Origin of the sequence: Bradyrhizobium sp. LA2.1 (assembly GCF_040547725.1) — a bacterium.
Taxonomy (GTDB): domain Bacteria; phylum Pseudomonadota; class Alphaproteobacteria; order Rhizobiales; family Xanthobacteraceae; genus Bradyrhizobium; species Bradyrhizobium barranii.
This window is the reverse complement of record NZ_JBEPQI010000001.1, coordinates 1-57,671: the sequence shown is the minus strand read 5'-3', so window position 1 is coordinate 57,671 and position 57,671 is coordinate 1. Positions and strand designations below refer to the sequence as shown.

General features: G+C 60.2%; 44 protein-coding genes and 1 pseudogene (1 of these 45 running past the window's edge). 22 read left to right on the top strand and 23 right to left on the bottom strand.

Annotated elements, in window-relative coordinates; translation table 11 throughout:
• From ABIB95_RS00225 to ABIB95_RS00210, 4 genes and pseudogenes are all read left to right on the top strand, one after another.
• On the top strand, positions 1-102 hold the end of the coding sequence (locus ABIB95_RS00225) for a hypothetical protein (protein ID WP_354237478.1). It extends 216 nt beyond the left edge of the window; only the last 102 of its 318 coding nucleotides appear in the window; its start codon lies beyond the left edge, outside the window; its stop codon occupies positions 100-102.
• Between the two features lie 460 nt (positions 103-562).
• Positions 563-3,430, top strand: coding sequence for an ATP-binding protein (locus ABIB95_RS00220; RefSeq protein ID WP_354237477.1), 2,868 nt, complete (start codon positions 563-565; stop codon positions 3,428-3,430).
• 129 nt (positions 3,431-3,559) lie between these two features.
• Complete coding sequence (locus ABIB95_RS00215) at positions 3,560-5,272, top strand: thiamine pyrophosphate-dependent enzyme (RefSeq protein WP_354237476.1); 1,713 nt, start codon at positions 3,560-3,562, stop codon at positions 5,270-5,272.
• A gap of 935 nt (positions 5,273-6,207) precedes the next feature.
• A pseudogene (locus ABIB95_RS00210) lies at positions 6,208-6,435 on the top strand (NmrA family NAD(P)-binding protein); the annotation flags it as partial.
• A gap of 110 nt (positions 6,436-6,545) precedes the next feature.
• Here ABIB95_RS00210 and ABIB95_RS00205 read toward each other — a convergent pair.
• From ABIB95_RS00205 to ABIB95_RS00190, 4 genes are read right to left on the bottom strand one after another with little or no spacing between them, the layout of a single operon-like run.
• Positions 6,546-7,157: a HupE/UreJ family protein gene (locus ABIB95_RS00205; RefSeq protein ID WP_354237475.1), complete on the bottom strand. Its 612-nt coding sequence runs from the start codon at positions 7,155-7,157 to the stop codon at positions 6,546-6,548.
• Complete coding sequence (locus tag ABIB95_RS00200) at positions 7,154-7,759, bottom strand: HupE/UreJ family protein (protein WP_354117714.1); 606 nt, start codon at positions 7,757-7,759, stop codon at positions 7,154-7,156. Before ABIB95_RS00200 ends, ABIB95_RS00205 begins: the two co-directional genes overlap by 4 nt.
• Before the next feature lie 16 nt (positions 7,760-7,775).
• Positions 7,776-8,768, bottom strand: coding sequence for a HupE/UreJ family protein (locus ABIB95_RS00195; RefSeq protein WP_038942328.1), 993 nt, complete (start codon positions 8,766-8,768; stop codon positions 7,776-7,778).
• Complete coding sequence (locus ABIB95_RS00190) at positions 8,765-9,673, bottom strand: peptidylprolyl isomerase (protein WP_354237474.1); 909 nt, start codon at positions 9,671-9,673, stop codon at positions 8,765-8,767. The genes ABIB95_RS00195 and ABIB95_RS00190 overlap by 4 nt, the downstream gene beginning before the upstream one ends.
• Before the next feature lie 290 nt (positions 9,674-9,963).
• Between ABIB95_RS00190 and ABIB95_RS00185 the strand changes: the two genes are divergently transcribed.
• The 3 genes from ABIB95_RS00185 to ABIB95_RS00175 all read left to right on the top strand — a co-directional run bounded on the left by ABIB95_RS00185 (position 9,964) and on the right by ABIB95_RS00175 (position 13,133).
• Positions 9,964-11,979, top strand: a complete 2,016-nt coding sequence (locus tag ABIB95_RS00185) for a hypothetical protein (RefSeq protein ID WP_354237473.1) — start codon at positions 9,964-9,966, stop codon at positions 11,977-11,979.
• Positions 11,980-12,015: 36 nt separating this feature from the next.
• The gene (locus ABIB95_RS00180) at positions 12,016-12,408 is read left to right on the top strand and encodes a hypothetical protein (RefSeq protein WP_354237472.1); all 393 of its coding nucleotides are present in this window, start codon (positions 12,016-12,018) and stop codon (positions 12,406-12,408) included.
• Between the two features lie 101 nt (positions 12,409-12,509).
• Entirely contained in the window at positions 12,510-13,133 is a 624-nt protein-coding gene (locus tag ABIB95_RS00175; RefSeq protein ID WP_028149847.1) for a putative 2OG-Fe(II) oxygenase, read from the top strand.
• Between the two features lie 9 nt (positions 13,134-13,142).
• On the opposite strand, the gene ABIB95_RS00170 is transcribed toward ABIB95_RS00175, so the two are convergent.
• Together ABIB95_RS00170 and ABIB95_RS00165 are read right to left on the bottom strand one after the other, a co-directional pair.
• Positions 13,143-15,773, bottom strand: coding sequence for a spermidine synthase (locus ABIB95_RS00170; protein ID WP_354237471.1), 2,631 nt, complete (start codon positions 15,771-15,773; stop codon positions 13,143-13,145).
• Between the two features lie 134 nt (positions 15,774-15,907).
• Positions 15,908-18,103 (bottom strand): TonB-dependent receptor, encoded by a 2,196-nt coding sequence (locus tag ABIB95_RS00165; protein ID WP_354237470.1) that lies wholly within the window; start codon positions 18,101-18,103, stop codon positions 15,908-15,910.
• A gap of 279 nt (positions 18,104-18,382) precedes the next feature.
• Between ABIB95_RS00165 and ABIB95_RS00160 the strand changes: the two genes are divergently transcribed.
• Entirely contained in the window at positions 18,383-19,051 is a 669-nt protein-coding gene (locus tag ABIB95_RS00160) for a hypothetical protein (protein WP_354237469.1), read from the top strand.
• A gap of 1,321 nt (positions 19,052-20,372) precedes the next feature.
• Positions 20,373-20,534 carry a hypothetical protein gene (locus ABIB95_RS00155; RefSeq protein WP_354237468.1) on the top strand — a complete coding sequence of 54 codons (162 nt, stop codon included), beginning with the start codon at positions 20,373-20,375 and terminating at the stop codon, positions 20,532-20,534.
• A 595-nt stretch (positions 20,535-21,129) separates the two neighbouring features.
• Here ABIB95_RS00155 and ABIB95_RS00150 read toward each other — a convergent pair.
• On the bottom strand, positions 21,130-22,002 hold the full coding sequence (locus tag ABIB95_RS00150; protein ID WP_354237467.1) for an IclR family transcriptional regulator: 873 nt from the start codon (positions 22,000-22,002) through the stop codon (positions 21,130-21,132).
• 109 nt (positions 22,003-22,111) lie between these two features.
• Positions 22,112-23,026 (bottom strand): dihydrodipicolinate synthase family protein, encoded by a 915-nt coding sequence (locus tag ABIB95_RS00145; RefSeq protein WP_354237466.1) that lies wholly within the window; start codon positions 23,024-23,026, stop codon positions 22,112-22,114.
• Between the two features lie 232 nt (positions 23,027-23,258).
• Here ABIB95_RS00145 and ABIB95_RS00140 point away from each other — a divergent pair, with 232 nt between their 5' ends.
• The 9 genes from ABIB95_RS00140 (at position 23,259) to ABIB95_RS00100 (ending at position 34,184) form a co-directional block, all read left to right on the top strand.
• Positions 23,259-24,596 carry an MFS transporter gene (locus tag ABIB95_RS00140; protein ID WP_354237465.1) on the top strand — a complete coding sequence of 446 codons (1,338 nt, stop codon included), beginning with the start codon at positions 23,259-23,261 and terminating at the stop codon, positions 24,594-24,596.
• Between the two features lie 72 nt (positions 24,597-24,668).
• On the top strand, positions 24,669-25,826 hold the full coding sequence (locus ABIB95_RS00135; RefSeq protein WP_354237464.1) for an ABC transporter substrate-binding protein: 1,158 nt from the start codon (positions 24,669-24,671) through the stop codon (positions 25,824-25,826).
• A gap of 56 nt (positions 25,827-25,882) precedes the next feature.
• Positions 25,883-26,764 (top strand): branched-chain amino acid ABC transporter permease, encoded by an 882-nt coding sequence (locus ABIB95_RS00130; protein ID WP_354237463.1) that lies wholly within the window; start codon positions 25,883-25,885, stop codon positions 26,762-26,764.
• On the top strand, positions 26,761-27,762 hold the full coding sequence (locus ABIB95_RS00125) for a branched-chain amino acid ABC transporter permease (RefSeq protein ID WP_354237462.1): 1,002 nt from the start codon (positions 26,761-26,763) through the stop codon (positions 27,760-27,762). The genes ABIB95_RS00130 and ABIB95_RS00125 overlap by 4 nt, the downstream gene beginning before the upstream one ends.
• On the top strand, positions 27,746-29,242 hold the full coding sequence (locus ABIB95_RS00120; protein ID WP_354237461.1) for an ATP-binding cassette domain-containing protein: 1,497 nt from the start codon (positions 27,746-27,748) through the stop codon (positions 29,240-29,242). Before ABIB95_RS00125 ends, ABIB95_RS00120 begins: the two co-directional genes overlap by 17 nt.
• A gap of 88 nt (positions 29,243-29,330) precedes the next feature.
• Positions 29,331-30,317, top strand: a complete 987-nt coding sequence (locus ABIB95_RS00115) for a dihydroxyacetone kinase subunit DhaK (RefSeq protein WP_354237460.1) — start codon at positions 29,331-29,333, stop codon at positions 30,315-30,317.
• 7 nt (positions 30,318-30,324) lie between these two features.
• Positions 30,325-30,924: a dihydroxyacetone kinase subunit L gene (locus tag ABIB95_RS00110; RefSeq protein WP_354237837.1), complete on the top strand. Its 600-nt coding sequence runs from the start codon at positions 30,325-30,327 to the stop codon at positions 30,922-30,924.
• A 51-nt stretch (positions 30,925-30,975) separates the two neighbouring features.
• Entirely contained in the window at positions 30,976-32,376 is a 1,401-nt protein-coding gene (locus ABIB95_RS00105) for an FAD-binding oxidoreductase (protein WP_354237459.1), read from the top strand.
• Between the two features lie 1,430 nt (positions 32,377-33,806).
• Positions 33,807-34,184 carry an H-NS histone family protein gene (locus ABIB95_RS00100; protein WP_084795188.1) on the top strand — a complete coding sequence of 126 codons (378 nt, stop codon included), beginning with the start codon at positions 33,807-33,809 and terminating at the stop codon, positions 34,182-34,184.
• Positions 34,185-34,389: 205 nt separating this feature from the next.
• On the opposite strand, the gene ABIB95_RS00095 is transcribed toward ABIB95_RS00100, so the two are convergent.
• The 8 genes from ABIB95_RS00095 to gmd all read right to left on the bottom strand — a co-directional run bounded on the left by ABIB95_RS00095 (position 34,390) and on the right by gmd (position 44,083).
• Positions 34,390-35,208 carry a WecB/TagA/CpsF family glycosyltransferase gene (locus tag ABIB95_RS00095; RefSeq protein ID WP_354237458.1) on the bottom strand — a complete coding sequence of 273 codons (819 nt, stop codon included), beginning with the start codon at positions 35,206-35,208 and terminating at the stop codon, positions 34,390-34,392.
• Positions 35,209-35,370: 162 nt separating this feature from the next.
• Positions 35,371-36,507 carry a glycosyltransferase family 4 protein gene (locus ABIB95_RS00090; RefSeq protein ID WP_354237457.1) on the bottom strand — a complete coding sequence of 379 codons (1,137 nt, stop codon included), beginning with the start codon at positions 36,505-36,507 and terminating at the stop codon, positions 35,371-35,373.
• Between the two features lie 66 nt (positions 36,508-36,573).
• Complete coding sequence (locus ABIB95_RS00085; protein ID WP_354237456.1) at positions 36,574-37,335, bottom strand: hypothetical protein; 762 nt, start codon at positions 37,333-37,335, stop codon at positions 36,574-36,576.
• A gap of 8 nt (positions 37,336-37,343) precedes the next feature.
• The gene (locus ABIB95_RS00080) at positions 37,344-39,686 is read right to left on the bottom strand and encodes a polysaccharide biosynthesis tyrosine autokinase (RefSeq protein WP_354237455.1); all 2,343 of its coding nucleotides are present in this window, start codon (positions 39,684-39,686) and stop codon (positions 37,344-37,346) included.
• 78 nt (positions 39,687-39,764) lie between these two features.
• Positions 39,765-40,409, bottom strand: coding sequence for a P-loop NTPase family protein (locus ABIB95_RS00075; RefSeq protein WP_354237454.1), 645 nt, complete (start codon positions 40,407-40,409; stop codon positions 39,765-39,767).
• 159 nt (positions 40,410-40,568) lie between these two features.
• A complete protein-coding gene (locus ABIB95_RS00070) occupies positions 40,569-41,978 on the bottom strand; it encodes an O-antigen ligase family protein (protein WP_354237453.1) in 1,410 nt (469 codons plus the stop codon).
• A gap of 88 nt (positions 41,979-42,066) precedes the next feature.
• On the bottom strand, positions 42,067-43,005 hold the full coding sequence (locus ABIB95_RS00065) for a GDP-L-fucose synthase family protein (RefSeq protein ID WP_354237452.1): 939 nt from the start codon (positions 43,003-43,005) through the stop codon (positions 42,067-42,069).
• Positions 42,986-44,083, bottom strand: a complete 1,098-nt coding sequence (gene gmd / locus ABIB95_RS00060) for a GDP-mannose 4,6-dehydratase (RefSeq protein WP_354113047.1) — start codon at positions 44,081-44,083, stop codon at positions 42,986-42,988. Before gmd ends, ABIB95_RS00065 begins: the two co-directional genes overlap by 20 nt.
• A gap of 437 nt (positions 44,084-44,520) precedes the next feature.
• Here gmd and ABIB95_RS00055 point away from each other — a divergent pair, with 437 nt between their 5' ends.
• The 4 genes from ABIB95_RS00055 (at position 44,521) to ABIB95_RS00040 (ending at position 50,224) form a co-directional block, all read left to right on the top strand.
• Positions 44,521-45,186 carry a transglutaminase-like cysteine peptidase gene (locus tag ABIB95_RS00055; RefSeq protein ID WP_354237451.1) on the top strand — a complete coding sequence of 222 codons (666 nt, stop codon included), beginning with the start codon at positions 44,521-44,523 and terminating at the stop codon, positions 45,184-45,186.
• Positions 45,187-45,508: 322 nt separating this feature from the next.
• Complete coding sequence (locus tag ABIB95_RS00050) at positions 45,509-46,993, top strand: undecaprenyl-phosphate glucose phosphotransferase (protein WP_354237450.1); 1,485 nt, start codon at positions 45,509-45,511, stop codon at positions 46,991-46,993.
• Between the two features lie 152 nt (positions 46,994-47,145).
• The gene (locus tag ABIB95_RS00045; RefSeq protein WP_354237449.1) at positions 47,146-48,147 is read left to right on the top strand and encodes a glycosyltransferase family 2 protein; all 1,002 of its coding nucleotides are present in this window, start codon (positions 47,146-47,148) and stop codon (positions 48,145-48,147) included.
• Between the two features lie 523 nt (positions 48,148-48,670).
• Positions 48,671-50,224 (top strand): polysaccharide biosynthesis protein, encoded by a 1,554-nt coding sequence (locus ABIB95_RS00040; protein ID WP_354237448.1) that lies wholly within the window; start codon positions 48,671-48,673, stop codon positions 50,222-50,224.
• Between the two features lie 80 nt (positions 50,225-50,304).
• Here ABIB95_RS00040 and ABIB95_RS00035 read toward each other — a convergent pair whose 3' ends face one another.
• From ABIB95_RS00035 to ABIB95_RS00005, 7 genes are all read right to left on the bottom strand, one after another.
• Positions 50,305-51,639, bottom strand: coding sequence for a cellulase family glycosylhydrolase (locus ABIB95_RS00035; protein ID WP_354113042.1), 1,335 nt, complete (start codon positions 51,637-51,639; stop codon positions 50,305-50,307).
• Positions 51,640-51,855: 216 nt separating this feature from the next.
• Entirely contained in the window at positions 51,856-53,172 is a 1,317-nt protein-coding gene (locus tag ABIB95_RS00030) for an O-antigen ligase family protein (RefSeq protein ID WP_354237447.1), read from the bottom strand.
• Between the two features lie 898 nt (positions 53,173-54,070).
• Positions 54,071-54,367, bottom strand: a complete 297-nt coding sequence (locus ABIB95_RS00025) for a hypothetical protein (RefSeq protein ID WP_354237446.1) — start codon at positions 54,365-54,367, stop codon at positions 54,071-54,073.
• Entirely contained in the window at positions 54,364-54,555 is a 192-nt protein-coding gene (locus tag ABIB95_RS00020; protein ID WP_354113039.1) for a hypothetical protein, read from the bottom strand. The genes ABIB95_RS00025 and ABIB95_RS00020 overlap by 4 nt, the downstream gene beginning before the upstream one ends.
• Positions 54,556-54,693: 138 nt before the next feature.
• Positions 54,694-54,966 carry a hypothetical protein gene (locus ABIB95_RS00015; protein WP_354237445.1) on the bottom strand — a complete coding sequence of 91 codons (273 nt, stop codon included), beginning with the start codon at positions 54,964-54,966 and terminating at the stop codon, positions 54,694-54,696.
• A 275-nt stretch (positions 54,967-55,241) separates the two neighbouring features.
• Positions 55,242-56,546, bottom strand: coding sequence for an ABC transporter ATP-binding protein (locus ABIB95_RS00010; RefSeq protein ID WP_354237444.1), 1,305 nt, complete (start codon positions 56,544-56,546; stop codon positions 55,242-55,244).
• 27 nt (positions 56,547-56,573) lie between these two features.
• A partial coding sequence (locus tag ABIB95_RS00005; protein ID WP_354237443.1) for an ABC transporter permease subunit occupies positions 56,574-57,671 on the bottom strand: 1,098 nt, incomplete at its 5' end.

Genomic DNA, 57,671 nt, shown 5'->3' with positions numbered 1-57,671 from the left:
AAACAGAAACCGCGTGGCCTCGTCGTCGTCCGGATCAATCGTCAGCCACGCAACGGCATTGCCGTCTTGCTCGAGCGACTCGGCCCAGGTGGCCGCCAATGAGCTCTTGCCGAAGCCCGCCGGCGCCTTGATGACACCCAGTCGCTTGGCCGGAAGGTCCGACAGGATGGCGAGCAGTCGCGGACGCGCGACCAGCCCGCCGAATCGTGCCGGCAGGATCTTGGTCGCGAGAAATGGCAGCTGTCCTCCGCCAGGCGAGGGGCCCGTTCCATGAGTCGGATGGCTGGAGTGCGGCTGGATCAAAGGCTCCCCCTAACCACGTCAGTCCTCCCCCCATTCGGGGGATGCAAACCATGGTGAAATTGTACGATCTCTGTCAGCGAGAGGGAAGCGCCGGGCGTTGTCGGTTGTATGCAGTCTGCATGCCGGTCGCCGCGTGCTGATCCCTTCAGATCCGCGCGTGGAGCCGAAAGCAAGCTGATGTCTATCAAGATCGCACGCTTGGGTTTCGCGCGGACCAACGAACATCCAGGAAAAGCATCCCAAGCCCCTGCTAACAGCCATGGCTGACGATGAGCCTCGTGGAAATCTGCGGTTTGGCCCGTTCGAGCTTTCGAGCAAAGAGAGGGCGCTTCGGCGCGACGGCGTGGCGCTGCCCCTCGGCAGCAGGGCCCTCGACATCCTGATCTACCTTGCCGAGCGCCCCGGCAAGGTGATCGCAAAGCAGGAGTTGATCGATCACGTCTGGCCGGACGTGACGGTCGAAGAGGGGAGCATCCGGGTCCACGTAGCCGCGATTCGCAAGGCGCTTGGTGACGGCCAATTCGGCAACCGCTACATCGCAAACATCAAGGGACGGGGCTACTCGTTCGTCGGCACATTGGCCTCCCTTGGGGGCGCCACGGAAGGCAGGACCGCCAGGTCCAGGCACCAGGGCAGGCTTCCGGTGCGACCGATCATGATGATCGGACGCGAGACGTTCGTCACCGAGGTCGGCGACAGGCTTCAAAATGACCGGTTCGTGACACTGCTCGGCCCCGGCGGCATCGGCAAGACAACCATCGCTCTGGCCGTCGGCCGCGTCGTCGCCCGGGCGCTCGGCAGCGAGATCTATTTTGTCGATCTGGAAAGCCTCACCGATCCGCACCATGTCGCTGCGGCCGTTGCGACCTCCCTGGGGCTTTCACTCAAATCGAAAGATCCTGGCCCGGAGCTGGTCGACCTCATCCGGTCGCGAAAGCTCCTCATCATACTCGACAGCTGCGAGCATGTGATCGAGGCGGTCGCCTCGCTTGCCGAACAACTCTATCAGCAAACGGAACAGATTCATGTTCTGACCACGAGCCGGGAATTGTTGAAAGTCGAGGGTGAACATTGCTGCCGGGTTCCTCCTCTCGATTTTCCGCCAGACGACTCGGAGCAGACGGCAAATGCAGTGCTGCGATATCCGGCAGTGCAGCTGTTCGTACGGCGCGTGGCTACGCGAGCGGGTCGCGTCGTTCTCACCGACAAGGAGGCGCCATTCGTCGCGGACATATGCCGAAAGCTGGATGGGATTCCGCTGGCGATCGAGCTGGCCGCGGGGCAGGTCGCCGCCCTTGGCCTCGAGAACACGGTTGACCTCCTGGTGTCCCGGCTGGAATTGCTGCGACTGAGCCATCGAACGGCAGTCGCCAGACATCGGACGCTCAAGGCGACACTGGATTGGAGCTACGATCTGCTGTCCGACGCGGAGAGGATCGTCTTTCGACGCATCGCTCCTTTCGTCGGACATTTCACCCTCGATGGCGCGCGGTCTGTTGCCGGTGAACCCGGTGTGGGAGTCGAGGAAACCTTCGACGCTGTCGCAGGGCTGGTCGAGAAGTCATTGATAGCAACTCGGATCGATGTCGCGCAGGCGCAGTATCGCCTGCCGAACACGACCCGGGCATACGCACTGGAAAAACTGGAAGAACACGACGAAGTCGATATGGTCTTCGGTCGGCATGCGGAATACCTCGCCGGACATCTCGAAACACTGAGGGAGGCTCTATCGAGCCTGCCAGGCGCCGAAAGAGCCGCGGCCTATTCCGACCAATTGAGCAACGTCCGTGCGGCGCTCGAATGGAGCTTTGGACCGCGCGGCGATGCCGAGACGGCAACGAGACTGGCCGCCGCTTCCACACAGGTGTTTCTGGAGTTGTCGTTGCTGATCGAGTGCCAGGCATGGGCCGAGCGCGCAATGGCAGACCTGGGAAGCCCGCATCAATACTCCCGCTTCGCCATGGAGATCTCCGCATCAATCCCGCTGGCTTTGATGCATACGGAAAGCAACGATCGACGCGTGCGGATTGCTTTCGCGAACGCGCTGGATATTGCAATCGAGCAGGGCGATCTAGCTCAGGAGCTGAGGGTTCTAAGCGGTCTTTTCATGTATTCGCACTGGACCATGGACATCCGAGGTGCGAGCGAGATCGCCACCCGGAGCAAGAAACTGGCGTCGACAACGGGAACTCACGACGACATGGCGCTGGCGGAAGCAATGCTGGCGGCCTCCGAACATCTGTCGGGAAATCATCTCGCCACACAGCTACATTGCGAAGCCGGTCTCCGGCACCTGGCGTCCAGACCGCGTTCTCGATCGGAACCATATCTCTTTCATTATACGAGCTTCCTGCTCGTCGGCATGACACGTTCGCTCCTGTACAGGGGCTTGCTCGACCAATCGCTGGACTATGCAAGGCGCGCCAGAGAGGAGGCCAAGAGGTCAGGCAACCCCGCCACGTTGTGCCGATCCCTGGCTTTGGTTCTTCCTGTGTTTCTGGCCATGGCGGATCTGGGTCAATCAGATCAGTACATCGGTGAGCTGAGTGAGCTCTCCGTCGCGCATTCCCTGATGCCATATCGCGCCATAGCGGCTGGCCTGAAGGGCCAATGGCTGCTTCTTCAGGACATGCGCATCGAAGCGATCCAATTGTTGAAGAGTGCTCTGGATGACCTTCACGTCCAGAATCATGAGATGCTGAACATGGATTTTACCTGCGATCTGGCCGAGGCGCTTGCGGATCTTGGTGAGCATGAGCAGGCACTGACCCTCACGGCGAATGCAATCGAGCAACAGCGGCGCGCCGGAAAATTGTTGCACATGCCCGCCCTGTTCAGGATGAAAGGGCGCATCCTGGCGTCTCGATCTGCGGAGGATCATTTCGACGCCAAAGAAAGCCTGCTGTCGGCAATCGACTGGGCCAAACGCCAGTCCGCCACCCTGTTCGAATTGACGGCCGCGACGGACCTGGCCGGGCTGTTGCTGAAACAGGACCGCTTGCCGGAAGCTTATGAATATCTCAGCGCGAGTCTTGATCGCGTGCCGGCCGGAATTTCATTTCCTGCCCGCAATCGCGCGGTTCAAATGCTCGGTCAACTCCGATCCGGAGCCGAGGACGTCGGCTGAAAGGTGCGCCATCCGAAGCCGTGCGCCGTCTGCGCAGGCGGGTTCAAGTCCTCGCATTTTGATCCAAGCCCTGACAGCACAGTTGGGCGCACGCTGTGGCAGGAACGGTCATAGCCAAGGTTGAATGTCATGGGCAAGCTGGTCGCGGATATCATTGTTGAGACCTTGCAAAGCGCAGGCGTCAAGCACTGTTACGGCGTCGTCGGCGACACCCTCAATCTGATCGCCCGCTCGCTCGAAAAAAGCGAGATCGAGTGGATCTCGATGAGACACGAGGAGGCGGGGGCGTTCGCCGCGCAGGCTGAGGCGCAGGTCGCCGATCGCCTGACCGCTGTTGCCGGCAGTTGCGGTCCCGGAAGCTTGCATTTCATCAACGGGATATTCGAAGCCAATCGCAACCGCGCCCCCGTCATCTTGATCGCAAGTCAGATCATTCGCGACGAACTTGGCTTCGAATTCATCCAGGAGGTCGACTTCAAGCAGGTTTACAGGGATTGCAGCGTCTTCTGCGACATGATCCACACCCCGGAACAAGCGCGACGGAAGACGGTCATCGCCTGCCAGACGGCTCTGGCGAAACGCGGGGTTGCCGTATTGATCGTGCCGGCGGATATCTCGGCCTCGGTCGTGAATGACAGCGTCCCTTATGCGGTGCACGTCGCCAGACCCGTCACGCGGCCGAACGATGCGGATCTCGGCGAGATCGCGGATATCCTCAACAACAGCGAAAATGTCGTGGTGTATGGCGGATCGGGCTGTAAGGGAGCCCATCAGGAAATTCTCGCGGTCGCCGACAGGCTGAAGGCACCGATCGCGCATACGTCGCGCGCAAAGGACTTCCTCGAGTTTGACAATCCCTCCAACATTGGAATGACCGGGATGCTCGGCAACGAGGCCGGCTACCATGCCTTGCTGGATTGCGATGCATTGCTGATGCTCGGCGCCGACTTCGCCTGGCGGCAATTCTACCCGGACAAGGCCAAGATCGTGCAGGTCGATATCGACCCCACCCATCTGGGGCGCCGTCATCCGATCACGAAGGGCGTTGTCGGCGATGTGAAGGCGACGCTGGAGGCGCTGTTGCCGAAGCTGGCCGCGCGCAGCGACGCCTCGTTCCGAAGCGCGTACGTTCAGCGCTACGCGAATTATCGGGAGGCCGAGCGGGCCAAGGTCGCTGCAGGCCACGATGGCAGTATTCCGGGGAGCTATCTGACGCAGGTGATCAGCCGCCATGCGGCAAAGGATGCGCTGTTCACGGCCGACGACGGTACCCCGGCGGCCTGGGCCTATCGCCATATCGAGGCAAACGGCCAGCGCCGCATTTTCGCAAGCCTGCTTCATGGAACGATGGCCAATGGCATGCCGTCGTCCATTGGGCTCCAAAAGGCAGAACCCGGCCGACAGGTCGTGTGCATGGCCGGCGACGGTGGAATCTCGATGCTGTTCGGAGATCTGATGACGATCGTCCAACAGGAGTTGCCCGTCAAGATCGCCGTCTACGACAACGGCAAGCTCGGCTTCGTCGAGATCGAGCAAAAGGCCGAGGGCATGCTCGATACCTTCACGAAGCTGAAGAACCCGAATTTCGCAGGCGTTGCGCGCGCGCTGGGTCTCTGGGGCCAGACCGTTTCGAACGCGGGCGAATTGGAGACCGCGGTCAAGGACTGGCTGGCGCAACCGGGACCCGCGCTTCTGCACGTGCATGTCAACCCGATGCAGCTCGTCATGCCGCCATTCATGCAGGTCGAGCCTGCAATCGGGATGGCGCTCTATTCCGCCCGCGCCGTCCTGCACGGTCGCGGAGGCGACGTCTGGGAAATGGTGAAGGAAAACTTCCTCTAGTCGAGGTCGTTCCCCCAGCGGTGGCATGGCGTGCCGCACTGCGTGAGAGTGGCCAGGCATTGCTGTGATGGGTCGATCGAGATTGCCGAGATTGCCGGAGCCATCGGCTCTGCCCATGGCAAGGTACTTTGCCGTTGTCGGCGGCGCACTCGCTGCTCTTCTGCTGATAATTGGCTGGTCTCTGCCGAAGCTGCCGGACAGATTTCCCGATCGGGCGAATGGTATCGATGCAGCCACGATCCGGATCGCATCCGCGCGCAATTGGCCGGAAAAGGTTGTCCTGGATACCAGCCAGCCGACAATGCCGCCATCGTCCATCGGGGTGGTGCCGATCCAGGAATTGGCCGAGCGGCCGCCTGATGAGAGGACGGATCAAATGCACGCTGATTCCTCGGCTGACTCCATGGCGGAATCGAAACCCGTGGCGCGGCCGATCATTGCCGAGCATCCGCCTATGCGGGGCAAGCGCAAGAGGGCTCGGGCCGGTTCATCAGCTCATGTGGCGAGAGCCCGTAGTCCCAACGAGCTCCAGGGATTGAGTGCGGAGTGCTGCTGGTTTGAGCCGATGGACAGGCGGGTACCATCGAGGCCTGCCTTGCGCAGTCGCGTGGCGCGCCGCGACTCATGGACAGGCTGGCATTTCCCGGAGGCAAATTGAAAGTTGGGGCTGCTCTGCCAGCCTCGTCCTTGTTCTGCCGACCTCACATCCAACATGCGCACGATTGTCCAATACGGGCAGTCATGGGGCCGCTACGCTGACGGCGACCATGTCGCAATGCTTGGGGGCGGGCTCTGGACGCCGTATCCGGGCGCTGTGCAGGCAAATCGTCGATGGAAGTCCACCTGCCTGCCGTTCTGACGGCGATAGAGAATCACTTCGAGGCGGGCCTTGAGCTGGCACGTGAGGATCCACGACGCACAGTCCTAGCAAGCCCATCATCTTCATCACGGGTGGCACCGGATATATCGGCGAAACATTTCTCCAACTGATGCTCTCGCGCAATTACCTGCGTGAATTTGCGATTTCAGCGCTGGTTCCGCTGAACGACGATGCCGAGAAGATGCGGGAGATTGGGATAGATCCCATTGTGGGGACGCTGGACGATCATCAACTGCTGAGAACGGAATCGGCGCGAGCCGACGTCGTTTTCAACACGACGCACTGCGATCACCAGGCGAGCGCGAGGGCCATTATCCAGGGGCTTGAGGAGCACTCAACGGAAACCGGGAAGGGTCCAATCCTCATCCATACGTCGGGCGCCTTCGCGGCCTCTCACGACGCGAGAACAAGGCTCGCCATCATCAGACCGATAGCCGCGATCCAGCCTCCAAGTGCACGGACGGCGATGGTTCGCCAAGACGCTACGCCGTCCGAATTCGTGAATACGGCGGTCAGCGCCATTGCCAGCGTGATGGCCCCGTAACCTACGCAAGCCAATCCTGCCGCAAACAGCAACCGGTCGGTTTCAGGCCCGAGGTCGGCGTTGTTCGCAGCGCCCCGTATCACGGCGACTGCGAAGGCAATCGCGCACAGCATGAATGCGGGCACCTGCGCCGCTGCCGCGAGCAGCAGGCCGATCGCGAGCATCATTGCCGCGTCCGAAAGCTGTGTGGAAGTCGTGCTGAAAACCTGTCCAAGAGCCAACCCGACCAGTAGTCCAAGCGGAAACACCGCGATGAGCCAGCGCCCCTTGGCGGCTCCAAGCGTACCGGCCAGCACGCCGGTCGCAGTCCAGAGAACGACATCCTGAAGATCGGTGAGGGGATGTACGACACCCATGTAGAAATCGCCGAGGCGCGCCGCGACGATATGCGCCTCGGCGGTGCTTGCGCCGGCCAGCAGCATCGCTGTGGTCATTAATAGGCGAGTGCAATTCACGTTCATGCAAGGGCTCCGACGCCCTGTGCGAGGAAATAGCAGCCAATTCCCGCGATACCCGCCCCGAGTCCCTGAATGACGCGCTCGCCTGCGGGCCAGCGCGTCAACGCGCCGATCGTGATGCCGAGCAGGTGCAAGAGGCCGGTGGCGGTGACGAAGCCGACGCCGTAGGCCAGCGCATTCGCCGCGCGCGGAAGCTCGGCGCCGTGCGCATGACCGTGAAAGATCGCAAAGATCGCAACGACGACGGCAGCAGCGGAAAAGGGCAGACGCAGCCGGGCCGCAACGGCGACGCCCAGGATCACGGCCGAGACGGCAATCATCACCTCCGGTATCGGAAGCGGAACATGCAGCACGCCCAAAACCCCGCCGACCGCCATGACGAGCGGGAAGGTGATCGGCAGGATCCAGATTGCGGGGGCGCCGAGCTGCGCGCCCCAGATCCCGACGGCCACCATTGCGATCAGATGGTCGATGCCGGTGACCGGATGGAGCAAGCCGCTGACGACGCCGCCCGCCACGCCAGCCTGCTCGTGCGCGAGAGCCGGCTGCGTCAGTGCGAACGAAACGATCGCGGTCGTGAGGGCTCGGGGGATGCGTAAAGACATTGTTTGCGACTCTCGCTTAGATCGCGGCGAACACGCGCGCCAGACGGCCGAAGAACCAGAACATCGATACCGACCCGATGAGGTAGGCCGGGAGGGCCTCGCCCCAGCGCGGCACGACGGCATCAAGCCGTCGGTGCGCCCAGATCAATGCGAGCACGAGCAGTACGAAGGCAAGCTGTCCGATCTCCACGCCGAGGTTGAAGAACAGCAACGCTGCAGGAAGAAGGCGGCGTTCGAGCCCAAGTCCCGCCAGGGCGCTCGCGAAGCCGATGCCATGAACCAGACCGAAGCTGAATGCCACGATCCAGGGATAGCGGGCGGTGAGTCCGATCTCGCCGCGCTGCTGCTTGACGATTTCCACCCCGACGAACGCGATGCTCAATGCGATACAGGCGTTGAGCGGGCGTTCCGGCACGCCGATCAGGCCGAAGGCTGCCGCGGCAAGCGAGGCGCTGTGCCCGATCGTGAAGGCCGTGATCGTCTTCACCAAGCGCCAGCCGCCGCCTACGATCCAGATCAGGCCGAGCACGAACAGCAGGTGATCGGCGCCGAGCAGGATGTGATCGATCCCGTAATTCACATAGGTTTTCGCCAGCTCGATCCACGCCTCGAGCGTCGGGGCGCCGGTGCCAAGAATGGAGACGACGGGATTGGCGGTCGAAATGGTGTAGCTGCGCGGCTCCCCGGTGATCGGGATGACCTTGATCAGGACAACCGACATGTTGGAGCCGAGATTGGAGATGGTGATCGAGCCAACCAGCCCCTTCTGGCCGCAATTCATTTCGGGCAGGCGGAGAAAACAGTGGGGCGGCACCTTGAGATCGACCCGGGATGCGCCGATCGAGGGCTCGATGCTCCAGCGGCCGACGAATGCGCCGGGCCGCACCTCGCGGAATTCGAGCACACCCATCGCCGCCTCGTGCGCATTCAGCGCCGAGGGCCGGACGAGCGCAGCCAGCACCAAAGTCAAGACCAGCAGCGCTGGCCGCAGATATCGGATCGCCGTCACGGCTCGTACCGCACCTGATAGGACGCCTTCAGCCGCGTGACCGCTTCCCAGGCCAGCTTGCGGGTCTCATCCGTGTGCCAGATCCTGGCGGCCTCGTCCCTGACCTTGTCGAGGCTGGCAAGATTTCCGGGACGCCGCGAATCCAGCCGGGCGACGTGCCAGCCGTCCTTGGATTGCAGCAGCTTCCATTCGCCCTCCGGCATCGCCAGCAGTCGATCACGGAAATCCTCGCCGAAGGACACGGCGAGACTTGCGACCGGGCGAGCGAGGATCGCGCGCGTGAGATGCTGCAGCTCCTCGGATTCGCGCTGCCCGACGATATCGTCGAGCTGACGCTGCGCCGTGGCCTGATCCGTGGGCGGGGTGATGTAGAACGAAACCAGCTCCGGCTCGTCGAAGCGGGCGTGGTTTTCAGCGAACCACACGCGCAGCTGCTCGTCGGAGGGGCGCGGGACGCGGATCTGGTCGAAGATCAGCAACTGCATCTTGTAGGCAATCCGGTCGCGGATCGTCTCGTCGCCGCGGTCCACGGCAAGCGCCTTGCCTTCACGGTAGAGGATTTCGCTCGCGACCCAGCTGTCGATCATCTTCTGGAGCTGCGCCTCGGATGGGGTGCGTTCCTTGTCCTCGTCGAAATTATCGATGAAGGACTGGCGCATCGTCTTGGTGACGATGATGACCTTCTCGTCCTTGGCGGGCGGATGTAATACGGCGTCGATGCCGAAGATGATCGCACCCAGCAGGGTGAAGTGCAGCAGCGGCTCGCGCAAGAACCGTGCAAGCGTCGAGGCGAGGGAGCGCGAACGCGTCGCTGCGCCACCGGCAGCATCGGCGCCCGGATCCGGAGCTTCCGCGCGCGATATCGCAATGGACTGCACTTCTACTGATGTCGCCGGCATTGACATGCGTTTGTCACAAAATTCTCACAGCGCGCGCCGCCGCATGATGCAGCAGCACGCTTCGTCATCTTCAATCGCTCACGTGACGCGGAAATGCAACGGCCGCGCGCGCGAGGCAAGATGCTTCACGAAAGTGCAGCGTTGCGTCGCGCGAACACAAATCCTTCACGAAGCTGTATCGGAACTCTGTTCATCATTGAGGTTGCAGGGAGTCCGCTGGCGTAGTTGGGGCTAATGATCCCCAATCCCCGGACTTTCTACCGTTTCGCGATAACTGACTTGAAATGAGGCGATAGATGTTTCCATCTGGCAAGACGATCCTGTTGACCGCTGCGTCGGCATCCCTGGCGCTGACTCAGAGCGCCGCAGCCGAGGGATTTGGGCGCGACGACCGTCGCGGCAATCCCTACGTTGCCGGTGACATGCACAACCACAACACCTGCACGGACGGCTCGGTTGCCGCCGGCTATACGATCGATCGCGCGGTCGGGCGCGGCACCGCGTCCGCCGGTGGAAACAATTTCGACCTCGACTGGTTCACGCTCGGCAACCACGGCGGTTCCGGCAACCGTGACTGCCGCTTCAGCGACACCAGCGCCAACCTTCCGGGGCAGACCACCACGACCTGGAGCCAGACGCTCGGCCAGACCATCGACGGAATCACGATCTCCAGCCTGAAGGGCACCCCGAACGGCAGCGGCACCGGCGCGCAGATGTGGCGCTGGCAGTCGATCCGCGAGATCGAGTATCCGACCATCGTCAATCGCTCGTCGCAGTACGAGAAGGTGCTGATCGAAGGACTCGAGTGGATTGCGCCCGGCCATGAACACGCCGACGTCGCCGTCATTACCGGCCAGCACCCGACGCACCGGAAGAAGGGACCCGGCAACGCGGACAAGATGGCGGAATTCGAATACCGCTTCGACCGCGCCGACACCGATGCGATCGGTCCCGTCATCGACGCCGGCAGCAATCAGCTCTGGCCCGGCAAGGACAACGTCAACAACGCCGGCACCGCGGGCCACCAGAAGGCGATCACGGGTATCAAGTGGTTGCAGACCAACTATCCGCTGCAATCCTATGTCATCCCGACCCACACCGAACGCCAGGGTCCGTTCAGTGCGACCGCCAACCGGGGCTACAACATCGAGCACTTCCGCGACTTCAACAACGCGGGTCCGACGGTTGCGTTCGGCATCGAATCGCCCGGTCACTTCGCCGAAGGCGGTGCCAGCGGTGGTTCCGGCTCGTACACCGCCAGCGCGGTCGGCGGCGGCACGTACGGCATGGCCGGCATCTACACCGCGAAGGTTGGCGGCCTCTGGGACGGACTGCTGGGCGAAGGCCGTAACTTCTTCATCTATGTCAGCTCCGACTGGCACAGCCGCGGCGCCGGCGGCGCCCGCGATTCCTTCACGACGGCCGATTTCATCCCCGGCGAGTACACCAAGCTCTATGTTCCCAATGCCGGACGGTTCTCGTCGCAGCACGTCGTCGATGGCATGCGTTCGGGCAACTCTTACTCGGTCAACGCCGACCTGATCGGTCCGGATCTGGTGTTCCGCGCCAAGACGCGCGGCGACGACTGGAAGACCATGGGCGAGACGCTGGTCGTGAGGCCCGGCGAAAAGATCACGGTCGAGATGGAGATGACCGTCCCGAAGGAGAACAACAGTCCCTACACGTTCGACAATCCGCTGCTGGCGTCGCTGGGCCTGAAGCAGCCGCTGAACAAGCCCTCGCTCGACCACGTCGATCTGATCACCGGCCAGATCACCGGCGTCGTTGCGCCCGACGCGCCGAACTACGCGGTGGCGAATGCCGCGGGCACGGCCGGCGCGGCGATCGTGTACAATTCGTCGGCGACCATAGCCCGGCAGATCTCCTCATCGCAGATGCAGCGCGAGCATCGCGATCGTGACGGCGTACGGCTGAAGTTCACGACGACGTTCCTCGCTGGCCCCAAGCCGTTCTACATCCGCGCGCGCGGAACCAACATTCCGAACGGGACGCCGAACGTCAGCGACACCGCCGGAAATCCGCTGCTCGATGCCAACAACGCCCAGGTCAGCTGCACCGATCCGGCGTGCCCGGCGCACCTCGACGTGGTGAACGGCGCCAAGAAGGTGACCCACGACGTTCAGGCCTATTCGAACGTCTGGTTCTACGCCAATCCGATCTTCATCAGGCCGGAAGGCTCGCCGAAGCTCCTGGTCGAGACCAACACGGAACTGGCGCGGCGGCTCGGGCAGCGCGCCGACAACGACAACGACCACGATCACGACGACGATCATCATCACGACCACCACTAACGGGACGTGAGACCATCCGGCGGGACGCAACAATCATTGCGTCCCGCCGCACTTTTCTGGAAGGCCGGTTTCGGCCGGTACCTCGACATGTACCTGCTTCGTATCACCGTCTGTACGCTGGGCATCATTGCCGGCCTTGGTTGTGCTATGGCCGCGTCCGACGCTGCCGCGCCCGTTTCCGACGAACCGACTCGGGAGGATTGCCACGCTGCGGTCGCGGAAGCGCGCGCGCTGGCGGCGGCTTTGCCGGCCGACCATCTCTCCCGCTACTTTGCCGAGCGGCACTTGCATCAGGCGCTGGTTGAGGCCGGCAATGGGGAGTTCGACGAATGCATCGACATGGCGGCGCGTGCCTCCGACGAGCTGCGTGAACGGCGCCACGAGCTGCGGGCGGGCGAAAAGCTGAAAGTGCTCGGGCCCCACGAGTAGCAATTTTCGAGACCCTCGAGACGCTGCATGCTGTCATCGCAGCGTCATCTTTGCGCGCGCATTGTTCGCCCGCGTTTCAAGACCAGGTGGACTATTGCGATATGGACCAGATCGAGCCGCTCTTCCCGATTCCTCTCCTGCGTTCGCCCCGGCTGCTCCCGCCATCTGTGAACGAAGCCGCCGTGGCTGCGATCCGGAGCACCAAGATCGAAGGTAATTTGCGCTCAGGCCAGCTCTTCCACACGGAAGTTGCCGATCCCCGCGACAACGAGCTGTTCCGCCAGATCGCCGAGCTTGCTGCCCCGAAGCTGGTCGATTTCGGCGTTCTGCTGTTCGGCGAAGAGCTGCGCTGGACCGTCAAGGAGATGTGGACCAACATGCTGGAGACCGGCGGAAACCAGACGCTGCACTCTCACGCAAACAGCTTCGTCTCCGGCATTTTTTATCTGACCGACTCGCACCCGTCCTGCAAGACGGTGTTCGTGCGACCGCCCGGCGGCTCCGATTTCTCTTTCCGCCACCATACGCGAACTGCCGCAATGGGGCCGTTCAATGCGGGCAAGTACGTCCTGCCGGAAGCCGAACCGGGAGATCTCGTGCTGTTTCCGAGCTACCTTTACCATGAGGTGCCGCGGAATCCCGGCGGGCAGCGGATCACGATCGCTTTCAACGCGATCCCCGATCATCTCGATTGCTGGGGCTATCGCATCAACTTCACGCCGTGAGCCGGCCGATCACTCGTTCCTGAGGCCGAACTCCCGAAGCAGCAGGTCCCTGGCCTCGCGACGCGACGGCGCGGCGTCGTTGATCTTGCGTAGCAGACGCGCGGCCGCCGCGCGGTCCGAGCCGAGCAGGGACCTTGCCATCCCCATCAGCGGCCCGTAGGCCGGATCGAACTCGGGGCTCAGGCGAAGTGCGTCGATGAGGCCTGGCGAAGCCGCCTCGATCAAGGCGGCGCCGCGGGGATCGCCCGGCAGGGACGCGCCAGCTTCGAGAAAGCGGTTGCGCGCGGCCCAGTAGGCGGAAAGGCGTGCGCCGAGCGCGTCGCGCTCGGCTCCGTCAGCGAGCAGCTCATTCGGATCGGGCCGAATGTCCTTGATGATGGCGAGCAGCAATGACCAGGGCGCTGCATTGAGTGCCCGGACATTGCGCCGCGCATCGAAGGTCACGAACGGATAGTCGTCCGTGTTGCGCGGGCCCTCGCCGGCGAAGGCGGAGAGAGCGCGCGCGCCGCCAAGATACTGACCGAGCAGGTCGATCGGTGCCTCGAATCCGAGCGGGCGAACCGCTGATGCGATCGCGGGATTGCCAAGCCGCGCCGCCAGTGCCCCGGTGTCGAGATGGCGGCCGCCTTGCGTTCCAATGAGCGCAAGCATCGGTGTGCGGACGCTGTAGTGATTGAGCCAGGCCGAACCGTCGGGATAGATGTCGAGAAAGCCGCGGACGATGGCACGCAGCGACGGCAGGTCGAGCTGGTACAGTGGCAGCCACTGGCAGAAGATGCCCCCTGACGCCAGGCGGCGTTTCACAGCGGCGAAATGCTCCACCGTGTAGAGCGCGCCGCTGCCATCGAGCGCGGGATGAAACAGGTCGGCGACGATCACGTCGTTCTGGCCCGTATCGGCGGCGACGTAGCGGCGGGCATCCGCCACGGTCACACGCGGCGCAGAAGTCGGCGGTGGATTGACGAACCAGGGCAGCAGGTCCACCACTTCCCGCGAGAGCTCGACGCCACGCACGCTCACGCCGGGCATCTGCGTTCCGCCAACCACTGTGGCGCCGGTGCCGATGCCGAGGAACAAGGCGCGCTGCGGGGCTTCGTGGAGCAGCAGCGGCAGCATCGCCTGCCGGTAGTCGGATCGCGTTGAGCTCGTTCCGCCCATCCGGAAATGCCCGTTGACCTCGAGGTAGCGGACGCCGGCGGCATCGTCGACGACGCTGGCCGTCGCCATCGGCCCTTCGCGGACCGCAAGCAGCTTTCCGCCCGATGGCACGCGCGTGAGCGAAGACGCGGGATTGAGCCACAGGACCAACGCAAGCATCGCAGGTACCGCAGACCACATCAACGCCGAGCGGCCGGGCGGCAGCAGCAGCAAATAGCCGAGTGCAACGGCAAGCAGTGCTGTCCACGCGCCAACGCCCGGGATCAGGACTTGCGCCGCCACCAGCGGCGCGATGCAGGCGCCGAGACTGTTGATGCCGATGGCCGATCCGACCGAGCCGCGCTGATCGCTCACCCGTTGCGCCAGCAGGCCGAACAGTGCGCCCATTGCGGTCGCGGGCACTAGGAACAGCGAGATCGCCACGGCAAGTTCGCCGAAGACGTCCGCAGTCGAGACGAGCTCGACCAGGCGGCCGGCATAAGGCGCAAACGCCGCGGCCGTGATGCAGGCGAACGCCGTTGCGGCGAGCAAGCCGCGCAGATTCCCATCATTCGCATCTCGCCCGCTCCGCTGCCAGAGCAGGCTGCCTGCGGCCGTGCCAAGCAGATAGGCCGCCAGGAGGCCGGCGAAGGTGTAGACGGTGTCTTCCATCACCTGCGCGGCGAGCCGGACCACCAGGACCTCGAATGCGATTCCCAATAGTCCCGTCGCAAACAAGGTGATTGTGAACCGCACGTCTCGAATTCGCTCCGGCCGGCGTTGTTCGGTATCAGCTTTTGCGGCCGGGCCGACGGCGAGCGCGCCCAGCACGCAGAAGGCGTTGACCGCAGCGAGGCAGAGTAGCGTTCCCGAAAATCCCAGCGCCGGGATCAGGAGGAATGTGGAAACGAGCGTGCCGGCCAGGGCCCCGGCCGTGTTTGCCCCGTACACGCCTGCCGTGACGCGGGCCTCGCCGCGCGCTTGCCTCGTCATCCGTTCCAGCGCGGCCAGGGTTCCACCCATGGCCATCGTCGCAGGCAATAGCACGAGTGTCGGCAGCGCCAGGCTGCCGGCCCAGAGCAGGACAGCAGACGGTTCGGTGCCGAGCAGCGGGGCCAGGGCGCGGCCGGCCGCGGGCAGAAGCCAGACGCTGATCAGGCCCCAGACGGCGATGACGGCTTCAAGGATCGCATAGATGCGCGATGGCGATTGCGAGCGGCGGATCGGCCGGTCGAGTGCGAACGCGCCCAGCGCTAGGCCGCCGAAGAATCCGGCAATGACCCCGAGCACCGCCATCATTTCGGTGCCCAGTGCAAGGCTCAACTGGCGCGTCCACACGATCTCGTAGCCGAGACCCGCAAAGCCCGACGCGGTCACGATCGGGATCAACGCCCACGCGCGGTTCGCAGCCTGACGCCCGCGCGCGAAACCCGCCTCGTCCTGGACCACATGCGTGAACCGGTCCGCCGAGGCGATCGCGGTGCCGTCCGGCTCAGATTGCATTCCCCTCACTCCTGCCTCGAACGCGCCCAGCCGGCCGCGTCCTTCGCGGACAGAAGCACTCGCTCCATGTCAGTTTTTTTCAGGATTTGTGACAGCCGGGCCGGTGCCGGCATTGATGCCCAAGTCCGCTGCGATCAGAATCTTGCCGCCACCGTCAGCCGCACCGCGAGGGGCTCGGCCGGATGGACGTGACGATCGGCGACGCCGTCGATGGGCTCTCCGGGCAAGCGCGACAGATAGTAATATTCGATCTGGTTGGTCTGGGCGTTGAAGAGATTGAGCACGTCGAGTTGCACGCGCACGCCGTTGTCGAACCTGTAGCCGGCGCGCGCATTGAAGATGAGAGACGACTTCGAGCGGACGCTGTCGTCTTCGATGAGAGGACGCGGACCGAAATAGCGCGCCTTCAGGCTGCCGAACCAGCCGGTGTCGCCGCCGAGCGTGATCGCACTGCTGGCCACCCACGCGGGCGCACCGGGGATGTAGGCCCCCGCCGGGTCGAAATCGGTGAAGCGCGCGTGGGTCTGGGCCACATCGAGATCGATCGTTATCCACGGCAACGGCTTGTACTGGTTCGTCCACTCGAAGCCGACGCGGCGGCTGGGCCGGCTCGGCTCGGTGGTGCCGGCGTCGCCGACGAACAACAGCTCCGAGTCGAAGTCGAGCACGAAGACGGCCAGCGAGCTGGTGAGACCGTCGATCACCTTGGTGCGAATGCCGAGCTCGGCGCCGCGCGAGCGCACCAGCAGGGGCACGCGGTCGAGCGGGGTCGTCTTGTCGTTGGGATCGACGGTGATCGTCGCGCCGCGGATGTCGTTGCTGTGCAGGCCGTAGCCGGCATTGCCGTAGAACTCGGTCTTGTACCAGGGGCCGAGCACGAGGCCGGCCTTGGGGCTCGCCATCGACGCCTGCGCGTTGCCTGAATTTTCCGGCGTGTCACTGAAGACGTGCCCGGCGAAAATATCCTCGCGAATGCCGACCGTGGTGTGCAGCCAGTCGTTCCAGTGTGTGGTCGTATCGGTCCAGAGGCCGACATTGCCCTCCTGCACGCGGTCGTCGCGCACGGTCGAAAGCCATGAGCGCTGCTCGGTCTTGAACAGCCCGACATGGATATCGTCGTAGCGGGTCTGCACGCCGACACGGGTCTGCGATACGAGCCCGCCGAAGCGCCAGTCGAACGAATGCCGCAGGTCGAAGCCGCCGAGCGTCCGAGCGTCGAGCTGGCTGAACTGGTCGCCATTGACGGGGTTGTCGAGGAAGTAGGTGAAATTGTTGAACAGCCGCAGGTCGGAGCGCACCACATAGGCGCTGACATTGGTCTGTCCGTAAGCGCTCGATTGCGCCCAGTTGCTCGACAGGCTGAAGCGGCTGGAGGTGCCGCCATCGGTCGGATCGAGCGAGCCGAGACGGTTGATCAGACCCTGGTCGATCGCGCGCTGCGGGACCTGGTCGCTCGAATTCCAGCCGTTGGAATAGGCCATCGCCGTCAGCGTCAGGCCATCGGTTGCGGTGCCCTGGCTGTAGCGCAGGACGCCGTTCAGCTTGCGGACGTCGTCCGGCACGTCCCACGGTCCGTCATACTTGTTCGCTTCGACCGCCGCCAGCAGCGTGCCGGCACCCACGGCGGTCGATCCCGCGGCCAATGCGCGACGGTAACCGAAGCTGCCGAAGGTCAGCTCCGCGATGTTGTGCGGCAGCTTGTTGGCATAGTCGATCGCCACGGCGCCGGCGGATGCGAAGTCGCCCTGGTCGGCGAAGTACGGTCCCTTGCGGACGTTGACCGACTGGATCAGCTCGGGGATCAGGAAATTGATGTCGGCGTAGCCCTGCCCATGCCCGTGGGTCGGCATGTTGACGGGCATACCGTCCACACTGATCGCGAGATCGGTGCCGTGATCGAGATTGAAACCGCGCAGGAAATATTGGTTGGCCTTGCCCTCGCCGGAGTGCTGCGTGACGATCAGGCCCGGCACTACTTCCAGCGCCTCGCCCGGCCGCGAAAAGGGGACCGCGTTCACCTCCGTGCCAGTGATGCGTATCGCACTGGCGGCGGTGGGTTGCAAGGCGGGCGAGTCGGCGGACGCCGCGCCGGTTGCACCGCCAGTCTCGGTCGGGCTGTCCGTGCGAGCGGCTGCCTGATTGCTCAGACCGCGGTCTTTCGGCGGTTTTCTGCGGGCGTGCTGTTTGGGATGCTGATTGTCCGCCGCTGCAACGGTGACCGGCGGAAGTTCGGCGAGCGCGACCGCGTTGCGCTCGTGTGCCGCTGCCGTAAGCGCGCACAGGGCGGACGATGCGGCGGCGGAAAACACCCGCAACAAGGCCCCACGCACTACAACGTCTCCGCATCACAATCACAGCAATGCCACACTTTAGCAGGCGAGTATGACGATGTGGCAACAATATCATACTGGCACCCGACAGCCATGCCGAGCCGCACAGTGCCGGGATCGCAACAGGCCGTGGAAGCATCAAGGAGGTGACCGCCGCTTCGCACGGCTGTCACATCGGCAACCGATAAGCTTGCTCCCCTCGGCGCGCCCACGCGGGCCGCGGCCTTTCTTGACTTGAGAATCTTGCGCGTTGCTATCAACTGGTCGATGACGGGGAACATGAGAGGGCATCAGGCGACGCGGTGGATGTCGGTGCGGCATGCGCTTGTGCTGGCGCCTTTGTTCGGTGTCTCCGCCTCGACCTCGGCGCTGCCGACGGATTTTTCAGATATCGACGTACTAGGCTTCACCGAGCCCGCGTCCAGCCGCCCGCTATGGGAGTCTCCCGCAACGTCGGCACCGGAAGTCGATCCCGCGGCGCCATCGCCGCATCCCGTCAAGCGCGAGGCGATGCGCGGCAATCCGCTCTGGTCAGTTCCGCTCGCAGCGCTGCCGAATACGAACGAACGGCCGATCTTCTCGGCGTCGCGGCGGCGGCCGCCGCCGCCCGTGATTTCAGTATCGGCGCCGAAAGCGCCGCCGATGCCGCCGAGCCCACCGCCGGCCGAGCTGCGGCTTGTGCTGGTCGGAACTGTCGTCGGCAGCGATCAGAGTTTCGGAATTTTTGTCGACGAGACGAGCAAGGCCACGCTACGTCTGAAGCTCGAGGGAGACTATCAGGGCTGGCGACTTCGCTCGGTGCATCGCCGCGAGGTGACGATGGTGCGCGGTGAGCTGACCGAGACGTTGACATTCCCGAAACCGGGCGGGGCCGCGCTCGCAACAGGGCCCGCGCTTGCGGAAAGTGCGGTGAGGCGAGGCAGCTCGCACACGCCTCAGTATGATTGAGTGAGCCGATCCGATTGATGTTGGCGTAGAGGATCGGATGCACAGCGAGCGCAAGCTGTCGGAATCGGATCCCCAGAACGACTTTCCAAAAATGAAGCGCGTCGTCTGAAGTTGTGGGACGGTTGCGGAAGGCGCCATTTGAGGGAAAAGCGAAAGATCAGGCTCAATCGCTTGATGGAAACGGAAGCTTTTGTGCTCCCCCAACTATTTGTGAAGAATTGGTTCTCCGGGACCGTACAGTGGAGGATGGTGCGAGCGGGCCAGTGGTCCATTGTGCCGCGAACGCTTGCGCAGTCGCTTCCTTGATCAGTTGCGAGAAACAGTCTGCTTTAGTAGCGAACCATTGCAGCAGCATCCTAAGAACCGCGTCGATGTCGTTGGCAGCAAGACGATCTTTTACGCCCAAAGACGTAGTCGAGAGTGACCTTAGGCGTCTTGAATTGCTCGACGAAGATCAGCAGGACCGTGTGAACGCGAGCATTTGTAGTTACGAATGGCTTGCAACATGTGAGGGTTCTCGCTGGCAGCGACGATTGTCTTGTACAGCAGCTCAACGGCGCGCGCTCCGACCTCGGCAGATCGATGACGCAGCAATTCTTACTAGCGTCCGGTGTTGCGCGCTCGTACTGGCCAGAGCGGCTCGAGTTGGTCGCAGCCCTTCCGACAACCGCAACGGGGAAAATTCAAATCTGTTTTGCGTGAGTGGGCGAGAGAGCTGGTCGAGAGCCTCGGCGGCACTCGTCAGTCAAAATGTGTGGAACGCGGCGCGACATCTTGCCCGAGCGGGGAGGCCTGTCCGACTGGAACCGTAAAACTAAAGACGAATCTCTGGGAGTAAACGGCGGTCGCTAGATTTAGGGGTAGAGGGAGGGGGAACAGTCTTTGCCGTTAGGCGCTCATCTTTTGTTGGCGTCTATTTCACAAGGACTGAGCGGGCACTTTGCGCGACCCTGGCGTTGACAATGCTTGTCACGAGTGAAGACACCGTTCGGCTCACTTGCGATGCTGCAACGACTTGCGGCATGAGCAAAATGTCGGCCGACAATCGAACACCTCGCTGACGAGCAGATTTTCTAAGGGGATAGGATTTCGTGGGCAAGGCGGATCACGTCTCCTTGCATGGATCTTCTTTGCTCACGCTAGCTCAAGTTGGCCCGATCCTTATGCTGCGTCTACATCGGAGGGGCGATTTCCCTATCGAGTTCGCGCAGCAACTAACCAACGGTAAGCCCTGATATCGTCCCCCGCCGTCGCTGCCTGCTGCTGGTCGGGCCGGCCCCCGGGCCGGCGTGCCCGCATCCGAAAACGTCCTGGAGTCCTTATGTACGAGTTTGCAACTGATCAGTTTCTCGGAATCAACGGCCTGATCAACTTCTCGAACATCGTTTTTCTTGTCGCGTTCTCGGCGCAAGGCGTCCTCAAGCGGGGTGCCCAAGAAGTCCATTGTGGCATAGGTGCCAATTATACTCACATCGCGAAGTGAGTATAATTGAGCGGCTACGATCTCGGTACTTTGCATGTGCACGCATAGCCCTCGTGCGTCTGGCGTGTGCCCTGAGAATCCGAAGACGCGATTTCCGCTTCCAAATCATGCCTATATGGCCCAAGAAGAGCCAAGCTGCGGTAGCTTCGTCACACCGGATTTCTCAATCGGTCCAATCACACGAAGGATCAGTTGAAGGTCAAATAGATCAACGAAATGAATGCCTTAGAGCGAAAATTTTCCGTGGCACCCATGATGGACCGGAGCGAGAGTTCAGGTTTTTCAATCGATTAGGAGGTCGTGTGTGCACGACGTGTGCACCGGGAGATCAAGAAAAATCTCATCACAGCTCACGTGATCAGGCCTTCGGTGTGGGTGATGCCGCACCGGGCGCTCGACTGTCCGATGATTTCGGTCGAGGCGCGGATTAGCAGAGGCACCGTTCGCTCCGGTGCGCGCGCGAGGCGAAGGAGGCCGTCGCAAGTGAGCTCAGGGCGAAGGCGATTCAGGCGGGCATTTTCTATCGGTCTCTCGCGCGCGCTGGCTGCATATCGAGCGCTCCTATTTCTACATCCACTATCTCGAGACCGGACAGTTATTCGGCCGGTGTCTTTGTTGCGCGGCTCGCGTGCCTGGCCTCATCAACTGAGCCGCCGTGTTCGTTCGAAAAACCTGTGTCGGGCTTTTGCATGCTTGGCTCATATCCAAGACGTATCGAGAGAAGCTCTGCATGCGTCATCACGGCCCGCGCGAGCTCGGGTACCCGTTCGGGCGTGACGCGCCGGCTCGGGCCGCTCGCGCTGATTGCGGCGAAGACGCGGCCGGCACTGTTACGGATTGGTGCGCCGACGCACCGCAGCTCCGGCTCATGCTCGCAATCGTCTACCGAATATCCGCGCGCTCTGATCGCAGCAAGCTCGGCTTTGAGCCGTTTCGGCTCGACGATCGTCTTCGGCGTGAAGTAGGCCAGCCCGGCGCGGATCACGCGTTCGATCACGGCATCGCTCTGGAAGGCGAGGGCAGCCTTGCCGACGCCGGTTGAATGGCAGGGCGACGCTTCCATTGTGATCACGGTGTTGTGGGGGCGGGCAATCTGGTTGCGGCGGTTGACGAAGACCATCTGGGCGCCATCGAAGATGCACAGATGCACATCCTCGCCGCTGAGCTTGGCGAGCGTGTCAACGAAGGGCGGCGCCTCGCGATAAAGCGGTAGGTTCGTCAGCGCATTGCCGCCGAGCTCGAATAGTTTCAGCCCAAGTCGGTAACGGTCGCGGCTGGCGTCTTGCTCCAGGAAGCCGACGCTGCGCAGGCTGTCGACGATGCGATGGACGGTGGTGCGGGGCAGGTTGGTGCGTCGCGCGATCTCGACGACGCTCAGCTCCGGGTCGCTCGAGGAAAAGGCCTCGAGCACTTCGAGCATCTTGAAGAGCGACTTCACGCTTTGTCGACTGCCGTCAGCGCTCGTCATATCGGGACCTTCCGGGCGATGCGGCCTTATAAAGCGCAAGCCGCGATCCTCACCCGACTTAGACGGAATCGGGCGCGGCGGCAATGCGGCCGCGCCCGTTGTCGAATACTCACTCGGCCGCGGCGAGCCTCACGCCGCCGTCGAGCTCCATCAGCGGCTTGAGAGCTGCTGCGATTGCTTCCTTCTGCCGGCTGGTCGGCGCCGGCATCGGCTGCCGTGGCAGGCCGCTCGGCGAACCCTGGAGGGTGAGGGCGTGCTTAACGCAGGCTGGCAGGTTGTCGCCAACGATGGTGTTCCAGAACCGCAGCAGGCGCTTATGGATCTCGAGGGCGGTGGTGTGGTCACCGCGCTGGACGGCGTTCCACAGTGCGACGCAGGCGCCAGGGACGGCGGCCGGATTGGCCGCGATCGTGCCATGTGCGCCGAGCGCGAATGACGGATAGAGCAGCGCGTCGACCGCGGTCAGCACCACCTTGCCGGTGGGCACGTCGAGTAGCAAATCGGCCATCAGCTTGAGGTCGCCGGCGCTCTGCTTGACGCCAATCACGCCCGGCAGCTCGTTCATGATGCGCAGGAGAAGCGCCGGGCTCAGATAGTTCCACGGCACGACGTTGTAGATGATGACCGGCTGCTTGACCCCTTCCGACAGCGTCTTGAAGTGACCGACAGTCGCATCCTCGTCCGGCTTGAACAGATAATGTACCGGCGTGATCTGGAGCGCGGCGACGTTAACGTGCTCGATGGCGCGGGCGCGCGCAATGGCTTCGCGGGTCGAGTTGGCGATGATGCCGGCGACAAGCGGGACCTTGCCGTTCAGCTCTTCCGCGCAGGCCTCGATCAGTTGGCGGAATTCGTCGGCCGTGAGCGTGTGGCCTTCGCCGGTGCTGCCACCGACGCAGACGCCGTGCACGCCCTTCTCGAGCAGGAACTTCACCTGGCGGCGAAACGCCTTCTCGTCGATGTCGCCATTCTGGTCGAACGGCGTGGTGAGGGGTGGAATGATTCCGGTGATCTTTGCTGGCACGTTATCCTCCTTTTGGTTGTTCGGAATGTGGACAAACGATTACGACAAATGATCGCGCGGCGTCAAGCGGCTCTAGTCATGCAATAGGTTTTTAGGGCTATGAATTAGAATGGATCGCAAGCCGGGCTGAAAAATCCTCTTGACATGTGGGATAAGTCACTGCTCATGATGTCCGCAATACGGACAAAAGTCCGCGCAGGGTGTTTCCCCTGCCGCAGCCGGAGGTAACGTCATGAGCGAAATGGTTGGGTCGATCGGATCCGGCAGGGTCGCGGATCAGCAGTCCGCCGCCGCCAAGGCGCGGCAGTCCAGCGACATCCGCAAGGTTGCGGTGGCGAGCGCCATCGGCAACATGATCGAATATTACGACTTCACGCTCTACGCGACCGCGACCGCGCTCGTGTTCAACAAGATCTTCTTTCCGAGCACTGATCCCCTGGTCGGCTCGCTGCTGGCCTTTGCGACCTTCTTCGTCGGCTATTGCGCACGGCCGCTCGGCGGCGTGCTGTTCGGCCATTTCGGCGATCGCGTCGGCCGCAAGACCGCGCTGCTCCTCACCATCCTGATCATGGGATTGGGTACGTTCCTGATCGGATTCATGCCGACCTATGAGCAGGTCGGCGTACTCGCGCCGATCTGCCTGATCGGACTGCGTCTGCTCCAGGGCATCGGCATCGGCGGCGAGTACGGAGGCGGCATGACGATGACCGTCGAGCATGCGCCCGCAGACCGCCGCGGCTTCTTCTCCTCGCTCGTCCATGTCGGCGTGCCCGCCGGCTTCCTGATCCCGATCGCGCTGCTCGGCCTGCTGTCGACCTCGATGAGCGAGGGCGATTTTCTGGCCTGGGGCTGGCGGATTCCGTTCCTGTTCTCGATCGTGCTTGTCGGCATCGGCATCTTCATCCGTTTCCGCATCTCCGAGACGCCCGCGTTCAAGCGCGTGCTGAACGAGGAGGGTGCCGCCAGCGTGCCGGTGGTCGAAGCCGTGCGTAATCATACAGGCAACATCCTGTTCGGCATCGGCGCCAAGATCGCCGAGAGCGGGCTGTTCAACATCTATGCCGTGTTCGCCATCACCTATTGCAAGACCAAGCTCGGCCTGCCCAGCCAGACCATCCTCAACGGCGTTCTCGTCGGCTGTGCGCTGGAATGCCTGACGCTGCCCTTCTTTGGTGCGCTGTCGGACCGGATCGGCCGGCGCGCGGTCTATGTCGGCGGCATGCTGTTCCAGGCCGCGTTAGCGCTGGTGTTCTTCCAGATGCTCAACACCGGGCATACCGGCATGATCTGGCTCGCCATCGCGCTCGGTCTCGCGCTCGGCCATGGCTCGGTCTACGGTGCACAAGGCGCCTACTTCTCGGAGCTGTTCCCCGCACGCATCCGCTACAGCGGTCTGTCGCTGGTGCAGCAGCTCGGTCCGATCCTCGGCGGCGGCCTGTCGCCGCTGATCGCGACGACGCTGCTGGCCGCATATGGCTCGCCCTCCTGGGTCGCCTTCTACATGGCCGCGATGGCGTTGTTCTCGGCTGCCTGCACCTTCGGTCTCCGCCCGCTTCGCGCGGGCGCCTGAGGCCAATTCCACCTTTCGAAAATCACCCGCCCGATCGAGGCGGGGGCCAACGAAAACATCGGAGGAAGTTCCATGGTGTCTCCCGTGCACGTCTCACGACGCAGTCTGATCAAGGCGATGGCGCTTGCGCCGCTCGCCACGCCGGCCATCCTCGGCCGCGCACAAGCGGCCGATCCCATCCGTATCGGCATCTCCGGCCCGATGACGGGCCAGTTCGCCCAGAACGGCCAGTGGATGAAGAACGGCGTTGCCATTGCGGTGAAGCAGGTCAACGACAAGGGCGGGATCAAGGGCCGCATGATCGAGGTGCGGATCGCCGATGATCTGGGTCCGAATCCGACCGCAGCGGCCAATGCCGTCACCAAGCTCGCGACGCAGGACGAGGTGGTGGCGCTGGTCGGGCCGCACTACACGCCCGGGATTCTGCCGAACGTGCCGTTGCTCGGGAAATACAAGATCCCGGCCCTGACCGGCGCGACCGGTCCGGTCGTCACCCAGCAGGGCAGCCCCTGGGTGTTTCGCGTGCGTCTCAACGACGCGATCGGTGCGGATCTCCTGGTCAAATACGTCACCGAAGATCTGCAATGGAAGAAGATCGGGCTCGGCTACGTCAACACCGCGTTCGGGCAGTCCGGCATAGCCGTGGTCAAGGCGTCCTTGACCAAGCGCAATGTCGAGCCGGTGCTGGTGCAGGCCCATACCGATGCGACCAAGGATTTTACGTCGCAGATCCTGGCCTTCCAGCAGGCCAATGTCGATGGCATCATCGTCTGGACCGACGACCAGCCGGCCGGCCTGATCGCCAAGCAGAGCAAGACGCTCGGCGTGAAATTCGGCATCGCCGGCAACACCGCGTTCTCGCAGCCGATCTTCCTTGGCCTTGCCGGTGAAGGCGCCGACGGCTGCATGGCGATCGGCGAATTCGTCAAGGACAATCCCGACGAGCGCGTGCAGGCCTGGAAGAAGCTCTATGCGGCCGCCTATCCCGGCGACGAGCCGGAGCTCTACGCCACGGTCTATCACGATGCGGCCAAGCTGATCATTGCGGCAATGGAGCGCGCCGACACCATCTCGGGCGAAGCGATCCAGCAGGCGCTCACTGGAATCCGCGACTTCCAGGGCATCGTCACCCGCTACGGCTGGACCGACAATGGCGACATGACCCATTCCGGCATCATCACCAAGGTCGCCGGCGGCAAGCCGGAGATCGTCAAGGTCATCACCAGCTGACGTGCCTGTCGCGCCGCCGGACATCCGGCGGCCGACACCCGCGATGGGATCATGCGATGTTGCAGACGTTCATTCAAATCGTGCTGGTGGGATTGGCGGTCGGCGCCGCCTATGCGCTGGTGGCGCTCGGCTACACGCTGATCTGGAACGCGGTCTCCCTGGTCAATTTCGCGCAAGGCGACCTCGTGATGCTGGGTGCGTTCGTCTCGGTCGGCTGGCTCGCCAACCGTCTCGGCATGCCGCTCTGGCTCAACCTCGTGACGATGCTGGTGATCCTAGGCCTGTTCGGCGCCGGGCTCGCCTGGGGCATCTACCATCCCTTGCGCAACGCGCCGCAATTGTCGGCGATCGTGGCGACGCTCGGCCTGTCCATGGCGCTGCAGAACATCGCCGTGATCGTCTGGGGGCCGCAGCCGCTCAATTTCGCAGGTCCCCTCGGCACGACCTCTGTGCACCTGTTCGGCGCGACGATCTACGCGCAATATCTCGTCATCTTGGCCGCGCTCGCGGCGATGATGGCGATCCAGCACGTGTTGTTCCAGCACACCGCGCTCGGCCGCGCGATGCGCGCCACCGCGCAGGACGCCGAAGCTGCGCGGCTGATGGGCATTCCCACCGCGCGCATCATCGCCTTCATCTTCGCCTATGCCACCATGCTTGCGGCACTCGCAGGCTGGCTGATCGCACCGCTCTCTTATGTCTCGTCCGACATGGGCGTGAACCTGTCGCTCCGTGCCTTCGCCGCGACCATTTTGGGCGGCTTCGGCTCGATCCCCGGCGCACTGGTCGGCGGTCTGGCTTTCGGCGTGATCGAGTCGGCTGGATCCTTCTACATCTCGTCGGAATATATCGACGTCATCGCGTTCGGCGTGCTGATCGCGGTGCTGATGTTCCGCCCGCAGGGCCTCTTTGGCGAACTCGAACTGGAGCGTCCATGATGTCGGCCGAGGCAAACTCATTGACCATGCGTACGCTCGCCGTCCTGGTGATCGCGACCGCGATCCTCTGCGGCCTGCTGCTGCCGCGGTTCCTGTCGGTCTACTATCTCCAGGTCGCCGACGTGACCCTGATCAACATCCTGCTGGTGCTCGGGCTCAACTTCATTCTCGGCTTCGGTGGCCAGATGTCGCTGGCGCAATGCGCCTTCTTCGGCATCGGCGCTTACGCCTTCACACTGCTCCAGGCCGCCGGCATGCCGGTGCCTGTTGCCGCGATCGGCGCGATCGCGCTCTCCGCCGCGGTCGGGATGGCGCTTGGCTGGCCGACCCTGCGCCTGAAGGGCCACTACCTCGCGCTCTGCACACTCGCCTTCGCGCTGATCGTCGAACGGCTGCTGGTGAACTGGGAAGGCCTCACCAACGGCGCCAACGGCATCACCGCGATCCCCGGCATCGGGCTTGCCGGCGAGAACGACAAGATGCTGTGGGTGCTGCTCGCCGTGGTCGCCATCGCCTATCTGCTCCAGGTCTGGATCGCCAACGGTCCGCTCGGCCTGCGCATCCGCGCGCTGCGCGACGATCCGCTCGCGGCGCAGGCGGTCGGTGTCGATATCTCGCGGCTCAAGATCATGCTGTTCGTGATCTCGGCGGCCTATGGCGGGCTCGCCGGCATCTGTTACGTGCTGCTGCGCGGCTATATCAGCCCCGACGTCTTCTCCTGGCAGTCGACCTTCTCCTACCTCGCCATGGCCGTGGTCGGCGGCCTCGGCAGCCCGCTCGGCGCTGTACTTGGCGCGATCCTCTACACCTTCGTGCCGGAGCTGCTGCGTTTCATGCAGGAATATTACTTCGCCGTGTTCGGCGTGATGGTGATCCTCGTGATCACGTTCCTCCCCGCTGGGCTTTCCGGACTGGTCCTTTCTGCCTTCCGCAGCCTTCGCCGGCGCGAGAAATCCTATGCTCGATCGGATGTGACGCATCATGAACGCGCTGCTTGAACTCACTGAGGTCACCAAACGCTTCGGCGGCCTGACCGCGCTCGAAGACATCTCACTTTCGGTCACGCAAGGGACGATCCACGCCGTCATCGGGCCCAATGGCTCCGGCAAGACCACGCTGTTCAACATCATCAGCGGCATTTATATACCAACCGAAGGCGAGGTCCGCTTCGAAGGTGCTGTGGTGACATCGAAGCCGCTGCATCAGCTCGCGGCGATGGGGCTCGCGCGCACGTTCCAGAACACCCGCCTGTTCGCCTCGATGACCGTGCGCCAGAACGTGCTTGCCGCGCGGCACGGCCGGTCGCATCCCTGGCGCTTCGACCGGGAGAACGCATGCCGGGTCGAAGAGATCATCCAGTTCGTCGGCCTGGCCGATGTTGCCGACACCAGTGCGGCGTCATTGCCGCAGGGGCAGCGGCGGCTGCTCGAGATCGCTAAGGCGCTGGCGCTGGAGCCGCGCCTGGTTCTGCTCGACGAGCCGCATGGCGGCCTCAACCACGCCGAGACGGCGCGGCTGATCGAGGTGATCCGCCAGATGCATGCGCGCGGGATGACCATCCTGCTGATCGAGCACGAGATGGAGGTGGTGATGACGCTCGCCGACCGCATCACCGTGCTCAATTTCGGCAAGGTTCTGGCCGAGGGATCGCCGGCGGAGATCCAGAGCAACGACGCCGTGATCGAGGCCTATCTCGGCCGCGCCGACCGTGAGGCGGAGCTGCATACGCAAGTCGGCCGTGCCGCCGAGGGCACCGGCGCGCCGCTGCTCGAAGTTGCCGATCTCACCGTCCGCTACGGTGACATCGAAGCCGTTCGCAAAGTCTCGCTCAACGTCGGCACCGGCGAGTTCGTGGCGCTGCTCGGCAACAACGGCGCCGGCAAGTCCTCGACGTTGAAGGCGATCGCGCGTCTTGCGCAGGCGTCCGGTTCGGTGCGTTTTGCCGGCCATGAATTGACGAAGGAGCCGACCGAGCGCCTCGTCGGTATGGGCCTCGCGCTCGTGCCCGAACGCCGCCGCCTGTTCGGTGGCCTAACCGTGATCGAGAATCTCAAGATCGGCGCCTATGGCCGGCCGCATTCCGAATTGGCTCGGCTGATCGAGGAAATGCTGGAGCTGTTCCCCAACCTGAGGCGTCTGTCGGCATCGCTCGCCTTCTCGCTCTCCGGCGGCGAGCAACAGATGCTGGCGATCGCACGCGCGTTGATGAGCCGTCCGCGTTTGTTGCTTCTCGACGAACCGTCGCTGGGCCTGGCTCCGCTGCTGGTTGAGCAGGTCTTCGGCAAGCTGGTCGAGGTCAACCGGCAGGGAACGGCGATCCTGCTGGTGGAGCAGAACGCGCGCATGGCGCTGTCGGTCGCGCATCGCGGCTACGTGCTGAGCTCGGGCCGTATCGTCGCCGAGGGCAGCGCGGCCGAGGTCGCGTGCGATCCGCGCCTGACGGGCGCCTATCTCGGCCACGGCGAGGCCGCCGAATAACTGGACCGCATTCAGTGCTCACGATCGCAAGAGAGGTCGCGGGCAGGCACGGCATCGTCGTGCCGATATTCGTCTCAGGAGTTGTGCAATGAAGAAACTAATGAATTCGCCCGACGCCTTCGTCGACGAGATGCTTGCGGGCCTTGTCGCCGCCCATCCGTCACTGGTGCAGGAGGGGCGCGTCATTCGCCGTTCCGGTGGGGCGAAAAAAGGCAGGGTCGGCATCGTCTCCGGTGGCGGTTCCGGTCATTTGCCGCTGTTCACCGGCTATGTCGGCGACGGCCTGCTCGATACCTGCGCCATCGGCGACGTGTTCGCAGGTCCCTCCGTCGATTCCTGCATCCAGGCGATCCGCGCCGCCGACGGCGGCTGCGGCGTGCTGCGGCTCTACGGCAATTATGGCGGCGACCGCATGAATTTCGACCTCGCCGGCGAGATGGTCGAGATGGACGGCATCGAGAGCGCGACCGTGCGTGGCACCGACGACATCGCCTCGGCCGCGCCGAAGGATGGCGCCAAGCGTCGCGGCGTCGCCGGCATCATCTATGCCTACAAGATCGCGGGTGCGAAGGCCGACACCGGCGCGGGTCTCGCGGACGTGACGGCCACCGCGCAAGCCGCTGTCGATGCCTGCCGCACCATCGGCGTCGCGCTCTCGCCCTGCCAGATCCCCGGCGCGGCGAAGCCGACCTTCGAGCTGGGCGCCGACGAGATCGAGATGGGCATGGGTATCCATGGCGAGCCCGGCATCTGGCGTGACAAGCTGCGGCCGGCGGACGAGATCGCCGACGAGATGGTGCGGCGCCTGCTGGCCGACCCCGTCGCTCACAAATCGGAGCGCGTGTCCGTGCTGGTGAACAGCCTCGGCACGACGCCGCTGGAGGAATTGTTCATCATCTATCGCCGCGTCGCCGCGCTTCTGAAGAAGGAAGGTCTGACCATCATGCGTCCGCTGGTCGGGCATTACGTCACCTCGATGGAGATGGCGGGCCTGTCGATCAGCATGATCCACCTCGACGCCGAGCGCGAAAAGCTTCTGGGCGCGCCCTGCGCCTGCCCGTTCTGGAGGGTGTGACGTGGCGATGACGGCGAATACACTGCGCCACGCGGCGATCCGCGCAAAGGAGGCGGCCGCGCTTGCGCAAGATGACCTCAACGCCGCCGACGGCAAGATCGGTGACGGCGACACCGGCGTGATGCTGCGCCGGCTGTTCGAGGCCGTTGCCGCCGCCATTCCTGATCAGGAGGCGGATATCAGCAACGTCTTCCAGGCCTGCGCCAAGGCCTGTGCCAGCGGCACTGGGTCCAGCCTCGGAACACTGGTGACGGTCGCGATGATGACGCTTGCGAAGGCGACCAAGGGACGCGGCGAGATCGGCTGGGATGAGCTTGGTGGCCTCCTCGCATCCGTCCGCGATCAGATGATGGCGCGCGGCGGGGCGAAGCTAGGCGACAAGACCGTGGTCGACATGATCGACGCGGTCGCAATTGCGCTCGACGCGTGCAAGACTCGCGATGAGGCCTCTCAAGCCGCACAGAATGCCGCCCGCGAAACGCTCGCGACATTCCGCGACCGGCCTAACAAGCTCGGCCGCGCCCGCATGTTCGGCGAGCGCACCGTCGGGCTCGATGATCCCGGCATGCTCGCCTTTTCCCGTCTGCTGACCGCCGTCGCGGCTTGAATCGCGCGCCACCGTCGTGCAAACGGGGGCAGGGAGAAAAAGGAGGCCGACATGAACGCCCATGCCCTGCCGCGCCCGGCGCCCGCGATCATTGCTGAGGTCAGGACGCGGCTCGTCGAGCGTCTTGGTGCGCGGGTCACGGTCACTCAATCGGTGCTCGACCAGCACAGCCATGGCGAGGGCCTGCCGGCAGTTGGGGTGCCCGATCTCGTGGTCTTCCCAGAAACCAACGAGGAGGTCGCGTTCGTCCTCGCGCTCTGCAACGAACGTCGCGTTCCCGTGACGCCGTTTGGCGCGGGGTCCTCGCTCGAAGGCCAGCTTGCCGCGCTTGCCGGCGGTGTGTCTTTGGATATGGGCCGCTTCGATAAGATCCTCGACGTCTCGCCGGACTCCCTCGATTGCCGGGTCCAGGCCGGAGTTACGCGCGAAGCCCTCAACGCACACATTCGCGACGCCGGCCTGTTCTTTCCGGTCGATCCCGGCGCCAACGCCTCGATCGGCGGCATGGCCTCGACGCGGGCATCCGGCACCAATGCGGTGCGCTACGGCACCATGCGCGAGAACATTCTCGGCCTCACCGTCGTCACGCCCGACGGCCGCATCGTGCGCACCGGCAGCCGGGCGCGAAAATCCTCCGCCGGCCTCGATCTCACTCACCTCTATGTCGGCAGCGAAGGCACGCTCGGCGTCATCACCGAAATCCAGCTCAAGCTCTACGGCCTGCCGGAGACGATCGTCGCCGCGGTTTGTCAGTTCGCCTCGCTAGAGGGAGCGGTTGGGGCGGTCGTGGCGGCGCTTCAGTCCAATCTTAAGATGGCGCGCATCGAGCTGCTCGACGAGGTGCAGATGCGCGCGGCGATCCGCTATTCGAAGCTCGACTATGTCGAGACGCCGACGTTGTTCCTCGAATTCCACGGTACGCCGGCCGGCGTGCGGGAGGAGGTCGAGATGATGCAGGCGATCACCGTGGATCACGGTGGCGGCGAATTCCAGTTCGCCGAGCGCGCCGAGGATCGCAATCGCCTCTGGAAGGCGCGCCACAATTCCTATCAGGCGGTGATGGCGCTGAGCCCCGGCAAGAACAACATGGGCACCGACGCCTGCGTGCCGATCTCGGCGCTGCCGGCCTGCCTGCTCGAGACCAAGGCGGATATCGTCGCCTCCGGTCTGACCGCGCCGATCGTCGGCCATGTCGGTGACGGCAATTTTCATCTCGGCATTCTGTTCGATCCCAACGATGCCGATGAGACCGAACGTGCCGAAGCGCTCGCATTCCGCACCGCGCGGCGAGCGATCGGGATGGGTGGCACCTGCTCCGGCGAGCACGGCGTCGGGTTGCACAAGATCGTCCACATGGAGATCGAACACGGTGAGGGCGTGGCGCTGATGAAGGCGATCAAAGGCGCCCTCGATCCCAGCGGGATTATGAATCCCGGCAAGCTCTATCCTTAAGCCACAGTCTTCGGAGCTGGGAGAGGACCGATTTGGCTATCCCAATGCCAGACCCTGATAAGGCTCGAAACGTGACCTCGTGGGGAGGGTAACGTCAACGGAAGTGCAGCCGACCGCAGGAAAGCTGAGACGAATAATCCAGGACAGCGTTTGCTGAAGGTAGCGCGCTGGATAGGTGAACAGCTTCGTGTAGCTGCTCTCCTCTCTAATCCTCGTCGAAATAGATATCTTCAGGAAGATTAAACGCGACGTATACGACGAAAGCGGCTGCAACGAAGACCAGTAAGGTGAGCGACAAGCCAATAAACAGCCACACGATTCTGAGGTTCTCAAATGAGCGAATGCAATTAAATGGAGTATAGGCGTGCCATGCGGTTGGGGTAGCCGGACTTAAGCCTCGGCTCCCCTGCTTGGCGCAGCGTTCTTCCGGGTAGCTCTCAATTTAATGCAGCGCTTGTAAGATTTTGATTCCCGTGTTTTTACGGTAATCATCTGCTGGTACGCTAGCGTGATACACGGCTGCTTGGCCGTTTTACGCGTCTTGAAGGGCCCCGATTTGGCTTCTGAAGAACGTTGCGCCTCAATTGAGAAGATTGCCTGAGTTTATTCGCTTCCGCTTCACCGACCCTCCTTCGCAAATCGATCAACTCTCGAAATTGTTGAGCTAAATCAATGTGTTCCATGCGATTCCAAACCGTTTTCTTTTCTTCTGATAGCTGGCTGTAAAGCCGAGCCAAATATGCAGTTGCGTGCTTTGCCAATGTTGAAGTCGAGGTGGCAATTGTCTCCCACCGACCGATAATATATTCGAGCGGCAACGCAATTAAATCCATACGTTAAGCTAATAAGTCAACCTTACCCCGAGCCGACAGCCACCTCTCGCCTGAGGAGCATGGTACCGTTCAATTGGCGCTCGCAAGATAGACCGCCGTTCTTTGGGTCGTCGCAGATATTTGCCGAAGTTATGTCGTCTCAGCAGCGGAACGCCAACCGTTGTAGACCTGCGAGAACGGGGTACTCCAAAGAAGTGGTATCGATCCATTTAATTGTTGTCGCCGGGATACTTTAAATAGACTATTGCTGTAGCGAAAAATCCGGAAATCCGAATGCGGTTGTGCCGGCAACTCCCGCGCTACATTGGGTGCCAACTGATTGCGCAAGGTTTAATCAGGGCGCGGGGACATTTTAGGCAGCAAGAGCATTCGCCCAAGCGATCGGATCAATTCAAGGAAGAGACTTTACCAATTTATTTCCGAACGGCAGAGTATTTCCAATTCGCGCATGCGCAATATTGCCCGAATCGCCTGCTGTTTACATAAGGTGGACGGGCAGTAGAAACGCTGCAACTTCTGGTGCGTTGCCGGAATAGATCGAACCACTATTACGGGATTTGGTGGAACGAGGTTTGTTTCATCAATTGTGAGCGAAAAATGCGGCCAAGCACGTTCGATTTGAAATCACTATCTATCGACGAACTCTGGAAACTTCACGAGGAAGTTTGCAGTATTTTGTCTGACCGGATCTTGCTTGAAAAGCAGGGGTTAGAAGAGCGTCTCGCGAAGCTCAGTGGCGGCGCCCAGATCGAAAAGCCTAGGATCTCAGGCAGGCCGCTGAAGGCCAACGATCGCCGGAAGTATCCGCCGGTGCTTCCCAAGTACCAAAATCCCAACGACCCATCCGAGACGTGGTCCGGTCGCGGTAAGCAACCAAAGTGGCTGGTTCCTCATCTCAAGGCAGGTCGGAAGTTGGTTGATTTTCTAATCAGCACAAACAAGCGCAATGCAACTGGGCGTCGTAAATCCGCTTGACGATTTGGATCTGCGGTTGACGCAGAGCGCTGTGCGAGTTTCGACGTAGGCCATGGGCTCTCAATGGTCAGCGCGAGTGTACGTCTGTCGGGCTGCTGTAGCCTGTAAGTTGCCCCAGGTGCTATCGCAGCCGGCTACGAGCGATCCTTAGAAAAAGCATTGGCTTGCTGTGCATGGCGCGATCGTGGTCCCCGATCTTTCCTGACTACCATCGCCTTCTGATTATCTCGTGCGCCGCCAACACCACGAATATGGGCGCCATTACCAGGTATCTTTTCCAAAGCCTCTTTGGCTCGGTGAAAAGGCGATAGGCCCACTCCAGCCCACTCCGTTGCATCCAAGATGGCGCCCGCCGAACCAGATTGGCGTGGAAATCAAACGCTGCACCAACGCCGAGCATAGTTGCGCCACCGCATCGCCCCTTGTTTTGGCCCATCCAGATCTCTTGCTTTGGCGTTCCAAGTCCTACCCAGACGAAGTCAGGCGCAGCAGCTCGGATTTTCGCGCAAGCGATCTCATCCTCCTCAGGGGTGAGAGGCCGGAAAGGTGGACATTGCGTTCCTGCAATCTTTAGGTTGGGGTATTTCTTGACGAGTGCTTCAGCAAGGAGATCTGCGACGCCCTCGGCGCCTCCGTAGAAATAGTGACGCCAGCCTCGCGACAATCCGTGCTGGCAGACCGCGGGCAGCACATCCGGGCCGCAGACGCGATACACTGGACCATCTCCCGCCGCTCGAAGGGCCCAAACCAACGGCATTCCATCAGGTGCAACAATATCGGCGGTTTGGTGAGCAAGATCCAACTGAGCATTGTTGCGCGCAGCGATGATGCCGTGCACATCGCGAAAGACCACATATCGGTCCTGCGAGTCCAGGGTCCATGTCTCAAAAGCAGCGAGGAGTTGGTCCAGACTGATTGTCGAGACGGGAGTGCCTACCAGCAATGCCTGAGATAGTGGTACGCAATTCGCCGCTGACACATCAACATTAATATTCACGAAAACACCCAAGATATAAATCTGCAATTTATATATCTGATTTAATGCATATTTAATGAGGAAGATAAATAGACTTTAGATGCGTGGTTTGATTTGCTTGGATTTAACGCCAAAGGGGAGGGCGGCCTTGCTGAGCAATCTAAAATTGTGCAGTCCGCCGGTTGACCACTATTCTCGGTGTTGTTGCGGTCACATGGACTTGCGAATAAAGGACGCTTTCCGCCAGACGGCGGTTAGTTTCTCGACGTAGGAGTTGATTTCGTATCGTTGAGCTTGATCTTCGCGAGCGGTGCTTCCCAATCGCAACCGTAGCTCGGGATCTTCGATCAATCGTTCGATCGCTCTGCTCAAGGCCGACACATCACCCGCCGGCACCAGGAAGCCGTTTCGTTCAGGGGCAATGACTTCCGGAATTGCGCCAACGGGGGTAGATATCACGGGCACGCCGTGGGCGAATGCTTCCAATATCACCATGGGGAGGTTTTCGGCGTACGAGGGGAGCGCCAGGATATCGGTTTTGCAAAGAAGATCGTCGGCTTGCTCAGAGTTCAACCAGCCCGGAATAAGCACCCTGCCGACGAGACCGTGTTTCGCTACAGCCCTGCGGCTTTCTTCAACGGATCCGTCGCCTGCAATCGTTGCCGTCCAGTCCTGTCTCTGCGACAACATCTGCAATGCAGCTATCAGCTGCGGGGTACCTTTGCGCTCGCCTAGTTGCCCCAAGCACGTGATTCTTATCCGGGAATCAGGGGCTTGAAGTTGCGGTTTCGAACTTAGCTTCGTGGCATTGGGCAGAACTGTGATCTTGTCGCGAACCTGAGGTACACGCATCAGAACGGCGTGAGCCCAATACTCGCCCAGTACGACGATCTGCACACTCTTCAGAAAGAGAAGGTCAACGGCTCTCGCCAACCTGGTTGGGGCAACCGCCAGAAATTCGTCAAATCCAGATCCGTGCAAGTGGACCACGTAGGGAACCCTCAAGAGACGAGCTGCTGCCCCCATAACCGTCTTTCGATAGCTACTTCCCCAGTTCGATAGGTGTATGTGCAGCACGTCAATTCGTCGAAAGAGGACCAGCCACGCGAATTTCAACAGAGCAATGGCGAAAACAAATTGAGCCACAATGAGTCCGCGCTGACCTCGCGTGACTAGGCGACTTGCCTCAACGTTCAAGTGCGGTTGTTGCTGCTCAATGGTCTCAAATATGCTGTCGTTTAAGCGATCGATACCACCGCGCCCATCGAGACCAAGCGGCGTGGCAACAGCGACGCGAAGTCGTCCTTCAATCAGGTGCAAACTACGTCCTTCGCCGCTGCGGAGCATTGAATCATCTTGGGTCGAGGGCGAAATCAAATTGGTCTCCGCATGTCAAATCGATCCGCGTGAGGTTCAAGGATGCCGTCGGTCGGATACGCCCGGCACAATGACTTCGGAGCCCCGATTGCGAAGTGCATCCGCGAAGATTTCGCGGTTGCGTATCGGAACTTCGGTTAGCAGTGGCAATATCTGATCGCGAACGCGCCACGCTGGACCGGTGAATATCTCAACGGCTTCCATGTAGAGACCGGTATTCAAAATCTGAATAAATTCTCTGATCGCCGTCCTCGCCAACGCGGGATCCAACGCCTCGAAAACGGAAAATGCGATATGATTGCGCTTCAGCGCAATCCATCCTTCACTAGGACCAAGCTCGTAAGACAGACGCAGGTACTGGAGGTTTTCGGACTTGAACCCAATCTGGTTGTTGCTCAGCCAAAAGAGTGCGAGCCATGAGAATGGGTCGGCCGGCGAGCAGGACAGTGTGGTGACGAGGGCACTCCGCAGCGCATCGAACTCCTGATCGATGGTCTCGGGCTTGCCTACCGAGAGCGTCTGCTCGGCAATCCTCAGTCGAATGATTGCTGCGCTTCTCGTGGCGGAAGCTCTGCAGAACGGCGACTGCTCGATCGCATCAAGGTCCGACTTGAGCTGTGAAAGGATTTCGGGCCGAAACGCGCGACCAGAAATTATTCCGCGCGCGACCGATTCATCGAAGCCTTGATTCCAAAACAGCGGGAGCGCCCAACATCCCCAAAGTATCGCGATCAGGGCAAAGCCGCCAACAAAGGCGCGCACAAGCAATGACACTTGTGTTCTAGACAGTTCGAGCATTCAAATCTTTATCGTGCAGTGGAAACTGACGAGGCCGGCCTCTCGCCGTAATAGACATTCCCGTATCCCGAATAGAGTTGCAGCACTTTAGCGTCAGCCTGCGTCAACACTACTCCGAGCATGTTATCTTGAATCGTAGGCGCCGACCTGAGCGCTTGGGTGACGACATCAAATTTCGTATGCGCCCACTTAATCGCAAGAACATAGGCATCCATGAGTTGTGTGGTCGCACGTACATCGACGATCGGCGCAAGCGGCGAAAGATCGACCACAACGTAATCGTAGTTCTTGCGGAGGACGTCGAAGAATTGCCTGGCTTCACTCGAATTCAGAAGCTCATTGGGATGCACTTCATTGTCCCAGCTGACAGCGCCCGGCAGAAAAGACATATTCGTCTTCGAATCCCGCCACAGAAGCTCGGAAAGCGGCTTTCTGCCCATTATCCCATCGATGATCCCAAATTCGGCTGCCGGAGCGATGCGGTTGGAGAGCGCACTGTTTCGCAAATCGCAGTCAACCAATAAGACCTTTGCTCCGGTTTGGGCGATGAGCTGTGCGAGCGACGCCGACAACGTCGATTTGCCTTCGTTAGGAATCGCCGAGGTTATTCCGATAACTTTGGAGGATTTCGCATCCCAACTTACATCAATAGCCAGCTTAATTGCGCGGACCGCTTCCGAGAACTGCGAGAATGGATTGTTCGAAGCGGTCCAAATCAAGCCTCGATTTCTCGTGATTGTTCGGTTGGCGCGATCGCTTGTTCCCACCCGATTATCCAAAGTATCGCGAGGGGTCTTTCCGGCGCTGATCTTTGGAACGAGTGAAATACATGTGGCGTTGAGTTCCGCCTCGACTTGTTCGGCGGTTCGGAACACCCGATCCGAAAGATCGCGCAAGATCGCCAGGCCAAGTCCTAGAATCAGTCCTCCGATTCCGGAGAGACCGAGCGCTAGCGCTGGCTTTGGATCGCTTTTCTGCGTCGGAGGTGCTGCCTGAGAGATTACGCGCGCTTCACTGATTGGAAAGGATTGCTGCTGAATTGATTCCATGTAGCGCTGCAGAAAGTTGTCATAGAGAGTTCGGTAGGTTTGGGAAGCGCTCTCTAGCTCTTTCAATGACACCTGGGCCTGGTTCGTCGCCTTCGATTGGCTGACCGCATTCTCCAACTCACGTTGAACGCCGACCTCGCGTTGCTTGGCGATTTCAAAGTCACTTTTGTAGGTTTCGGCGAGGCGCTGAAGTTCGTTGAGAATTGAGTTCTGAATCTCAGCCATTTGACTTCGAAGGTTGACGGCTGCCTCGTGACCCGTTCCGTACCGGCGTGCCCAATCCGCTTCGCGATTTGCGATGTCCAGGTACTGCGAACGCAGCTTTGTCACCACTTCGCTCTTGAGGGCGTCTGCTACCGTTGAGTTGACCGTTGAATTGGGAGAGTCGGCTCGCAATACCGCTTCGATCCGATCAAGCCGGGCCTTGGCTTCCGAGGTTTGCGCCCGCGCGACCACGACCTGACTGTTGAGTTCGGATACCTGTTGCTCTGTGACGAGCCGCCCGCCGGAGCCACCGGTGTTTACGATGTTGTTCTTTGCCTTGAAGTCGACAACCGCACGCTCCGCCAAGGTTGCCTGATTTCGTAGTTCACCGATGCGGTCCTGCAGCCAGGCACTTGCCCGTCGGGTTGCTTGGTCCTTCGCCTCCAACTGGTCGACGATATAGGCTTCGGCTACGGCGTTGGCGATCTCCGCAGCGCGATCGCGACTCAGCGACTTGAAGCTGATCTCAATCACATATGACAGGCCAATCCGCTTAATGGTGAGTTGAGACTGAAAGGTCCGGATCGCCGACCGCGTAAGCTCAAAGTTTGAGGCGGTGTCCCTTGAGCCGAGCACGGCGGACACCAAACCAAAAGCCGAGGAAAAAAGTCCGGATCGTGATCCGGAAAATTCCGGATCCTCGATCAAATGAAGTGTTTTAATTACGGAGAGAGCTACCTTTTCCGACTTCAATATTTCTATTTGGCTCTCCACTGACGCCGAGTCGATCGGGATGTCTCCCAGAATGGACTGCTGTTGAAAGAGCTGAACCTTGCGGGTGTCTATGATCAGGGTGGTCTGGGCTGTGAAACGAGGGGGCGCAGTCACCACGTACACGAGGCCGAGAGCAAGGATCGAGAGCGCTGTGATCAATATGATCAAGTACTGGCGTTGCAAGAATCCAACAAGGCGATTGAGGCCTTCTGCCGCCGATTCGGGCGGTCGCGGCAACTCAAAATCGACCCGTGATTTTTCAGAATATAGCATGGGGACTTTCGGATGATCGACGTGTTGCGTCAAGGCGCGCCGGCGTTCCAATGGGAAATCTCGTCGCCGAATATTCGACGAGCGTAGCGCTTAATCGAGGAATGCTGGCCATCGGGAGTCAGTGCGGGGCTAGGGGCTTACACTGTTCGATATCCTATTTGTCGTGTTTGAACTGGGGGCTGACGCGCTGGATGCGGCCGATGAGATTGAGAAGTTTCCGATCGTCACACCACCTTGTCCGATCGATGGCGCAGACGGCGTCCCGAACCTAGAGCTCGTGGAGCCGGTCTGCCCGCCAGATCCGCCACCCGATCCGGCGCCGGTGTCGCCCGCGCCGCCACCCGCACCCGTTTCGCCAGTCGGCTGATCTCCGGATGTGGCTGCAAAAGCGAGAACGACGTCCTGATCCTTTGTCCGGATTATCGCCTGTTGAATTTCGTTGGCGTAGGTTGGATTAGAGACGATAACGATCTTGGCTGCTTGAGCGAGCCCGCCACCGATCGCCAATTTTTGATCCTTGTTGGCGGTCGACAGCAGATTTAAAATCGATGCTAGCGTCGCCGGATCGTCGACCGCGAGATTTCGAATTAATGTCAGCAGGATGGCGCCTCCATCCTTGTTTCGCTCGAGTACGCTTCCGGGATTGCTCTGAAAATCGGCCGAGGTCAGGGACGGCTGTGCCGTAGCTCCATGCGTGGAGAGCCCCACGGCAGCCAGTAACAGGATCCAGCCAGTGGCGGCAAATGCACATTTGCGACAAAAATCAAATGGCATGTTAAATCTCCCATTAACTTACGAAAAAGTTTAATTAAAAGTCAATATCACGGTGGGGAGGCAGACACAATTGGTCCGCGCGCCCGATCGCTCGGCGGGCGGTTGAAGTTTAAATATCGTAAATCCTGCCAGATAGGTGCTGGGCCGGGAGCGCGGGGCTCATTGAACCCGATTGCCGCTCGAGAAGGATTGGCTCAGTCCCACGCCGAGAAGCCCAAATACCGTGATTGCAAATCCGGGTACCTGGATCGAGAAATCCACCAGGGAATGAGCCAAGGCGACCGCTGAAATCGCCAATGCGGCAATGGGAACGATACGATCTCGCCTGCGCACCTTTATCCCTCTGATCAGGACAGCGAGCGCCAAACCCCAGGCTGCAACGATCGTCATCGTAAGCGGGAGACCTCCTTCAGAGGCAAGCTCCAGCAGCGTGTTGTGAGCGCGGTCCCACGTCCCCCACATCGATCCGTGCAGGGACCGATAAGCAGGAAACATCGAAGGAAAGGTTCCAATGCCGGTACCCAGCCAGGGATGATCCGCGATACTCGCTACGGTTGACCGGTAGGTATCGAGCCGCATCGCATCAGAAAGTCCTTCGGCACTGAATCGTCCGCTTACGCTGGCCCCCAAGATCTGGAAGAGGGCGATCACCACACTGAGGCTGATAGCGAAGGCAATGAGGGCTCCGGACCGCCCCGGTAGATCTCGATAGAAGTACAGGAGCAGCGCGAGGACGAGGCCGGCGAGGGAGAGAACAATCCCAGCCCTGGAGCCCGTCATGAACATCGCTGTTACGCAAAGTGACAACATGAAGAACGGTAGCAGGACGTCGCGAGGTGCCTCCGAGAGAATCCGAGAAAAGACCTGCCCCCAAGCGAGCTCGTTGTGTTTAGCGAAAGTACGAATGCTTTCGGACGTAAATAGAAGCCATACAATCGAGCAGCTGCCGAAATACACGGCTGCAGTGTTCCGGTTGGTGAACGTAGCAGTCAAGTAACTGAGATGAGCCTCTTTCTCGACCCACAGCACCCTTGTCGGATCAATCAGGAACGACGCAAGGCCGAATATCGCGTACGTAGCTCCGGACCAAGCAACAACTTTGAGTAGTTGGGTCGCCAAGCTTCGGTCGCTCCCGACGATGATGCCGCAGATGATGGTGAGAATAACGATAAAGGGAGCTCCAAGTGCATAGATCGGTTGATGGCGTGCAATAGATACCGTGGAAGCCAACGGAACACCCAGCAACTCGCTGGTTCGCGTCCACAAGGGCGAGGGACGCGAAGCACCAAACCAGGGGGATATTGCAAGTTGTTCATGCAGAACCACCGCGTAGGCAACAACAACGATCCCGAGGACGAAAAAGATGGGGACGTGATGGCGCCGGAGGCGGTCGGGGGAGGCTGCAATTGCGGCGACGCCGAGAACGATACACCAAAGCGCCTCGACCCAAGCATCCATCGACCCGAAGGGCAGGGGTGCTAGAGCTACGACAAGGAATAATATCCGCGCTGAAACTCGAGTCTGCGACATCAATGCAAACGTGCCGATCTCCCCCTGATGCGACGTCAATAGAATTCCGCTTTAACCTCGTCGTTGGCTTGCACGACGAAATTGGTCGTACCTCTTTTCGCCGACTTGAGAATATATGCGTTCGTCGTTACCGATCGAGATGCGCCCGGTAGGCGAGCGCGATACCCTCAGCAAGCGGAGTGACAGCGCGCCAGCCGAGTTTGGTGATCTTTTCAATATCGAGCAGTTTGCGTGGCGTGCCGTCGGGCTTTGATGGGTCGAAGCTGATCCCGCCTGTATAGCCGACCACGGTGGCGACCAGGCGGGCGAAGTCAGAGATGGTGATGTCCTCGCCGGTGCCGATATTGACCGGCTCATCGCCGGAGTAGGTTTTCATGAGGTGAATGCAGGCGTCCGCAAGATCTTCGACACAAAGGAATTCCCGGCGCGGTGTGCCCGTCCCCCAGACCACAACGTTCTTGGCACCGGAGACCTTCGCCTCATGGAAGCGGCGGATTAGAGCGGCCACCACGTGGCTGTATTCGGGATGATAATTGTCGCCGACGCCATAGAGATTGGTTGGCATCACGTTGATGAAATCGGCGCCGTACTGGCTACGGTAGGCCTCGACCATCTTGATGCCAGCGATCTTGGCAATCGCATAAGGCTCGTTGGTGTGCTCAAGCGGACCGGTCAGTATCGAGTCCTCGCGCAACGGCTGCGGCGCCAGCCGGGGATAGATGCACGACGAGCCGAGGAACATCAGCTTGTCGGCCCCACCGACGTGGGCCGCGTGTATCACGTTGGCTGCGATCGCCAGATTGTCGTAAAGGAATTCCGCGCGCAGCTTGTCGTTGGCAGCGATACCGCCGACTTTCGCTGCCGCTAGAAACACTACGTGCGGGCGTTTGCGGGCGAACCAGGCATTTACCGCGGTCTGATCGCGCAGGTCGACCTCGCTGCGGGGCAGGGTCAGCAGTTCCACATTTTCGCGCGCCAGCCGGCGCACTAGCGCAGATCCGACCATCCCACGGTGGCCGGCGACGAAGACGCGCCGGCCCTGGAGCTCAAACGGGATGTCTGCCATTGGCGACCTCCCGCTTGGCGATCGCTAGATCGCTTGCCATCATCTCCTTCACCAGCTGAGCGAACGGGATCTTTGGTTGCCATCCCAGCTTTTCGCGCGCCTTGCTTGCGTCTCCGATCAAGAGGTCGACTTCTGTCGGGCGAAAATACCTGGGGTCGATCCGCACGACGGTCTTGCCCGAAGTTCGGTCTACACCAGTTTCTTCGACGCCTCTGCCGCGCCATTCGATTGCACGGCCGACCTCCGCAAAGGCCAGTTCAACGAATTCGCGAACCGAGCGCGTCTCTCCGGTCGCCAACACGAAGTCGTCAGGCGCGTCTGCCTGCAGTATCCGGTGCATGCCTTCGACGTAATCGCGCGCATGGCCCCAGTCGCGCTTGGCCTCGAGGTTGCCGAGATAGAGCGTGCCTTCGAGGCCGACCTCGATACGAGCCACGCCGGTCGTGATCTTGCGCGTTACGAAGGTCTCGCCGCGTATCGGGCTCTCGTGGTTGAACAGGATGCCGTTCGCAGCATACATGCCGTACGCCTCTCGGTAGTTCACCGTGATCCAATAGCCATATAGCTTGGCGACACCATAGGGCGATCGGGGATAGAACGGCGTCGTTTCCCTTTGCGGCACTTCCTGTACCAGGCCGTAAAGCTCTGAGGTCGATGCCTGATAGAATCGCGTTTCCTTCTCCATGCCGAGAATCCGAATCGCTTCCAGCATACGCAAAACCCCGATCCCGTCGGCATTTGCCGTGTATTCTGGACTTTCGAAACTGACGCTGACATGGCTCTGGGCCGCGAGGTTGTAGATCTCGGTCGGCCTGACCTGCTGCATGAGCCGGATCAGGTTGGTCGAATCCGTCATGTCACCATAGTGCAGCAAGAACGGCACGTTGCCGTGGTGCGGATCCTTGTAGAGGTGATCGATCCGCGCGGTATTGAACGAGGACGACCGCCGCTTGATGCCGTGCACGGTGTAGCCGAGGCCTAGAAGGTAGTCGGCCAGATAGGCTCCATCCTGTCCAGTAATGCCGCTAATCAACGCAACACGTTGTTTCGAGGCCTTGGGTGTAGTTCCCGAGAGCATTCATCTCCTCGTAATTTCTTCGCAACCTCATGTCCGTAGATCAACATAGCGGGGTATAGTTCTATTTTGCGTCAAATCGACCAAAATACTTAATTCTCAACGGCGAATTTCAATGCGCCCCCAGCGGCGCCGCCTCAAATTAAATGCTGCCGGTATTTAAGGAAGGGTGCCGCTGGAAACTGCGGCAGCTTGAAGTGTTCAGCCTCGGTCAAGCACCTTTCGCCAGCCGCGCGCTGCACAAGGCATCTTCCTCTCGGTGTCGGCTCGCTGCATGCGGAGCGACATTCGCCGTAGCCATCGCAAGCGCGGGTGTAGCAGGCGAGGCGGTTGGTTAATAAAGTTCGCGACAGTTGAGTAAAAAGCTTCGACAAAGTAGGGCCAATTCTCAAATTGCCCATGCGCATGATGCTCTCGGTAATGCGGGGGAGCAATTCGACATGCGTGAGATTCCAAAAATTACCGCGGTGATGATTGCGCTGCTATCCGCCGCAATCTCCGATGGAGCAAATGCGGGAATTTCCAATATGTCGCGCGGCTTGCGGGCGCAATTGGAACGAATTCAGCTCAGCGTGCCGGCGTTGGCGCCGATGGCTCATGTGAGGTTCTGCATGGATTACCCTGCAGAATGCACAGTTCGAAGACTGATCTTTCGCGGCGGGCCCGTTAAGCTGACTTCGTCGCGATGGTCCGATGTCGTCCAAGTCAACAACACTGTAAATGGCACGATTGTGCCAACGGCCAACCGCGGCGGCCTTGCAACTGAAACCTGGATCGTTGGCCCCCGAACTGGCGACTGTAACGACTATGCGGTGACTAAGCGGCATGAGCTACTGGCGCGAGGTTGGCCGGCGCGCGCCTTGCTTTTGAGCGAGGTGATTACTTCCTCAGGCGAGCATCACCTTGTTCTGGTGGTGCGGACGGCGTCGGCAGACCTCGTTCTCGATAACCTAACCGCCGAAATCCGAGTTTGGTCGAAGACGCCTTATCGGTTCGCCCGCATGCAAACACCAGGAAATGCTAGGCTTTGGGCTACCATCGTGTCGTGGAGCTCAAGACCTGAGCGGACGGCAAGTCTCGAGGCCGCTAAGGTTGGCCTCGATTAATATCTCCATCTGGTGCCATGGCCGCAAGTCTCAGCGCGGAATTGATGCCCGGCTCCTTGGAACGCGGAAGTCCACCATTCCGCAGTCGCAATCGAATGCGGCAAGCCGCGCTGGCTCAGTTGTCGCAATTACAACCCTAACGGAGAAGCGGCGCCAAAATCCATTTGAGGTAGAAGTCGACGTAAAGGGCGCGCTGCGGCATGTCGCGTTCAAAATTAAATCAGAATTAATCGAAAGTTAATTTAACAGTCAATCAAAAATATGCTCAAAGCACGCTTGTTTAACGGGCGAATTTTCGAACCACATATTTTTGAGTGATTTCATGCCAAACAGTAGCGGCGAGTTGGCGTCGAGCGAGGCGATCCTCTCTCGTGACAGCGTCGGCTCGGCAAGGAAGGAGTCACGGCTCCGATTTCCTCACGCAATGGCTGGGTACTTTTGCGCCGGGGTCGATTTTCTCGTCATTATCGTGTCGAGCATTCTAGGTTGCTCTATCTATCAAGCGTTTTCAGGCCTGGTTGTTAGTAATTTTGATGCCTTTGCGCTGTCGGGAAGCGTCGCCGCGATCCTTTACTTGTGGATGGCGCACGCGGCGGGATTCTACCAATTCGGCTCCATTGTCTCGTCACATGCCGTTTACCGGAAAATCATCAATCGTTGGCTTGTCGTTGGTCTTTTACTGGCCCTGCTGGCTTTCCTGCTCAAGGTTGGCGCGATCTTTTCGCGTGGTTCGATTGTCACTTTTGTCGCTCTGACAGCCACGTTATTGCTGGTCGCGCGGTGGGCCGTCACGCGCGCCATTAAAGTTGTCGTTTCCGAAGGACTGCTGGCTGGTCGTCGAGCCGTCCTCGTTGGATCGCGGGATGAGTTGGCGGCGTTGGACGGCGAGCAGTTATTGGGAGATTTCGGCCTGAGCGAAATCGACCGCTTAACTCTTCCAAGCCCAAGCCTGTCGACCATGCAGCTGACCCGCAGCGAACTGAGCGTGCTCAATCTAGCTATGGATAGCGCAAGGCAAGAAGGGGCCGAAGCGATCGTATTGGCAGTTTCCTGGAGTGAGTCGCGGAGGCTGGAACTCATACGCGAAAGCATGCGGGCTTCGCCACTTCCAGTTCAATTGCTACCGGATCGGATTGTTCGGGGTCTGACGCGGAATCTCACATTTGCTTGGCAGCCAAATTTTGCGATCGAAATCAAGCGCGGTCCGCTCTCCCGCGTCGAGCATCTTTTGAAACGTGTGTTTGACGTCGTTGGTGCCTTGGTGCTCCTCCTTCTACTCTGGCCGCCGATTCTCATTGCCGCGATTGCAATCAAGTTGGATTCCGCGGGACCGGTCCTGTTCCGTCAGCGACGAAACGGCTTCAACGCCAAGCAGTTCAGGATTCTAAAATTCCGTACTATGACCGTAACCGAAGACGCTGACAAGGTTGTCCAAGCGACGCGCTTCGATCGGAGAGTAACACGAGTAGGTCGTCACTTGCGCCGCTTGAGCGTCGATGAGCTTCCGCAACTCTTTAACGTCCTGAAGGGTGATATGTCGCTGGTTGGTCCGCGACCGCATGCATTGGTGCATGACATCCAGTATGGGGAAATAATGTCGGACTACGCATTTCGCCATCACGTCAAGCCGGGCATCACTGGCTGGGCCCAAGTGAACGGATTCCGGGGCGAGACACGTCAAGTCGAACAAATGCAGCGCCGGGTGGAGCTCGATCTCTGGTATATCAACAACTGGAGCCTGTTGTTGGATCTGAAGATCCTGTTGAGGACGTGCATTGAGGTTGCGAGCGCGCGAAACGCCTATTAAGCATCCCGACGCTCCGGGACTCGCCATTTCGTAATCAAACGTTAAATTGGCGGCACACCGCAACCGCGTTCGACGCAGTCTGTGGCTTCTTGCATTTTGAAAGCCGCGAACGCTTCGTAGTTCTCCGATACGCTGAATCAGGTGAGTTTCTCGTGACCCGCGTCAGTATTATTATTAAAGCCTACAATGAGGAAGTGCATATCGCTTCGGCAATCGAGAGCGCCTTGGCGGCGCTTCCGAGCCCGGAAGGCGAGGTGGTGCTCGTAGATAGCGCTTCTGTAGACAAGACGCTTGAGTGCGCCCTCCCTTATCCAATCTCGATTTTCAGGATCGCGAACGCCAGTGAGCGATGTTGTGGAGCAGGTCCGCAGATCGGTTATGCACACGCCAAAGGCGACTTTCTCTGTCTCATGGATGGAGATATGGTTCTGGACAAGGAGTTTATAAAGACTGCTCTAGCCTTCCTCAACGACCATCCCGACGTGGCTGGGGTAGGGGGCAGGATCGACGAAATGTCGACGGAGAATATCGAATTCAAGAACCGCGCACGGAATCTTTCTCACTTGAATCCATTAGGTGAGGTTGATCGCCTTGCAGGCGGGGGGCTCTATCGACGGAGCGCGATCGATGAACTCGGCTACTTAACGGATCGAAATCTACACGGGTACGAGGAGTTCGACCTTGGAGCGCGACTTCGGTCTAGCGGTTGGAAACTTGTGCGGTTGAATGTCCCGGCCGCCAAGCACTTTGGTCATACTAGTAGCACATATCGCTTGCTCTTTCACCGTGTGAAGATGGGATACATTTTCGCACCAGGCGAAATGCTGCGTGCATCGATCAACGCTGGCTACTTCGCGCGTGTGATACGATCGCTTCGCGAATTTAAGCTCTGGGTCGCTGTGCTTGGATACTGGTCTGCCTTCGCGTTGCTTGCTTTGTTCACGTCCTACGGAGCAGCGTTTGCCGCCTTGGCTCTTCTTGGAGTTGCCGCCATCATCGTGGCCCTAACAGTTTGGAAAAAATCCTTTTCGAATGGAACCTATATGGTTATTGGCTGGCATGTTTTCACGATAGGCATGCTCTTCGGGCTCTTCAGGCCTAGAATCTCTCCCCTCAAGCCGCTCACGGTCGAAACGCTACGGTTGTCGCGATAATGAGGGAAAAAATGTTCCTTGTTAATTTGCGAAGGGAGCTGCGGAGAAATAGATCGATCCGAGTAAAGGTGTTTATTGCCGGCTTTCGTCTGACTAATTTTTTCTTTGAGTTTGACAAGACGCGTGTCCTCTACGCTCTGTCCAACTGTATTTACAAAACGGTTTGCTTCTTCTTCAAGATCGATATCTTGGCGCGAACACGGATTGGTTGGGGCTTGCGGATATTTCATCCCTTTTGCATATGCATTCACCCTGACGTTCGGATCGGCGACGATTGCATTTTGCGGCACGGAGTGACGTTGGGAAACAAGGGCGAGAGCTCAAGTGCGGTCCCTTCAGTGGGAAACGGCGTCGAGTTTGGTTGCTATGCAGTGGTTTTCGGCGGAGTAAGCATTCCAGATGGAGCCAGAGTGCGCGCTCTGTCGCTCACGACGGAGAGTGAAAGGTCGAAGGTGGCGATCGACGTGAACGTTCGCGATGCCTGTGACCTCGATCGGGAGTCTCTGTGCGGATTCGACAGGCCGTGAATACCGAAGGACCACATAAGCACATCAATATTCATCGCGCGTTCCAGATCCACTACGCGTTCAAGTTCATCAATCTGTTCCTGGGATTCTTCTTTCAGATCCTTGTGGTGAAAACGCTACCGCCGAGCGGCTACGCGACCTATGCGATCTTCCTTGCAATCCTTTTGACGATGGAGCGGCTACTTTCGTTCGGCATTGATCGTACGTTGCTGCGTTATGTTCCATCGCTTACAGCGGATGGTGACTATCAAGGCCTCGCGGCTCTGTTGAAGAGGGTGGCTCTCGTAAGGGGGGGATCTATCCTGGTGGCGCTGGGTGCAATTGGTCTGCTCGCGACGTTCGCGCGAGACACGTTGCTGATGGGCGAAGGGATACTTACGATCTGCGCGTTCGCTGTTTGGTATGCGGGCTATGCGGTGACGACCGATTTGGAGATGTTGGCGCAAAGCTGGATCGTGCACGCGACGACCGCGATATCGGGAACGATCGATGTCCTTTTGCGAAGCGCGTGCGTACTCCTTCTTGCACTTTCCGGTCATGAAATCAGCGGTGCTACAGTGATCGCAATATCGGCTGTGACGACGTTTGTTGCGGTGATCATCATACTCTTAAAATTGATCCGGCTCAGGCCGCATATCTCAAGTCTTCTGATCGCGACCAACGAGCAGCGACTGCCCCGCCTGAGCGCGAAGGATGCTCCGCTTTTCGCCGCATCAATCTACGCGTCCAACATTGGCTGGTTGATTACCAGTCCCTCGGTTGTCAGGATATTTGCCAAAGGCGGGCTCGATATTGTTACGTTTTCCGCATTTTCGTTTGTGCAAGGGCTTTGCGTTTCGATTCAAAGGGCGTTTCCCGGTCTGATGATCCTCCCAAGTCTGGAGCCCTTGTTCGCCAGGTTCACGATGGCGCCTGCGCGAGTGTTTTCCTCGCTTTCGCTGGTGTTCAAGCTTGAGTTGGTCTGCTTTTTGGCTTTCTCAATTCTTACTGGCCTCGCGGGACGAGAGATCATCGCGCTTGTATCACGGCCGGAGTATGCTCCGTACTACTACTTGCTCCCGTTGGTCATGTTGATCCTCTTGTTTCAGACCATTTACCGGATATGCGAGATTGTTACGAGCGTTCAGCTTAAGCACACCGTCTTCCTGGCGCTCTGGCCGGTATCGCTGCTGGGGGGCGCAGCTCTCTACTTGACTGCAGATCGTTGGGGCCTTCTCGCAGTCCTGTTCATTCCGCTCACAGAAAGTGCAATCCGTATCGGAATCATCATGCTTGCCCATCGACGCGTCGAGACATGGCGGGCAATAGACCCCGTTCGCTCGCTCCAGGTCGGAACAGCGGCAGGCGGCTCCGTTCTATTTGCTTTGCTTGCTCGCTACGCCCGACCAGACTTCGGAAACCTAACCTTGGCCGTGCTGGCTACAGGTCTCTTCTTTTTGACGGTGTTTGTTGTACGCCCACTGCGTAAGGATGAGGTCACGAGTCTCAGTCTGACCATGCCGTCGTCCCTGCAGTCCCTGAGTCGCGCGATCACGCGTTGGGCCCGATAGGGATAGGTGGGCTCGCCCTCAGGCGCCGTTTGATCGAGTCATGGCTTCGGTCGCTTAAAGTGAAAGTGCTCTTCGAGAACCTACCTTCCGGGCAGCCTCAGGGCCTCCAGCATATCCGCCTCAAATGCGAACGGAGGAGCTGCAGAGGAGATCGCAAAACAATCGCCTTGCATCTGATGGATAGTGATCAGTCCTATACCGCTTGCAAATGAGTTGTCCCGTATCGCCCGGACGAAATTGAAGGCGCTTTTCGAGGGAGCCTTTCCGACGCAACCAGCTTGGTCGCGATTTACGCCAAACTCCGTATTCATGATTTGCTTGCGTGACAAGTGATGAAGGTCGGCCCAGGTGTTTACGACATTCATTCGCTTCAGCAACAACTCCGCATTGCCAAAGGTTGTCCTGTACTTTTCGAAGCTGTAGCTGTGAACCGTTCGATACAGAAAGTCGTAGATTAGTTGCGATTTTGCCGAGTGGGTCAGATTTGGATCTGCCGCCACGTTTCTTCGAAAGGTATTTTCTGCGGCGAGCTTACCATCTCTGTCCATTGCAGCAGGAAACTCAAGGCCGCCGACATGAGAGAAGAATCCAGCATACCCTTGATGCGTGAAGGTGGCGGACTCGTAAGGGTGGATCGCATAGCCGGTATTCGCGTCAAAGCGGTCGGGTCTTAAATTGACAACACCCGCTGACGAGTCCCCGCTGACCGATCCGTCGAGCTCCGCGAAGCCGGTTCCGGCCACGATCAATGTGTGAGTTGGCAGGATCAGGCGGATCTGCTTCCAGTAGAATTCGATTTGCTCGTTCCAGGGGCGCTGACCGTTGAATGAAGTGGGTGACGGGGGTTCGTTGAAAAGCTCGATAGCAACCAGAGCTGGCGGAAAGCGCGCCCCGATGGAAATGGCAAGCTTGCTGACGACGTGGATCAAGCGCTGAAACTTTTCCCCGGTCTCGCCATCCAGCAGATCGACATCCGCGAAGCCGGAGACCGGGTGAGCTCCTCGAGGGAAGGGATGAATATCCACTATGACCCTCAGTCCACTGTCTACTCTCCGGGAAATGCCGATCATTATCTGCGCAACTAATGCATCAAGTAAGTTTTCGGAGCGAGCCGACATCAACGCGCCAACGTCTATCACCATTCTGAGGCAGTCAAAGCCAGACGAGTTGATCAAAGCGAGCCGCGATTTTGGCATGACTGCTTGGTCGGAGCCGCCGTTTCGAAAGGGATCCTCGTCGTAAGCAGCCGATCCTGGGGGGCCGATCGACAAGCCGTATCCGAACGGCTGAAATGTGTTTAAGCAGACCAGGGTCTTGTGGTTATCGGAGAAGGCAGGGCCATCGCTCAGTTGCGGTTTCTGCATTGACGCGTGAGAGGGAAGGCCCGAGCAGCAGATGGCAAGAGCTGTGGCCATCGCCATCGTCCGTAGTTCTCGAAAGTGACAAGCGTTCAACGGAATGCCCAATCTTAGGTTATCGACGACTCCGTGGATGTCTGACCTCCCTCCGCTTTGATATCTTGCGGCCAGCGGAGAACATTTCGGCGTAGACAAATTTGATTTCTAACGGCCGCTGGACAATCTCGGCGGACCTTCCGGGCGTTAGGAGTTGATTGGAGCCGGCGCGGTCGGCTAGGCGCGGTTGGAGCTAACTCCCAATCGTCGTTTAGGCTCTCGCCTGTACTGGCGCTTGGGCAGTCCGGGGGGACTGTTGAGCGATCTAGAACGCGCGCCCAAGCGTCTCAATGCGGAAAGCTCGGAGCTCGCGGTCACCATCGCCATCGCCGGCAAGACCGCATACCAGCTATTTGGCGCTAGAAACGCCGACTCTACAACGTTGGCCCCAATCATATAAATGAAAATCGCCAACGGAAACGCGTTGATGTGCGACTTCTCTTCATCCCCAGATATCAGAAGTCGCGCCGCAATCCAAAATTGCCAGGCGAGCAGGACCAAGCATAATGCGAGACCAACATACCCGAACGAAATTAGTATCTCCATAAAGCCATTATGCGCGTTGAGGAACTGACCGTATCCTATTCCTTCGATCTGAGGTGATATTATCTTGGTAAAACCTGCTGCGAGACCGTAGCCAAGGAGCGGGCGCTGGTCGGCTAGCCCAATCAGGTAGCCCCACAGCGGAACGCGGCCCGTCAAATCGGGCTCCTTTCCAAGAGCATTAAGTGTGAGCGTTGCAAGATCGCCGCCGAATAATGCGATCATCAGAAGCGCAAGCGTCAGGAACGGCAATGCGGCTATTCGTATTTGAAATGAGCATCGACCCACGAGCATCAGCGTGGCCAGCAGGACGGGCATGAAACCCGCTACGGCGTAGGCGGCACCGGAGTTGGCTCCGTACAGGCACACCAGACTGATAGTGATGATGGCAACGCGAACTGCATAACTTGTGAAGGCAACGCGACCATAAAAGAGCACGAGTACGAACGACAGCGCGGCCAGCTGCCCCAAGGCGGTCCGATGGCCAATCACCCCGCGCCAGGAACCCGCGTGGACCGCCTCAAAAGGAAAAACATCTGTGGCCTGATGGACACCCTGATAAGGAAAAACAAAGACCCAGACAAAGCTTGCAACGATAATAGAGGACAGCGTCCAGAGGAATAAACGCAGCGAGCCCACCGTTCCAAACTTTGAGCAAATGGCAATTCCAAAAAGTACGGTCCCGGACAGGGCAACGCTCTTTCGCAGAGTCAACAGCGGGTCTGGCGACCACAACATTGATAGGAAGCCCAGCAGAGGGAGGATAAATACAGGCCAGCTATGACGAACGGTTGTCCAGAAATTGGACGAGATCAGGAGAAGAATCGCAACCAAATAGCACAAGCTCAGCACGATTTGGCTGCGAAGGGAGCCATCTGCACCGAGGTCCATCGGACGGCCAGTGTCGATGCCGGCAATCTGCAGCGCAAATCCGCCGATCATCGCGATCATGCAAATTCCGGAAATGATCGTGACCGGCAACGGAACCGAGGGCGGTCCCGAATTTTCTGTAGGTCGCTGAAGCTTGAGCCGATAGAAGTTGCGTTTTTGAAAAACCGAATTCCGTTGCATGATCCAACTGGTCTTGCGCGACGAACGCTGAGAGGTCGTCAGGACGCGAATGTCTCAGTGGGCGACAAATCGTAAACGACGAGGATTCCCCGAATATTGCTACAGCACATTTTAAATACCAGGGAAATAAATAATTAAGTATTTGCGAAACAAGCTTAAAATGGCCGAGTTGCCGCGGTCGGTCTTTTGTCCCGCCGTCACCCTCGAACCGTTTTAGGCGGTCTACTCGTGGCAATCTCTGGGAGATGGTTCGCCACCGCAAGCGTGACGTAGGCAGCCTCAGCTGGCGGCCTCAGTTGAGTTTCCTGCGAAGCTTTCGAGCGCTGGCGGGCCTAGCACTCCCGGCGCTCTAATCCGCAATTGGATCGGCAGCCGGGAGCATTGGGGCTGGAATTGCCATGGCGTGCCATGTTGGCCCTCCAAGTGACAATGCGTAGAAAACCGGAGTCCGGTAGTTGTCCGGACTCCATTTTCGGAACGGGGTGTTCTACTGAAGGAACACCGGCGCGATTTGAGCACCAAGTTTTTTCGTTATTCCGGGAATGCCGCAGTGGGGGCTGGAACCACGCTGCGGCTTTTCCGATTTCGCGAGGGTTCGAGCTGCCACCTGGCGGCCGGTGGCACAGACTGCATGCCAAGGAAGAAAGCCCCAGCTACGCTAAGGTGATGCGTGAGGAATGGGCGTTTCGGTTTTTCATTTGCTTGGTCGGGCTTTTCCCCGTCGTTCTAGTGGCAATCTTGTTGTTCAAGCTTTGAGGCCGCCAACTGAGACGGCCTCTTATTGATCCCTCGTCAGCTTTCGCCGGCCCCAATGAGGCTCTTTGCCCTTCGGGCTAAGCTCCGGGACATAGTGGCGGTTCAATGCCCGCATGACCCCGATGCGGGCAAACATCGTCGGGCCGCCACCTTCCGCCACCACGATCAAGGCTTCCATCGCCGCTTGCCACTCCGGTACGGCGTGCTCTTTCTTCGGCAGCGTGGCGATGTACTCGCCGGCGTCGAGCAGCGTCACCAGTACGTGATTGCCGATCGTGACCGGATCCTTGAAACGCCGACCCCAGCCTCGTTCGGTCATTCCTTCCGCTTCAGATCATGTCCCGCGGCACCAATGGCGCGTTCAACCTCATCGGCCAGGATTGTCAGATGCTCGGCCAGCTTGGTGAACAGTTCTCGCTTCCTGGGCTCAGTTGCCAGATCACGAATCAAGGCGCACTCGGCAGCATCCGTGCGCAGCTTTTCCAACTGAGGCTGCATGTCTTTCATGGTGATCGGTTCCGTTCCCGATCTGGAACTATAACGCTTTGTGCAAAAGCAGACAGATTTGATTGCCGTTTTTTCCTATGCTCATGGCCACCTGGCGACCCCATTACCGCCAAGGTACCTTCAAACGGCCCCGGCAATTTAGTCTTTTGCTGGGGCCGCTTTTGCGCTGGTGCCGATCAGCCGGACATAGGTCCCGCTCTCATGCAGCTCGAGCCAGCCGCATTCAACTGCATACTTGATGCCGGCCCCAAACTCCGAGCCACTGGCTTTTAGCGTGTAAAGGAAGGGCGCGTTTATCTTCTCAATGTGGATGCGGCCGTCCTCGACCGCTTCAATAGACGTCGCGAGTTCTACCAGCTTGCGAGTCGCGACTTCCGGGTTGGCGAAGGATCGTTCGGTGGCGGGTTTCATCGGTACCCCATAGCTGGCACTGTCGGCGTATTCCAATCGAAGTCTGGTCGGACATCGGCGCCTCTTCTGCCGCAAGCCTGACAGACGAATTTCGACTCAATATCCGATAGCCGCACATCGTCAGACCATCGATCCGCGCTTGAGGCGCTCGAGACTCTCCGGATGCTGTTGCGGCAGCTTGGCGGCAAGGCCCGCCTTTCCGTTGATCGAGATGCGCCCAGCGGCGCTTTGCTGGCTTCGAACACCCGCGCGCCGAGATCGACCCCAGCAGCTTATTAGCCCGGATTTTCAAGGCTAAAAGTCTCGGACTGCTCGTTATAGGCGAACAGCTCGGCATAACGGCCCCAGGACACCACCGTCTTGAGCGTTTCGTCCGCATAATCCTCGGACATATAGTCTTCGAGCTCGTTGCGGAACCGCGCCACGGGCGCAGTGTGCGAGGGACGTTCGTCGAGCACGCGGCGGATCAATCCCATCACCGGAACGTATGCGACGAGATGTTCGGCGAACAACCTTTTGCGTGCGTCGGTCTCGAGATGAGCGAAACGCTTGCCTGCTTCCGTCAGCATCAAGTCCCCTTCGCTGAGTTGGGCCAACCGCAGAAGCTGAAGAGATTCGCCGAGATGCAGGATTTCGTCTGTTTCGAGCTGGAGCTGGCTTGCGAGCACGGGCAGGTCGGCGTGTCCGTGATAGGGCGGTCCCGCCAGCGTCTCGATCAGGCCGGACAGCACGTTGGATGAGACGTGATGCAGAGTCATGCCGATACCGGTCCCGGAAATGCCTTCGATCGAAGATGCCTTCGGCTCGGCGCGCTGGGTCATGCGGGCATAGATGCTGTCGACAAGCTGGCGGAAATGCGGATCAAGCCGGTTGCGTGGATGAGGCAGGTCGACTTTGATCTCGGCGGCGACACGCCCTGGATTGGATGAAAATATCAGGATGCGATCGCACATCAGGACTGCCTCCTCGATATTGTGCGTCACCATCAGGATCGACTTGATGGGTAGTCGACCCTCGATCCAGAGATCGATCAGATCGGTCCGCAGCGTCTCGGCGGTGAGGACGTCGAGTGCCGAAAAGGGTTCGTCCATCAACAACAAGTCGGGGTGCACAACAAGAGCGCGAGCAAAGCCCACGCGTTGGCGCATGCCTCCCGACAGTTCTTTCGGGAAGGCCGACTCGAAGCCGTCGAGGCCGATCAGGTCGATCGCCGCCAGAGCACGCTTGCGGCGTTCGGCGGCATCGGCGCCTAGCGCTTCCAGTCCAAGCTCGACATTTTGCAGAACCGTCAGCCAGGGAAACAGTGCGAATGATTGAAACACCATGGCAACGCCGTTCGGTGGACCAATGATGGTTTGGTCGCGGCACGTTGCCTCGCCTGACGAAGGGCTGACCAGTCCGGCGATGATCCGTAGAAGTGTCGATTTGCCGGACCCGGAGCGGCCGAGCAGTCCAACAATCTCTCCTGGCCGGATCGTTAGGTCGACGTTCTCAAGCACCAGCAATTCATCGCCGCTACCCTTTGGAAAGGAGCGGCAGACGCAGCGGATATCGATCAATGTGGCAGTTTGGTCGAGCATCATAGGCTCTCCTCTACTCAAGTCTCGTTAGCCAAGGCGCAGACGCCGCTCGCCGAACGCGTAGAGCGGCCGCCAGATCAGTCGATTGAACAACGTCACCAGAATACACATCGTGGCAATTCCGAGCACGACGCGCGGGAAATCGCCGGCTTCCGTTGCGGAAGCAATATAGGCGCCGAGCCCGGTGGCCTTCAGATGCGTGTCGCCCCAGCTTGCGACCTCCGCGACGATCGACGCATTCCAGGAGCCGCCGGACGCCGTGATCGCGCCGGTGATGTAATAAGGAAAGACGCCGGGCAGTATCACCTTGAACCACCATCGCCATCCCCGGAGATGGAAGCTGCCGGCGGCTTCGCGCAGATCGGTCGGAAAGGCGCTCGCGCCCGCGATCACGTTGAACAGGATGTACCACTGCGTGCCCAGGATCATCAGCGGGCTCAGCCAGATGTCTGGATTGAGCTTGAAGCTGACAATGGCGACGACAAAGACGGGGAAGGCGAGATTGGCCGGGAAGGCCGCGAGAAACTGGGCCAGCGGCTGGATTCGTTCGGCGAGCTTCGGGCGTAGCCCGATCCACACGCCAACCGGCACCCAGATCAGCGTGGCGAGGCTGATCAGGATGGCGACGCGCAACAACGTGATGAGCCCGTCCCTGATGACGACGAGAACGTCGGACATTCCGAGACTGGCCGAGAGATAGCGATAGGTCAGCCAGGCGGCATAGGCCGTGCCGGCGAGGATCAATGCGATCCAGACCGCATCGACGAGGCGTGACGTCTGGTCTTTACCTGGTGCCGCGGGCGGCAGCTTCGGCAGCGGTATGCGCAAGTTCGAGATCGCGCGGTTCAGCGCCGCGAAAGGAAGGGTCAGCGCACGCAGCGCCCGGGTCCGGCGGAACAGGTCGAGCATCCAGGAGGCCGGCGCCTCGCCTGAGGCGGTCTGCTCGAAGCGGAATTTGTCGGCCCAAGCGACGATGGGGCGGAACAGCAGCTGATCATAGGCGATGATCACGAGCAGCATCGCCAGCATGGCGTAGAGGATCGCCGGCAAATCCTGCTGCTGAATTGCCATCGCGACATAGGAGCCGATGCCCGGCAGCGTCACCGTGGTGTTGCCGACCGTGAT

Bases quoted from the DNA above. Each gene is read 5' to 3' on its own strand.
- ABIB95_RS00105 (WP_354237459.1), top strand. From the start codon at position 30,976: ATGAACGCCCATGCCCTGCCGCGCCCGGCGCCCGCGATCATTGCTGAG.
- ABIB95_RS00215 (WP_354237476.1), top strand. From the start codon at position 3,560: ATGGGCAAGCTGGTCGCGGATATCATTGTTGAGACCTTGCAAAGCGCA.
- ABIB95_RS00025 (WP_354237446.1), bottom strand. From the start codon at position 54,367: ATGACCGAACGAGGCTGGGGTCGGCGTTTCAAGGATCCGGTCACGATC.
- ABIB95_RS00200 (WP_354117714.1), bottom strand. From the start codon at position 7,759: ATGTCTTTACGCATCCCCCGAGCCCTCACGACCGCGATCGTTTCGTTC.
- ABIB95_RS00110 (WP_354237837.1), top strand. From the start codon at position 30,325: ATGACGGCGAATACACTGCGCCACGCGGCGATCCGCGCAAAGGAGGCG.
- ABIB95_RS00085 (WP_354237456.1), bottom strand. From the start codon at position 37,335: ATGCTCGAACTGTCTAGAACACAAGTGTCATTGCTTGTGCGCGCCTTT.
- ABIB95_RS00185 (WP_354237473.1), top strand. From the start codon at position 9,964: ATGTTTCCATCTGGCAAGACGATCCTGTTGACCGCTGCGTCGGCATCC.
- ABIB95_RS00150 (WP_354237467.1), bottom strand. From the start codon at position 22,002: ATGACGAGCGCTGACGGCAGTCGACAAAGCGTGAAGTCGCTCTTCAAG.
- ABIB95_RS00090 (WP_354237457.1), bottom strand. From the start codon at position 36,507: ATGCTCCGCAGCGGCGAAGGACGTAGTTTGCACCTGATTGAAGGACGA.
- ABIB95_RS00135 (WP_354237464.1), top strand. From the start codon at position 24,669: ATGGTGTCTCCCGTGCACGTCTCACGACGCAGTCTGATCAAGGCGATG.
- ABIB95_RS00130 (WP_354237463.1), top strand. From the start codon at position 25,883: ATGTTGCAGACGTTCATTCAAATCGTGCTGGTGGGATTGGCGGTCGGC.
- ABIB95_RS00190 (WP_354237474.1), bottom strand. From the start codon at position 9,673: ATGTCAATGCCGGCGACATCAGTAGAAGTGCAGTCCATTGCGATATCG.
- ABIB95_RS00015 (WP_354237445.1), bottom strand. From the start codon at position 54,966: ATGAAACCCGCCACCGAACGATCCTTCGCCAACCCGGAAGTCGCGACT.
- ABIB95_RS00050 (WP_354237450.1), top strand. From the start codon at position 45,509: ATGCCAAACAGTAGCGGCGAGTTGGCGTCGAGCGAGGCGATCCTCTCT.
- ABIB95_RS00020 (WP_354113039.1), bottom strand. From the start codon at position 54,555: ATGAAAGACATGCAGCCTCAGTTGGAAAAGCTGCGCACGGATGCTGCC.
- ABIB95_RS00120 (WP_354237461.1), top strand. From the start codon at position 27,746: ATGAACGCGCTGCTTGAACTCACTGAGGTCACCAAACGCTTCGGCGGC.
- ABIB95_RS00155 (WP_354237468.1), top strand. From the start codon at position 20,373: ATGTACGAGTTTGCAACTGATCAGTTTCTCGGAATCAACGGCCTGATC.
- ABIB95_RS00115 (WP_354237460.1), top strand. From the start codon at position 29,331: ATGAAGAAACTAATGAATTCGCCCGACGCCTTCGTCGACGAGATGCTT.
- ABIB95_RS00170 (WP_354237471.1), bottom strand. From the start codon at position 15,773: ATGCAATCTGAGCCGGACGGCACCGCGATCGCCTCGGCGGACCGGTTC.
- ABIB95_RS00035 (WP_354113042.1), bottom strand. From the start codon at position 51,639: ATGGCCACAGCTCTTGCCATCTGCTGCTCGGGCCTTCCCTCTCACGCG.
- gmd (WP_354113047.1), bottom strand. From the start codon at position 44,083: ATGCTCTCGGGAACTACACCCAAGGCCTCGAAACAACGTGTTGCGTTG.
- ABIB95_RS00205 (WP_354237475.1), bottom strand. From the start codon at position 7,157: ATGAACGTGAATTGCACTCGCCTATTAATGACCACAGCGATGCTGCTG.
- ABIB95_RS00010 (WP_354237444.1), bottom strand. From the start codon at position 56,546: ATGCTCGACCAAACTGCCACATTGATCGATATCCGCTGCGTCTGCCGC.
- ABIB95_RS00030 (WP_354237447.1), bottom strand. From the start codon at position 53,172: ATGATCGCGATGATCGGCGGATTTGCGCTGCAGATTGCCGGCATCGAC.
- ABIB95_RS00055 (WP_354237451.1), top strand. From the start codon at position 44,521: ATGCGTGAGATTCCAAAAATTACCGCGGTGATGATTGCGCTGCTATCC.
- ABIB95_RS00220 (WP_354237477.1), top strand. From the start codon at position 563: ATGGCTGACGATGAGCCTCGTGGAAATCTGCGGTTTGGCCCGTTCGAG.
- ABIB95_RS00160 (WP_354237469.1), top strand. From the start codon at position 18,383: ATGAGAGGGCATCAGGCGACGCGGTGGATGTCGGTGCGGCATGCGCTT.
- ABIB95_RS00140 (WP_354237465.1), top strand. From the start codon at position 23,259: ATGAGCGAAATGGTTGGGTCGATCGGATCCGGCAGGGTCGCGGATCAG.
- ABIB95_RS00100 (WP_084795188.1), top strand. From the start codon at position 33,807: ATGCGGCCAAGCACGTTCGATTTGAAATCACTATCTATCGACGAACTC.
- ABIB95_RS00075 (WP_354237454.1), bottom strand. From the start codon at position 40,409: ATGCCATTTGATTTTTGTCGCAAATGTGCATTTGCCGCCACTGGCTGG.
- ABIB95_RS00175 (WP_028149847.1), top strand. From the start codon at position 12,510: ATGGACCAGATCGAGCCGCTCTTCCCGATTCCTCTCCTGCGTTCGCCC.
- ABIB95_RS00065 (WP_354237452.1), bottom strand. From the start codon at position 43,005: ATGGCAGACATCCCGTTTGAGCTCCAGGGCCGGCGCGTCTTCGTCGCC.
- ABIB95_RS00125 (WP_354237462.1), top strand. From the start codon at position 26,761: ATGATGTCGGCCGAGGCAAACTCATTGACCATGCGTACGCTCGCCGTC.